General features: G+C 46.7%; 25 protein-coding genes and 1 pseudogene. 13 read left to right on the top strand and 13 right to left on the bottom strand.

The annotated features are described in order from the left end of the window. Positions 1-164 precede the first annotated feature (164 nt). Complete coding sequence (locus tag MiSe_RS25670; RefSeq protein ID WP_226586021.1) at positions 165-10,118, top strand: DUF5672 family protein; 9,954 nt, start codon at positions 165-167, stop codon at positions 10,116-10,118. A 770-nt stretch (positions 10,119-10,888) separates the two neighbouring features. Here the strand turns inward: MiSe_RS25670 and urtE are convergent. The 9 genes from urtE to urtA form a co-directional block, all read right to left on the bottom strand. Beyond that, positions 10,889-11,590, bottom strand: coding sequence for an urea ABC transporter ATP-binding subunit UrtE (gene urtE, locus MiSe_RS25665; protein WP_226586032.1), 702 nt, complete (start codon positions 11,588-11,590; stop codon positions 10,889-10,891). Positions 11,591-11,677: 87 nt separating this feature from the next. Beyond that, positions 11,678-12,484, bottom strand: coding sequence for a M48 family metallopeptidase (locus tag MiSe_RS25660; RefSeq protein ID WP_226586020.1), 807 nt, complete (start codon positions 12,482-12,484; stop codon positions 11,678-11,680). Positions 12,485-12,807: 323 nt separating this feature from the next. Then, positions 12,808-13,503 (bottom strand): TIGR00266 family protein, encoded by a 696-nt coding sequence (locus MiSe_RS25655; RefSeq protein ID WP_226586019.1) that lies wholly within the window; start codon positions 13,501-13,503, stop codon positions 12,808-12,810. Between the two features lie 55 nt (positions 13,504-13,558). After that, positions 13,559-14,233: a TIGR00266 family protein gene (locus MiSe_RS25650; RefSeq protein ID WP_226586018.1), complete on the bottom strand. Its 675-nt coding sequence runs from the start codon at positions 14,231-14,233 to the stop codon at positions 13,559-13,561. 54 nt (positions 14,234-14,287) lie between these two features. Beyond that, positions 14,288-14,953 (bottom strand): TIGR00266 family protein, encoded by a 666-nt coding sequence (locus tag MiSe_RS25645; protein ID WP_226586017.1) that lies wholly within the window; start codon positions 14,951-14,953, stop codon positions 14,288-14,290. 471 nt (positions 14,954-15,424) lie between these two features. Beyond that, positions 15,425-16,174: an urea ABC transporter ATP-binding protein UrtD gene (gene urtD, locus MiSe_RS25640; RefSeq protein WP_226586016.1), complete on the bottom strand. Its 750-nt coding sequence runs from the start codon at positions 16,172-16,174 to the stop codon at positions 15,425-15,427. Positions 16,175-16,218: 44 nt separating this feature from the next. Next, complete coding sequence (gene urtC / locus MiSe_RS25635) at positions 16,219-17,346, bottom strand: urea ABC transporter permease subunit UrtC (RefSeq protein ID WP_226586030.1); 1,128 nt, start codon at positions 17,344-17,346, stop codon at positions 16,219-16,221. A gap of 262 nt (positions 17,347-17,608) precedes the next feature. Continuing rightward, positions 17,609-18,766, bottom strand: a complete 1,158-nt coding sequence (gene urtB / locus MiSe_RS25630; RefSeq protein ID WP_226586028.1) for an urea ABC transporter permease subunit UrtB — start codon at positions 18,764-18,766, stop codon at positions 17,609-17,611. 78 nt (positions 18,767-18,844) lie between these two features. Then, entirely contained in the window at positions 18,845-20,182 is a 1,338-nt protein-coding gene (gene urtA / locus MiSe_RS25625; protein ID WP_226586014.1) for an urea ABC transporter substrate-binding protein, read from the bottom strand. 142 nt (positions 20,183-20,324) lie between these two features. Here urtA and rsmA point away from each other — a divergent pair, with 142 nt between their 5' ends. The 6 genes from rsmA (at position 20,325) to MiSe_RS25595 (ending at position 27,117) form a co-directional block, all read left to right on the top strand. Then, positions 20,325-21,143 (top strand): 16S rRNA (adenine(1518)-N(6)/adenine(1519)-N(6))-dimethyltransferase RsmA, encoded by an 819-nt coding sequence (gene rsmA / locus MiSe_RS25620; protein ID WP_226586013.1) that lies wholly within the window; start codon positions 20,325-20,327, stop codon positions 21,141-21,143. A 13-nt stretch (positions 21,144-21,156) separates the two neighbouring features. Then, on the top strand, positions 21,157-22,098 hold the full coding sequence (gene ispE, locus MiSe_RS25615; RefSeq protein WP_226586012.1) for a 4-(cytidine 5'-diphospho)-2-C-methyl-D-erythritol kinase: 942 nt from the start codon (positions 21,157-21,159) through the stop codon (positions 22,096-22,098). Between the two features lie 189 nt (positions 22,099-22,287). Continuing rightward, the gene (locus MiSe_RS25610) at positions 22,288-22,629 is read left to right on the top strand and encodes a DUF3082 domain-containing protein (protein ID WP_226586011.1); all 342 of its coding nucleotides are present in this window, start codon (positions 22,288-22,290) and stop codon (positions 22,627-22,629) included. A 301-nt stretch (positions 22,630-22,930) separates the two neighbouring features. Continuing rightward, positions 22,931-24,211, top strand: coding sequence for an RNA-guided endonuclease IscB (gene iscB / locus MiSe_RS25605; RefSeq protein ID WP_226586010.1), 1,281 nt, complete (start codon positions 22,931-22,933; stop codon positions 24,209-24,211). Between the two features lie 231 nt (positions 24,212-24,442). Further along, complete coding sequence (locus MiSe_RS25600; protein ID WP_226586009.1) at positions 24,443-26,098, top strand: HD family phosphohydrolase; 1,656 nt, start codon at positions 24,443-24,445, stop codon at positions 26,096-26,098. A 794-nt stretch (positions 26,099-26,892) separates the two neighbouring features. Continuing rightward, the gene (locus tag MiSe_RS25595; protein ID WP_226586008.1) at positions 26,893-27,117 is read left to right on the top strand and encodes a DUF2811 domain-containing protein; all 225 of its coding nucleotides are present in this window, start codon (positions 26,893-26,895) and stop codon (positions 27,115-27,117) included. 233 nt (positions 27,118-27,350) lie between these two features. On the opposite strand, the gene MiSe_RS25590 is transcribed toward MiSe_RS25595, so the two are convergent. After that, the gene (locus MiSe_RS25590) at positions 27,351-28,064 is read right to left on the bottom strand and encodes a response regulator transcription factor (RefSeq protein ID WP_226586026.1); all 714 of its coding nucleotides are present in this window, start codon (positions 28,062-28,064) and stop codon (positions 27,351-27,353) included. A 599-nt stretch (positions 28,065-28,663) separates the two neighbouring features. Here MiSe_RS25590 and MiSe_RS25585 point away from each other — a divergent pair. After that, positions 28,664-29,290: a CPP1-like family protein gene (locus MiSe_RS25585; protein ID WP_226586007.1), complete on the top strand. Its 627-nt coding sequence runs from the start codon at positions 28,664-28,666 to the stop codon at positions 29,288-29,290. A gap of 374 nt (positions 29,291-29,664) precedes the next feature. Further along, positions 29,665-30,007: pseudogene (locus MiSe_RS25580) on the top strand (IS701 family transposase); the annotation flags it as partial. 346 nt (positions 30,008-30,353) lie between these two features. Here MiSe_RS25580 and MiSe_RS25575 read toward each other — a convergent pair. The 3 genes from MiSe_RS25575 to MiSe_RS25565 all read right to left on the bottom strand — a co-directional run bounded on the left by MiSe_RS25575 (position 30,354) and on the right by MiSe_RS25565 (position 33,302). Continuing rightward, positions 30,354-31,055, bottom strand: coding sequence for an HAD family hydrolase (locus MiSe_RS25575; protein WP_226586005.1), 702 nt, complete (start codon positions 31,053-31,055; stop codon positions 30,354-30,356). A gap of 177 nt (positions 31,056-31,232) precedes the next feature. Then, positions 31,233-32,366 (bottom strand): 4-hydroxyphenylpyruvate dioxygenase, encoded by a 1,134-nt coding sequence (gene hppD, locus MiSe_RS25570; RefSeq protein WP_226586003.1) that lies wholly within the window; start codon positions 32,364-32,366, stop codon positions 31,233-31,235. Between the two features lie 219 nt (positions 32,367-32,585). Then, the gene (locus MiSe_RS25565; RefSeq protein ID WP_226586001.1) at positions 32,586-33,302 is read right to left on the bottom strand and encodes an SDR family oxidoreductase; all 717 of its coding nucleotides are present in this window, start codon (positions 33,300-33,302) and stop codon (positions 32,586-32,588) included. A gap of 639 nt (positions 33,303-33,941) precedes the next feature. Here MiSe_RS25565 and MiSe_RS25560 point away from each other — a divergent pair. From MiSe_RS25560 to MiSe_RS25545, 4 genes are all read left to right on the top strand, one after another. Continuing rightward, on the top strand, positions 33,942-34,916 hold the full coding sequence (locus MiSe_RS25560) for a hypothetical protein (RefSeq protein WP_444980549.1): 975 nt from the start codon (positions 33,942-33,944) through the stop codon (positions 34,914-34,916). A 105-nt stretch (positions 34,917-35,021) separates the two neighbouring features. Next, complete coding sequence (locus MiSe_RS25555; RefSeq protein WP_226585998.1) at positions 35,022-39,215, top strand: hypothetical protein; 4,194 nt, start codon at positions 35,022-35,024, stop codon at positions 39,213-39,215. A gap of 146 nt (positions 39,216-39,361) precedes the next feature. After that, complete coding sequence (locus tag MiSe_RS25550; protein WP_226585997.1) at positions 39,362-41,254, top strand: right-handed parallel beta-helix repeat-containing protein; 1,893 nt, start codon at positions 39,362-39,364, stop codon at positions 41,252-41,254. 7 nt (positions 41,255-41,261) lie between these two features. Then, positions 41,262-43,264 (top strand): SdrD B-like domain-containing protein (locus MiSe_RS25545; protein WP_226585996.1); only part of this gene is annotated, 2,003 nt, incomplete at its 3' end.

Raw genomic sequence — 43,264 nt, 5'->3', positions numbered from 1 at the left:
AGATGGGAACCTGGTAATAACCGACACAACATTGTAGGGGCACGGCATCAGCAAGTGTTGTCGTCAAGCCAAAGTTGTTCACCTGCCGTGCCCCTACCCCCGTTGATCGGAGATGGGAACCTGGTAACGAGAAATCCAGACCACGACCTTTATAATTTTTGATTATGGCTGCTCAAGATTCTGGCGAAATCCAAGCACAGATGCGATTGGGAATTAAGCATTACCAGTCTGGGCGGCTGGTGGAAGCAGAGGCTTGTTACGAACAAGTGGTGCAATTCCAGCCGCATCATGGGGGTGCTTGGCATCTGCTAGGAGTTATTGCCTATCAACGGCATCAATATCAAAATGCGATCGCTAGAATTACTCGTTCGCTAGAACTCCAACCAAATAACGCCGAAGCTTATAAAAATTTAGGCAGTAGTTATAAACAACTGGGGGATTTTGCCCAAGCTTTGGAGTGCTATCAGAAAGCGATTCAACTGCAACCCGACTATGGGGCTGCTTATAACAGTTTGGGAATTCTGTATAAAAAACTAAGGCAGTGGAATGAAGCAATTGAGTGTTACCAGAAGGCGATCCAATTGCAACCCGATTATGCTCCGGCTTGCAATAATCTGGGTAATGCTTATCGAGAACAAGGGGAGTTGGAAAAAGCTGTCTATTTTTTCCGTCGCGCTTTAGAAATTAAGCCCGATTATGTAGAAACTCACGATAATTTGGGCATTGCTTTGCAAGAACAAGGGAAATTGACCGAAGCGATCGCATCTTACCGCCGCGCGCTACAATTCAACCCTAATTATGCCAATGCTCGTTGCAATTTGGGTTTGGCTCTGCTGTTGGCGGGAGAATTAAGTCAAGGTTTCCCAGAATACGAATCGCGGTTTGAGCGAGATGAACCTGTGAGAAAATTGCTCTCGACTCCTGCATGGCAAGGCGAACCTCTAGAAGGTGAAGATATTCTCTTATGGAGCGAACAAGGACTGGGGGATTCGATTCAATTTGTCCGCTATGCCCTGTTATTGCAACAACAGGGAGCCAAGGTAACCCTTGCCACCAATTCTCCTTTAGTTCGTCTATTCCAAGAGTGTTTAATTTCTGCGATTCCTACAGTTATCAATCAAGAGCAAGCTGATGTCAGCGACTACAAACATCATATTTCTTTAATGAGCTTACCCCAGCTGTTTAAAACAACCCCGGAAACCATTCCCGCTCAAATTCCCTACATTCAACCGCCCGCCACGATTCCACCAGGTTTAAAATTGCCCAATACGCCTGCTTTTAAAATCGGTATTGTTTGGGCGACTAGCATTACTAATATTCAATTATATCACATAAAATCGATAGCGTGCAATTTATTTTTCCAAACATTTGAATATTTATTGAATCCAGGAAAAATAGAACTTTGGAGCTTGCAAGTAGGAGCAGATGCGGCGCAAATCCAACCTTGGTTGCATATAAATGGAGTGAGGGATATCAGCAACTTGCTAAAAGATTTTGTTGATACTGCTGCTGTAATTCATCAGTTGGATTTAGTTATTACTGTCGATACTGCTGTAGCGCATTTAGCGGGTGCAATGGGGAAACCCGTGTGGGTTTTGTTGCCTTTTGTGCCTGATTGGCGTTGGCAATTACAGCGTCAAGATACGCCTTGGTATCCGACGATGGAGTTATTTCGCCAAACAAGGTGGGGAGATTGGGCGAGTGTTTTGCATCAGGTGAAAGAGAAACTGGGTAGCGCTTTAGAAATAGCGGTGAAGCGCCAACTTCAAGAGGATGGGGAAGCCGATTATAAACTGGGGGTTGCTTATCAAAAGGAAGGAAAATTAGGAGAGGCGATCGCCTCGTATCAAAAAGCAATTCAATTGCCACCCCATCGGGTTGAAGCGTACAATAACTTGGGGAATATTTACCATAAACAAGGAAAATTGGATTCAGCGATCGCTTGTTATCAAAAAGCGATTGAACTGCGACCAAACTTGGCTCAGCTTCATTATAATTTGGGAATTGTGCGGGAAGAGAAAGGAGAATTGGATTGGGCGATCGCTTGTTACCAAAGAGCAATTCAACTCCAACCAAAATATGCTGAAGCTTATAACAATCTCGGCAGCATTTATCGAGAACAAAAACAGTTCGATCTAGCTATACATTCCTACAATAAAGCAATTGAGATTCAGCCTAACAACGTAGCTTATCTAAATCGAGGATTAACGTTACTTTTATTAGGCGAATTGGAGCAAGGCTTTTTAGATTACGAAGTGCGATTTGAAACACCACAATCGGCGCGGTTTAAACCGAAAAGTCCCATGTGGGATGGCTCAAATATTGAGGGAAAATCTATTGTTCTGTGGAACGATCAAGGATTGGGGGATGGGATTCAATTTGTCCGCTATGCTAAGTTATTGCAAGCGCGAGGAGCGAAGGTTATCCTCAGTGCCTATTCTGCTTTAGTTCCTCTATTTCGTGAATGCCTGAAAGCTGATTTTGAAGTTGTAGATCAAAAATCATGCGACATTTACGCCTATGACTATCATGCTTCTTTAATGAGCTTGCCAGCTATTTTCAAAACTACCTCTGATACCATCCCTAATTCTATTCCCTATATCTTTCCTCCTAACCCATTGCGGCATAAATGTATCCTGCCAAAGACTGATTATTATCGCATTGGTATTGTTTGGGCGAGCGGTGCTGAGAATGCGGAACTTTATTACAAAAAATCTTGTGCGCCAGACTTATTTATTGAGTTACTATCATTAGGAAATGTCTCGTTATACAGCCTGCAAGTGGGGATAGATGCTGCTAAAATTCAGCCTTGGGTTGACAATAAGCGCGTTCATAACCTCAGTCATCTTCTAACTGATTTTGCTGATACCGCTACTGTCATTCATCAGTTAGATTTGATCGTTAGTGTAGATACTGCTGTAGCGCATTTAGCGGGAGCAATGGGTAAACCTGTGTGGGTTTTGCTACCTTTTATTCCCGACTGGCGCTGGCAATTGGAACGTCAAGATAGTCCTTGGTATCCTACAATGAGATTGTTTAGACAAGCGAGTCGGGGAGATTGGACTAGCGCGTTTGAGCAAATTAAAGAAAAACTGCAAGAAGTTCTGACTGAGGTAAAGATGGGTGCGACGGAAATGGAGCGAATCCAAACGCAACTTGAGTTGGGGTTGCAATACCATCAGTCTGGGAAATTAGAGAAAGCAGAAGCTTGTTATGAGCAAATCATCCAGCAGCAACCAGAAAATGCGGATGCTTGGCATTTGTTAGGAGTAATTGCCAGTCAACGAGGGCAATTTGAAAAGGCGATCGCACAAATTAATCGAGCAATTGAGTTAAATCCAGATTCGTCTAGTTTCTACAACAACATCGGTAATGCTTATCGAGAACAAGGGAATTTACAACGAGCTATTTCGTATTACCAAAAAGCGATTCAACTCCAATCTGACTATGCCGATGCACACAAGAATTTAGCCGATGTTTATCAACAGCAAGGACAATCGGCTCTCGGGATGCGAGAATGCGGTATTGTGGCTCAAATTTCCGGAAAATTGCCTGAAGCAATCTCCTACTACCAACGGGCAATTCAACTTAAACCAGACTCTGTTGGAATTCATATCAAGCTGGGGAATGCTTACAGCGAACAAGGAGAGATAGAGCAAGCGATTGAGTGCTATCAAAAAGCAATTAAACTCCAACCTAATAATGCGGGAGCCTATAACAACTTAGGACTTGCATATCGCGAACAAGGAGAGTTTCATCAAGCAGTCAAGTATTACCAAAAAGCCCTTCAAGTCCAACCATACTATGCGGAAGCTCACGCCAATCTAGGAATGGCATTACTTTTATTAAGTGACTTTGAACGAGGTTTTGTTGAGTATGAATGGCGCTTTGAAGCTAGAGCTAAAAAACTGAGTACGTCCAAACCCCAGATGCCAGCTCCAGAATGGGATGGCTCCTCACTGGAGGGCAAATCTATCCTGCTTTGGAGCGAGCAAGGATTGGGGGATGCAATTCAGTTTGTGCGCTATGCCCTGCTACTGCAAAAAACTGGTGCTAAAGTAATTCTCAATGCTCATCATTATCCTTTAGTTCCACTGTTTCGAGAATGCCTGCAAGACAAATTTGAAGTTGTAGATAAAGACTCTTGCGACGCCTACACCTACGACTACCATGCTTCTTTGATGAGCTTGCCGCACATTCTTAAAACTACTGCTGATAACATTCCCAGTTCTATTCCTTATATATTTCCACCCACTCCGTTACGTTCTAATTGTATTCTTCCCCCATCGGATTCTTATCGCATCGGGATTGTTTGGGCATCCGGCAGTCTCAATAATGGACTTTACCAGAGAAAATCTTGTACGCCGGAATTGTTTATTGACTTGCTTGATGGGGGAAATGTATCTCTTTACAGCTTGCAAGTCGGTGTCGATGCGCCCCAAATTCAACCTTGGTTAGATAATGAACGCATCCACGATTTAAGTCCTATCTTGAATGATTTTGTCGATACTGTCACTGTTATTCATCAATTAGATTTAGTCATTACCGTCGATACCGCCGTGGCGCATTTAGCAGGAGCAATGGGCAAACCTGTATGGATTTTATTGCCTTTTATTCCTGACTGGCGCTGGCAATTGGAACGTCAGGATAGTCCTTGGTATCCCACGATGCGGTTGTTTAGGCAGCCAATTCAAGGGGATTGGGCGAGTGTTTTTCAGCAAGTAAAACAGAAACTTCAAGATGTTTTGAACTCAGATATTGCAACAATGCACTGGGCAGGCGAGACGCCCACCCCACAAGAGTTGGATTTGTCTTGTGGGATGGGCATCCTGCCCGTCACACCCATGTCAGCTTTCAAGAAAGACAAGGCAGAAGGAAGGAAAAACGAAAAAGGGAAAAAGAAGAAGTTGCAATTGGAATCAGCTACAGAGCTTTACAATCGAGGACTTGCGGTTAAAAAACAAGGTAAGTTGGATGATGCTATCGCATGTTACCAAAAAGCTATTCAACTCCAACCAAACTATGCCCCACCTTATAACAGTTTGGGTATTGTCTATCGAGAAAAAGGGCAATTAGATCGAGCAATTGAGTCTTATCAAAAGGCGATTGAATGTCAGGAAAACTACGTGCAAGCCTATAATAATCTGGGGAATGCTTTGAGAGATGAAGGGAAGTTGGATGATGCAATCGCATCTTACCAACAAGCTCTAAAACTAGACCCCGATTATATCAATGCCCATTTCAATTTAGGAAATGCTCTGCAACAACAAGGTAAGTTTGCACAAGCTATAGAGTGTTTCCAGCAAGTCATTCAACGCCAACCTAACTACGTGGATGCTTATAGTAGTTTAGGTCATGCTTACAAAGCGCAAGAAAACTTAGAAGCAGCGATTAACTGCTACCAAAAAGCCATCCAACTGCAACCAGATTCTGCTACCGCCCATAGCAATTTGGGAATTGCCTTGCAAGCACAAGGAAATTTACCAGAAGCGTCTCAATCTTATCAACGCGCCCTGCAAATTGACCCTAACTATTGGCTGGCATTGATTAATTTGGGCGATATTTGGCGGAATCAAGGCTATCCCACCTTGGCGATTAACTATTACCGCCAAGCTTTGGCGATTAATCCCGACAATGAGGCAGGAAAAATTAATCTCGCCTCTGCATTAAAAGATCGGGGGGCGATTAACGAAGCGATTGAAATGTCTCGCCAGATTGTAGCTGAGAATCCCTCTCTTGTTCATGCCCATCAAAATCTGCTGTTGTACTTGCACTATAGTCAGGATTGCCAACCTTCAGCGATTTATGAAGAACACAAATGTTGGGCACAACGCCATGCAAGTTTATTAGGAGAAAATCGAGATTATAGTAATAGCGATCGCCCTCCGGGAAAACGCCTCCGCATCGGCTACGTTTCCGGGGATTTTTTAACCCATTCAGTCTCATTTTTCTTTGAACCCCTCCTCACCGCCCACAACAAGCGCAATTTTGAAGTTATCTGCTACGCCAACAACAATAAAAGCGATGCCACAAGGGAAAGATTGCGTAAAATTGCCGCAGATTGGCGCGAGATTTATAACTTAAATGATGAGCAATTCGCCGAACTGGTAATCCAGGATAAAATTGACATATTGGTAGATTTGTCTGGTCATACAAATGGCAATCGGCTGTTAGCCTTCGCCCGCAAAATTGCCCCGATCCAAGTTAGTTATATCGGCTATCCCAATACAACCGGACTCGATACAATAGATTACCGCATTACCGACAATTGGGCAGATCCAGAAGGACAGACAGAACGATTGCATTCAGAGCAATTAATTCGTCTGCCACATGGTTTTTTGTGCTATCAACCCCCGCAAAACTACCCAGAAGTCAGTTCATCCCCCGTACTAGAAAAAGGTCATATTACCTTTGGCTGCTTCAATAACTTATCAAAAGTCAACCCGCAACTAATTAGTTACTGGGCAAACATCCTAAAAAATGTACCAGAAAGTCGGATGCTAATTAAATCTTGGACGCTAGCTGATTCCGGGATGCGCGACTCATTGCACAGACTATTCCAGCAACAGGGAATTGAGCCAAATCGCCTCGAACTCAGCGGTTGGATTGCTGCCAAAAACGAACACCTTTCCTTGTACAATCAGGTAGATATTGCCCTCGATACCTTCCCCTATAACGGCACAACAACTACTTGTGAGGCGATGTGGATGGGAGTGCCAGTTATTACTTTAGCAGGTCAAACTCACGTCTCGCGCGTTGGTGTTAGTTTGCTCTCATCTGTGGGATGGGAAGAGTTAATTGCTCAATCTCCTGAAGCATACATTCAAAAAGCAGTTAACCTTGCCAATAATCGGGATAAATTGCCACAAATGCGAGCAAATTTGCGCCCACGAATGCAAGCAGCACCCCTAACAAATGCCAGTCTGATTACCCAATCTCTGGAAACAGCTTATCGTCAAATGTGGCGGCGTTGGTGCGGTGGTATACCTGTTGCAGAAGTAGTTGGTACGGGCAAGATGCCCATCCCACAAGAGTTAATTTCTGCTGATTCTGTAGGGACATTGACGGGCAAGATGCTCATCCCACAAGACAAATCAAACTCTTGTGGGGTAGGCGTCCCGCCTGCCCAAATATTTGATGGAGAAACAGCGATCGCACAAATAGATCCTGTCCAAATTGAAGCCAAACTTGACTCAGGTATTGAGTATCAGAAATCCGGACAATTGCCAGAAGCACAAGCTTGCTATCAACAAGTATTGCAGTGGCAACCCCTTCGTGCGGATGCTTGGCATTTGCTCGGTTTAATTGCTTATCAACAAGAGCAATATGAAACCGCAATTGAACAAATTAATCGAGCCATTGCACTCAATTCAAGTGCCCCCATCTTTCACAACAACCTCGGCAGCGTTTATCAAAAAAAACAGAAATTGAATGAAGCGATCTCATCCCACCAAAAAGCCATTCAACTCCAACCAGACTACGCCGAAGCACATTACAATCTGGGCGTTGCTTACCAAGGAGAAAACAACTTAGCAGCAGCAATTGAATGCTACCAAAAAGTATTGCAACTCCAACCAAACTATGCTCAGGCTTATTACAACTTGGGCAAAGTATACGAAGAACAAAAAGAACCACAGCAAGCAGTCAATTGCTACCAAAAAGCGATTCAATTCCAAGCCGATCATGTAGAGGCTTATTTCTGCTTGGCTAATATTTTGATGAATCAGGGTTATTGCACGTTAGCAATTGATTACTTTCGTCAGGTGCTGGCACTCGAATCTAATCATGCTTCTGCATATAACAATCTCGCCTCTACTTTCAAAGATCAAGGCAAAATAGCAGAAGCGATCGCATATTTCCGCCAAGCCATCGCCGCCGATCCTGCTTTTGTTATCGCCCAAAGCAATTTGCTGTTTAACTTGCATTACAGCGACGAATACACACCCGCCGCGATTTATGCCGAACATCAACATTGGTGCGTACGCAATGCCACCCCCCTAGCAGCAGAAATCCTACCCCACAGCAACAATCCCAATCCCAATCGCCGCCTCCGCATCGGTTACGTTTCCGCCGATTTCTTGACCCATTCAGTCGCATTCTTCTTTGAACCTTTGCTTGCTGCTTGCGATCGCCACAATTTCCACGTCATCTGCTACGCCAACAACAAACAAATAGATGCGACAACGCAACGCTTGCGCCAACTCGCCGACGACTGGCGCCAAATTGATCGCCTCGATGACGCACAGCTAGCCGATTTAATCCGCCAAGACGCCATCGATATTTTAGTAGACTTGTCCGGACATACCAAAGGCAACCGACTGCTAACCTTCGCCCGCCAACCCGCCCCCGTACAGGTGAGTTACATCGGCTACCCAAATACTACTGGGATAACTGGTATAAATTATCGCATCGTCGATGGTTGGACAGACCCGGAAGGACAGACGGAACACTTACATACAGAGCAATTAATCCGCTTAACCCACGGTTTCTTATGCTACAAGCCGCCAGTAGACTGTCCAGAAGTCGGTTTATCGCCGGGATTGAGTAGCGATCGCATTACCTTCGGCTCGTTTAACAAATTAGCTAAAATTAGCTCAAAACTAATTAATTATTGGGCAGAAATTCTCAAATCCGTCCCCAACAGCCGTTTGTTGCTCAAATCTCGCTCTTTCATCGATTCCGGCACTTGCGACTATTTGCACAAACTATTCCAACAACAAGGAATCGCTGCCGAACGAGTCGAACTCATCGGTTGGATTTCGTCTAAAAGCGAACATCTAGCCCTCTACAACCAAATAGATATCGCCCTCGATACCTTCCCTTACAACGGCACAACCACAACTTGCGAGGCGATGTGGATGGGAGTGCCGGTTATTACCTTAGCAGGTGAAACCCACGTTTCGCGAGTCGGTGTCAGCTTGCTGTCGTCCGTTGGTCTACATGAATACATTGCTCAATCTCCGCAAGAGTATATTCAGAAAGCGGTTGACCTGGCCAATAATAAGGAGAAATTGCCACAATTGCGAGCAAACTTGCGCGGGCGAATGCTTGCAGCACCGCTGATGGATGCAAGTGCGATCGCTCGTTCCCTCGAAGACGCTTATCGCACAATCTGGCGGCATTGGTGTAGCAATAATAACGCCTCAAACAATTCCCATACTATCCAAAAACAACCTTTAACCCAAGAGTTAGTAGATAAATTAATTGCTAGCGCGAGAGACTATCAGACGCAGCACTTCGAGTGGCACTGCAACTACATTTACGAAAAATATCTCAAACACTGGAAACCCCGCCCGCTGCCTCAGCAAAGCAAATACATGGCTGTAATTGTCGAAAATCGCTGTCATCCTCTACTGGATTTTGCGATTAAAAATACGCTTTTATTTACCCCCGATGAAGTCGGATTGCAAATTTTTTGTACCTCAGCCAATGTAGAATTTGTCCAAAACATTGTCCGAGATATTGATAATGTCCGGATTGCCGTTATGGCTGACATGCCAAAATTAGACCCAGCCACCTATTCGAGATTGCTTAAAACCCCTGGGTTTTGGGAAAACATTCCCGCTGAAAAAATCTTAATCTTCCAAACCGATACCTTAATGACTGAACCTTTAGATTTAAGTTTCTTTCAGTATCCTTACCTCGGAGCGCCGTGGAAAAAAGAAAGCCTGAAGCAAGAGTTTTACCTGTTTGGTTTTCAGAGCGAACGCCAATTTCCAGTTCAACGGGAAAGCCACAAAATCGAGCAAAAGCTAAATGCCAAAGAGCAACAGAAATGCCGCTCCGGATTTGGCAATGGAGGCTTATCAATTCGCGATAGACAAGTCATGCTAGATATTTGTCAGCGATATCCAGATAATACTAATTATCCGGAAGATTTGTACTTTTCCTATCATGTTTATAAAGATGCAGAGACAATTCCAGATCTAGAAATTGCTCGAAAGTTTGCCACAGAAACATGGTTTTGCCCTGACTCAATCGGGTTACATGCCGCTTGGAAATACTTAAGCTCAGAGCAGCAGGCTTACTTTTTTGAGAAACATCATAAAAATATATTGGCTTATTTTGTAATGTCTGATGTCATGTCCGGTAGCAAAGGTAGTGCAAGGTGTTTTTGATGCTGTAGCGGCGGGTTTTACCAATCAATCTGTGGAAAGAAACCGGGTTTCTATGAAAAATAGTTGAGCTTCATCACTCTCTTCAAATAACTACACATAACATGGCGAGTTATCCTGACAATATTTTAACTTTATCTTATTTGATTTTTCTATACTTTATCCATAATTCATTAACTCTTGCATACAATTTTCCCGATTAAATCTGAAAAACCTCAGGTTTTTCAGGTATTTTTGACCAGGCTCTTTGCTCGATTGTTTCTGCAACAAAAATATTTGTGCGCCAAATAATTTTATTTATAATAAATATTTAATAAAATTTCATTACCGGATCTTGACAAACAGTAGGGGTATGGTAATTGAGGAAATTTTTGCTGGCGACAAAGCTTACTGACGCCGTACCCCTATGATTCAGTTATATTTACAATACCGTTTTCCCATCAATGGCAGGACTTACGCAGCGACACCACATATAGTAGAAATGGTGCGTTACACTGCGTTAACGCACCCTACATATAGAGATGTTGCGTAAGTCCTGAATGGGCTAAACAAGGCGCGGGGCGGGTTTGGTTAAATGGTCAGGACTGACGCAAGGGCGTTGCTAGAAACTCGGTTTCGACCTTGATCTCTGGCTGGCAAACAAACGATTTTTCGTATCACCTTTGTTTCTTTGCATAAGTCCTAATTGTTTGAAAGTATCAAAGGTGATTGGTAAAACCCGCGCTTACTGCCAATGAATCCAATTACCAATTACCCATACCAATTACCTGGGATTATACTGCTAGAAACCTTTGAATTACATCCTGACTGAGTTCGCTGGTGGGACCAGAAGCGACAATACCGCCTTTTTGCATTGCGTAGTACCGATCTGCTTGTCGCACGAAGTGCAGGTGTTGTTCGACTAAGAGAACGGAAATACCAGTAGATTGAACAATGCGGCGAACGGCGGCTTCGATTTCCAGGATAATTGAGGGTTGAATGCCTTCGGTGGGTTCATCTAGGACGAGTAACCGGGGTTGTCCCATTAAAGCACGAGCGATCGCAAGTTGTTGTTGTTGTCCGCCACTCAAGTCGCCACCCATGCGGGAAAGCATCGTTTTCAACACGGGAAACAGGTCAAAAATTTCCTCTGGAATTTCCTGATTCCTTTTTCTACCAGTAGGTAAAGCTTCCAAACCTAGCAATAGATTTTCTTCTACAGTCAAGCGGGGAATAATTTCCCGTCCTTGGGGAACATAACCAATTCCCATTTTTGCGCGTCGATCGGGGGATTTATCGGTGATTGATTCACCCGTCAAACTAATTGTACCCGTGCGGGGTTTAATTAAACCCATAATCGTCTTCAGCAACGTTGTTTTACCTACGCCATTGCGTCCGATTAGACAAACCATTTCTCTCGCTGGTACGCTTAAATCTACATCGCGGAGAATGTGACTTTCGCCGTAGTAGACATTTAAGTCGGAAACTTGCAGCATTAGTGCAGTTGGGGTGTTGGGGAAGGAAGAGATCGCGCTATTCATTACTTTGAGTTACGATTGGTTTTGGTTAAAGATTCTACATTGTTAGCGCAGCGCCGGGGGTAGGGGCGATCTCGCTAGAACGGGATAATTTCTTTGTTTAATTAAACGTTCCAATTGGGCGACGCGCTGAAGCGGTGCGGGATGGGTGGATAAGAAGGCATAATTTGCACCTCGTTCTTGAGTTAATCTAGCAAAAAAGTCGGTTGCTCCAGCGACGTGATTGTAAGTTGCCTGCAACAAAGTTAAACCAAATTCATCTGCTTGTAGTTCTTGAGATTGGGAAAATTGAGATTGACTGACTGCATTCGCAACAGTTGCCGCCTCGGATTGCAGCCAACTGGCATCGCCTATAATATATGCGATCGCGAACTGCCACAACAATTTTTGCATCAAACCCCGCAAATGATCTCGGTGGGCAAAATGTCCTAGTTCGTGTCCCAGTACCATCATTATTTCATTTTCTGACTCTGCCTTTGCCACCAAACCGGAATAAATTACAATCGCGTTTCCCGGTAGTGCCAAAGCATTTACCGTTTGTTCTGGCACGTAGAGTACGCGATAATCTTGCTGTTTTTGGGGTTCTGGCAAGTTAGTTTCTAGACGCTGTAATAGTTGATCGATCGTATTTTGGGCGGCGGTTGCTGGCGCTAATTTTTCGTAACCGGGAATTACAATTTTACCGATTTGTTGTTCTACGCTGGGGGGAATCAGCCAAACTAAACTATTAGCGATGATATTGATTAGCCAGATAATTACCAGGATAGAACCGATAAACATTCCTAACAGAATGAGTAATTGACGATTGCTGGGGGGTGGGTTGCGTTCGCTTGCCTCTAATTGACGCGACATGTTATTAACTCAAGTTGCTAGTTATCTCGAATTGGCGGCTAATGGCTAATCGCTCATGGCTAATGGCAAGTAAAATATTATATTATATCATGTCCGGTAGGAAAGGTTGTGTGTAGTAGGGGCGGGTTTTACCAGCCATTGTGTGGAACCACGAGATATTTCGTTAAACCCTTCCTTTGCTGACGCTACCGATGCAACCGGACATGATATTACTGAGTTTTTGATAGCTTCGTGTTCTTGAAGCGAGCGTTCTTCCATTAGCAATTAGCAATTAGCCATTAGCGATTAGCAACAGCAAATTTTATAACTAGCAACTTGAGTTATTAGTTATTGCTCTTAACTGGACGGAAAGGGTTTAAGAAATTAATCAAACTGTAAAGTTCGCGGGACTGCACCCACAAACGACCTTGACCGCTGAAACGACACACCAAACCTTCACCGCCTAGTATGCCAGTTTTTAGACCTTTAAACGATAAGCCGCCCAACATTTCAACGTTGTAATTTAACGAATCTTCAAAGGCAACAATATAGCCAGTATCTACTATATAATCCCCCGTCACAGGAATTTCTACAATCCCCCCATAGGAACTGAACCAGATATCGCCTTCCCCCGTTGCCCGCAACAAAAATAACGACTCCCCGCTAAAAAAGCCTTTAAAACCTTGAAATTTGGTATCTATTTCTACAGTTTTGCTGGCAGCTACAAATCCCGAAGATTGAATCATCAAAGCATTGCCATTCAGATAATAATGCTGAATATCGCCAGGGACGCCGGGAGAAATATATAATTCTCCCGGTCTGCCTTCAGCGGTAAATTCACTCACAAAAAAAGATTCGCCGCTGACTAGCCTTCCCAAACCTTTCATCAACCCCCCTTTGACTTTTGATTTCATTTTTATCCAAGGGTCCATAGCTGCCATTGCGCCAGATTCAACTAATACAGTTTGATTCGCCTTTAAATTTAAACGCAGGGATGCATAAGCAGGCGCATGGTCGATTTCGTAGGCAATTTCGCTCATTTTAACCTCCATATTTGTCTAGGTTTGTAGAAGCGCCCAAGCGCCACTACGAAGATTATCTTGGCGGTAACTGAGACCCGACCAAAGAACCAAAAGCACCGGGGTTATGGGTTTGACAAAATACTCTACCTTGTCCTGTAAACCGACAAACCAAACCTTCACCACCTAAAAAAGCACCAATCCAACTAGAACCCGGTTTGCTGATGCTAAAGGTTAAGCTTTTTTCAAAAGCCACAATATGACCAGTATCTACAATATATTCGCCATTGACTGGAATTTCATAAATCCCGCCAAAGGAAGTCAGTAAAAGCAAACCGTAGCCGCTCATTTCTAACCAAAAAATCGATTCGCCGGAAAACAAAGACTTTATCCCTTGAAATCCCACATTAATATCTACACTTGATTCGCTGGCGAGGTAAGAAGTAGCTTGGACAACTAAGCCATTTCCGGTCATTTGATAGGCGAGAATATCTCCGATTAACTTAGGAGATAAAAAGAGATCGCCCCCCGCAATTGGAGAGCGAAAAACGCTCAAAAATAGCGACTCTCCTGCCACGAGGCGCTTGAGTCCGCCTAAAATTCCTCCACCGCCGCTGCGTAAAGTGGTACTGGCATTGATGTAACCACTCATGGCAATCATGCTGCCAGCTTCTGCGACTAATTCTTCTCCTGCTTCTAGAATAACGCGAGCAATCGCGCTATCAGGTTGATGTAATATTTCAACTTCCATTGTGACATTTGCCTAACAATTAATAACTCATGCCAAAAACCGAGTTGCTGATGGCTAACGAACTTTGGGACGTAAATATCTCACTAAGCCATCAATACTGCGCGACTGTAAATAGATCGTACCTTCACCGGAAAGTCGATTCACCAATCCTTCCCCAGAAGTCACCGATCCAACTAATCCACCGGCTAACCCCACTTTCATTTTAATTTGAGGTTCGTAGGCGACTAAATGACCAGAATCAACGATAAATTCTCCATTGATTCGTTTTTTGGTCAACCCTCCATAAGCACCAAAAAACACTTTTCCTTCCCCGCTTACTTTGAGCTTAAATAGTCCTTCACCCGATATCCAACTGGTAAATCCTGCCCAGCGCACGCCGATTTTGACCCCAGAAGTGTGGGCAATATAAGCACCGGGTTGAAAGCAAATTGCTCCCCCACGGCGCAATTCAATACAAGCAATATCTCCTATTACAGATTGAGTTAAAACCAGTTTTAAAGGTTGCTGGGTTTGATTGCTGAATACATTAACAAATAGGGATTCTCCCCCAAAGAATTTTTTCAGTAAACCGGAAATTATCCCACCAGAAAATTCAGTCCGCATCGACAAACTGGCATCCATACTCGTCATTGCACCCGCTTCCGCTGTAATGCTGTCACCAGGATTGAGGGTGACAAAAATCGCGGCAAAGGCTGGTTTGTAGCGAATTTCGTACTCCACTGCAAGTTCTCCTTGAGGAGGATGCAACTATCTAACTCAAGTTGCTAGTTATAACTTGTGACAGCGGTAATTGCTAATTGCTAATTGCTAATTGCTAATTGCTAATTGCTAATTGGGTTAACATGCTTTTGCCTTCTTGACAACTACCTATTACCCATTAGCCATTACCCATTAGCCATTAGCCATTAGCCATTAGCCATTAGCCATTAGCCATTAGCCATTACCCATTAGCCATTAGCCATTAGCCATTAGCCATTAGCCATTACCCATTAGCCATTAGCCATTAGCCATTAGCCATTAGCCATTACCCATTAGCCATTACCAGTACCGCTTGATGTAACTAGCAACTTGCGTTATCTACAAGTTTGGCAGGCAATTTTCCATTTGTCTGGTTTCTTAAAAAAAATAAACAGGAGTTACCTGACTGGCACGTCAAGATTTGTAACGCACCCAAGCGTGTTTGTGGTTCGATCAATTTTCAGTACTAGAACCTAAATAGACTTCAATCACCCGCGGATCGTTTTGTACTTCTTCAATAGTTCCTTCACACAAAACCGATCCTTGGTGCAACACCGTTACTTTCCGGGCAATTTGGCGCACGAATTCCATATCGTGTTCGATGACTAAAATCGAATGACTTTCTGCTAAAGCTAGTAACAATTTCCCCACATTATAAGTTTCTTCATCGGTAAGTCCGGCGACTGGTTCATCGACTAATAATAAATCGGGAGACTGGGCGACTAACATGCCAATTTCTAAGCGTTGCTTTTCTCCGTGAGACAGCAAAGCAGCTTGAATATCGGCTTTAGCGGCTAAACCAATGGTTTCTAATAAACCTGCTATTTGGTTGCGATCGCTACTAGAACTTTTGCCAAACAAAGTGCTAAAAACATTTTTATTGCGATTGTAACTCAGTTCCAAATTTTCGCGACTGGATAGGTTCAGGTAAATCCGAGGTGTTTGGAATTTGCGACCAATTCCCAAACGGGCGATTTGATGTTCGGATATTTTTTTCGTATTTCGCCCTTTAAATAACACTCGCCCTTCCGTTGGTTGTACCTTGCCGGTAATCACATCTAAAAAAGTTGTTTTCCCCGCACCGTTGGGACCAATAACTACCCGCAACTCCCCGACATCCAAACTAAAATTTAGCTGGTTTAGCGCTTTAAACCCATCGAAGCTAACCGTCACATTTTCTGTTTCTAAGATTTTGGCAGGCATTGGTAATTGCTAATTGCTAATTGCTAATTGCTAATTGGGTAAGATTACAATTCTTCTCGTTCTTGTTGCACTTCGGGGTCTGCTTCTAAACTGGGATAGGTTGATAGTTGTTTGGGTCGTCCTAGAAGACTTCGCATTCTTTCCATCCCTTGTTCGTGCCACCATCCTACGATACCGCCGGGAAGCACAGTTACAACCAATAAAAACAGCGCCCCTTGGAAAAATAGCCAAACTTCGGGAAATTGTTCGCTGAGAAGACTCTTGCCAAAGTTTACCACCACGGCTCCTAAAACCGCACCTACTAAACTAGCACGACCTCCCACCGCTACCCAAATTACCATTTCAATTGAAAAAGCAATATCCATTGCTTTCGGTGAAATAATGCCAGTTTGCAGCGTAAACATGGCGCCAGCAATACCAGCGAGGGCGGCAGAAATGGCAAAAACTAGAACTTTAAATCCCGTTGGATCGTAACCGGAAAACCGCACCCGACTTTCATCATCTCTAATTGCGATTAACAGCCTGCCAAAGCGTCCGCTGGTCAGCCACCGACAGATGGCATACCCTCCTACTAACAACAATATCGTCAAAGCGTAAAAAATAAACTGAGTTTGGGTTGCTTTAACTTCTAACCCTAGAAAAGTTTTGTAATTCGTTAACCCGTTCGTGCCGTTGAATAACTTTTGCTGCCCGTTAAAGAAATTGAAAAAAACAATCGTCGCCGCCTGGGTTAAAATAGAAAAGTAAACCCCCCGAATGCGATTTCGGAATACCAAATAACCCAAAATTCCTGCCATTAAACCTGGTATAATAAACACAGCAACAGTCGCTAACGGCAAAGAATAAAAAGGCATCCAAAACCAGGGTAATTCCGTGACACCATATAAATTCATGAATTCCGGTAATATACCTGGTTCGAGGGGCGCTAATTGCAGGTGCATAGCGATCGCATAACCCCCCAAGGCAAAAAAGATCCCATGACCTAAACTCAGGAGTCCCGTATAACCCCAGATTAAATCGATACCCAGAGCAACGATTGCCAGCGCTAAAAATCGACCCAACAAATTGAGACGAAACTCAGAAAGAAGCGCGGGCATCACTAAGATTAATATTAGAGCGATCGCACCCACAATCCCTGCTTCAATTAAAAGCGATCGCTGTTTCTGCGTCATCCTGCTCCAACCTGACACAGTATTAGCATCATATCGTTCGTGCTTACTCCAATTTTTGCTACCTTTCTGGTTACTTCGGGGATATTGGTATACTTTCCGTTCCACCCGATCTTCCTGTCCTTCATTCCCCCTTTCTATCGCCCCACCTTTTTTCCCCTTCTCCATTTTCCTCTCTCCTATAAAAATCTTCTTTCTTCTTTCTTCTTTCTTCTTTCTTCTTTCTTCGTGTTCTTCGCGTCTTCGCGGTTCAATATCTATTTACTTAAGCATCAACAGTACGTCCTTTTTGCGGAAACATACCAGCGGGGCGCACCTGCAAAAAGGCGATAATTAAAGCAAACACCATCACCTTTGCCATACTGGTTGTAGCAAAAATGGTAAAGAAATCCGCCAGTGGTTTTATCGGTGTTAGCAATAGCGCCAGAGTACCCGAACCGATGAGATAATTAGCAGTACCAATAGCGATCGCAGCCACAATTGTACCGACTAACTTACCCACCCCGCCGACAACCACCACCATAAACGTATCTACCACATAATTTTGTCCTGTATTTGGCCCTACAGAACCGAGTAAACTAATAGCGCATCCCGCCACACCAGCTAATCCCGATCCTAAAGCAAACGTAATCGCATCTACTTTAGCAGTTGGAATACCCAAACAAGAACTCATACTGCGATTTTGAGTCACCGCGCGAATTCGCAATCCCCAAGCAGATCGCTGTAAAAATAGATATATGCCGACGATACAAATAATAGTCAAACCAATAATAAATAACCGCGCATAGGGTAATTGTAACGTACCGAGGGGTAACCCACCGCGCAGCCATTTAGGTGCAGTGACATCGACATTTTGAGCGCCAAACCAAGGTTTAGTCACCGCTAGTTTATAAGTTTGGGCTAAAAAAGAACAGAATGCGATCGCCACCCCCAACGACAGCGGTAACATTACCGTCACCACCCAATTGCGAATTCGCTCGAAATCCGGACGGCGACGCAGAATCCACATCGCGCCAAAAAATAACAAACAAAACAAAACTATGCCAATTATCAGCACCCAGTTCACGCTGCGGACAAACTGCTGCAAAATCAGACTAACACCCCAAGTTGCCAATAAAGTTTCTAACGGGCGTCCGTAAAGAAAGCGAATCGCACCCCTCTCTAATATTAATCCCGCAGCAGCAGCAACTATGAAAGCCAAAGGCAAAGCAAAAAAGATATAACTTTCAAACAGAGTGCCGCCCAAAGCTTTAAATATATTTTGGACACAAAAAGTAGTATAAGCGCCCAACATCATCAACTCGCCGTGGGCTAAGTTAATCACGCCCATTAACCCAAACACAATCGCCAATCCCAGCGCCGCAATTAGCAAAACCGCGCCGATACTAAGCCCATTAAATAAAACATCCAACAATACTTCCATTACCCTTCCCCGCTTCAATTGCAGATTGAAGATTGCAGATTTTATATTTTTTAAATCTGCCATCTTCAATCTTAAATCTTAAATTTTAAACTTCCCTCCCTTAGCCGGATCTGACCAATCACAAGAAAGCCCCTTTGTTTCTGCTACAAATTGGTTCCAAGGAATCGGTGAAACTGCTTTAGGCGTGGCGAAAACAATATTGAATTGACCGTCTTCTTTGACTTCGCCAATTCGCACCACCTTAGCGATATGGTGGTTATTTTCCATCGTTACCGTTCCTCCTGGCGCTGACAAAGTTTGGCCTAACGCCGCCTTTCTCACCGCTTCCAAATCGGTTGTTTTCGCTTTTTCTACTGCCTGCTTCCACAAGTAAACCGCAATGTAAGCTGCTTCCATTGGGTCATTTGTTACCCGATCTGCCCCATATTTGGCTTTGAAAGCGTCCACAAATTTCTTATTAGCTGGGGAATCGACGGTCATAAAGTAATTCCAGGCAGCATAATGACCTTTGAGATATTCTGGACCAATTGCTTTGACTTCTTCTTCGGCGATGCTTACAGACATCGTCGGATATTTATCTGGTCCCAATCCAGCGCCTTGCATCTGTTTGAAAAAGGCGACGTTACTATCGCCGTTGAGGGTATTGTAAATAATCCCTCCCTTCGGCAAAGCTTGCTTAATCTTGGTAATAATCGGCGTGACTTCCGTATTCCCCAATTCCAAATAATCCTCACCGACCGTTTTTCCGCCTTTGGCTACTAACTGCGCTTTGATAATCGTATTAGCTGTGCGCGGAAAAACGTAATTCGAGCCAATTAGGAAGAATTCTTTCCCTTTATTTTGCAACAGCCAATCTACCGATGGTTCGATTTGTTGATTTGGGGCAGCACCCGTGTAGAAAATATTGTTAGAACACTCCTGCCCTTCGTACTGGACGGGATACCAAAGCATGTGTTTCTTTTCTTCAAAAACTGGTAGCACCGCCTTGCGACTGGCAGAAGTCCAACAGCCAAAGATTGTTACTACTTTATCTTGGTCGATTAGCTTTCTGGCTTTTTCGGCAAAAGTGGGCCAATCCGAAGCACCATCTTCTACAATAAACTCAATTTTCTTGCCCAAAACGCCGCCTGCGGCATTGATTTCTTCAATCGCTAATTGTTCGGCATCTACAACGCTTTTTTCGCTAATTGCCATCGTCCCGCTCAGGGAATGCAGGATGCCCACCTTAATTGTATCTCCACTCGCTGCTGCCACCGGCGATGCCGTCGGAGTTGCTGCGGCGCCCGGTGCTGCTGGCGTCGTGGCAGTCGTTTGTGGCGTATTTGGCGTACTCGTGTTGCAAGCTTTCAGGAAGATACTCGTACCTAATGCCGCAGAACCATACAAAATAAATTTACGCCGACTATATCTTGTCATGTTCCCCTCACTCCTCATTCAACGATGTGGAAAAAAACAATAAACTCGGAAGCAAATAGACTAATATATTCATAGACTTTTGCTTTCAGTTGTAATCTATAATACCAATTATTGATTAAGTAACAAACTTAAGCTTTATTTAATGAATCATCGACCCCGAAAACAATTTGCTCAACACTGGTTGAGAAGCGAAAAAGCCTTGAACCAGATCGTAGAGGCAGGCGAATTATCAGCAAGCGATCGCATCCTGGAAATCGGTCCAGGTACGGGCATCTTGACAAAACGACTCTTGCCTATGGTTGAGTCCGTTGTCGCCGTAGAAATTGACCGGGATTTATGCGATAAATTAGCCAAACAACTGGGAAAAACCGAAAATTTTCTGCTGTTGCAAGGCGATTTCCTCGAACTCGATTTAAACGCCTTACTAGAACCTTTCCCGGCGTTTCAAAAACCTAATAAAGTTGTTGCCAATATACCTTATAACATCACAGGCCCCATTTTAGAGAAACTACTCGGTACAATTTCTGCCCCCGCAGAAGCACCCTATGAGTCAATCGTGCTGCTAGTGCAAAAAGAAGTAGCGGAAAGATTATATGCCAAACCGGGGTCAAAAGCATTTGGAGCTTTATCAGTCCGGGTACAATACTTAGCCGACTGCGAGTTAATCTGTACCGTACCAGCGCCAGCGTTTTACCCGCCGCCCAAAGTCGATTCTGCCGTAGTGCGTTTGCGCCCCAGATTAACAGCACCCCCCGCCGCCGATCCGAAACGGTTAGAGACTTTGGTGAAACTGGGATTTGCCGCCAAGCGGAAAATGTTACGAAATAATTTGAAATCGGTGGTAGAGAGCGATCGCTTAACCCAGTTGCTGGAACAATTAAATATTAACCCGCAAGCCCGCGCCGAAGACCTGGGCGTCTCCCAGTGGGTCGAATTGAGTCACAACTTACCCCCAATCTAAAATCTCAAATCGAATGCGTTCCTACTCCCTGTTAGCCCCAGCCAAAATTAACCTATATCTGGAAATTTTAGGCGATCGCCCGGACGGCTATCACGAACTGGCAATGATCCTGCAAAGCATCGACCTCGCCGATGGGATCGACTTACACGCCAATGGCACGGACAACATCCGCCTCCACTGCGACCATCCCCAAGTCCCTTTAGATCAAACAAACTTGGCCTATCGGGCGGCGCAGTTAATGATAAACCAATTTCCCAACGCTTTTGCCAAATTTGGCGGCGTCGATATCGAAATAGAAAAGCGCATACCCGTCGCCGCCGGGTTAGCAGGCGGATCGACCAATGCCGCCGCCGTTTTAGTAGGGTTAGATCTAATGTGGCAACTAGGATTAACTCAATCGGAATTGCAGGAACTCGCCGCCATGTTGGGTTCCGATATTCCATTTTGCATCGGGGGTGGGACGGCGATCGCTACCGGGAGAGGCGAAAGACTATCCCCCCTACCCGACTTGGATAACCTTCACGTCGTCTTAGCCAAACACCGCAGCTCTTGCGTTTCCACCGCTTGGGCTTATCAGACATACCGACAGCAGTATAGCAGTTCCTACGTATCCGATCCGCAAAGCCTGAAAGAAAGATCGGCGAGGGTACATTCGGGAGGATTGGTGAGCGCGATCGCCCACAAAGATGCAGCTAAAATTGGTCAATCCCTCCACAACGACTTAGAGAGAGTCGTTTTGCCAAAATATCCCCAAGTGCAGCAATTGCGGGAGGCATTTGAGAAAGCTGGTGTTTTAGGTACGATGATGTCAGGATCTGGCCCGACTGTGTTCGCGCTAACAGAATCTCGCAGCCAAGCAGAACTCGTTCAGCAACAAGTAGCAACAGGGATTCTCGACCCCGGTCTAGATTTCTTTTTAGCTCAGTTCACCGCAACTGGAATTAGAGTAGTCTAATCAAACTATCGCCGTTTTTAGTCAAATTTAACCAAGCTTTACAACGGAAATTCTTGACTAACTCAAGTTGCTAATGGCTGGCTAATGGCTCGCTCGGCAACAATGCTATATTAGCAATTAGCAATTAGCAATTAGCAACTAATTATTTGATTTCTTTTTGCTAACAATTGCCAAAAACAATCGCAATTTATGACAGAACCAACACCCACTCAAGACGGAGCCACTCAGCCAAATCCCTCTGGATCGGCGCTACCGGGACCGCTGCGCTGTTTGAGCGGTGCAGTAGTAGCGGCAGGACTGGCGATCGCCCTATACTCCCTCACCTCATCCATCGCCTCTAGCTTTGCCAGCAAACCAATTCAATCCGACAACTTTACAGTAGTTAACATCACTGTCGCCGTTCGCACCCTAGTCGTCGGCGTCAGCGCCCTTGCCACCGGCATCTTTGGCCTGATCGCCATCGGTCTAGCCGCCCTAGGGATTCAAGTGTTATTTAACCCACCCGCAAAACCAACAGATGTCAAGCAGTAGGTACGCGAGACTAACGTATCAGGAATCAATAACCACACCGCAAAAGCACGCTGTCAACTACCGCACACTGACACTACGTGTACAGTGTGGGCGCATTCTGCGCGCTTGTTGACCAGACGGCTAGGAATTCCTAGCAGCCGTTAAGACCAAGAGTTAAAGTTCGTACCAAAGAATGCGTGCCAGTTCTTTGCTCTACAACTGGATAATTAAACAGGTCATTAAGGGAAAGCCAGTGTTACTCAGAAAGTACCGAGTCTTAACAGCGTCCTTGCAACCTTAACCAGAAATGAGAGGTGCAGTAATGCGCGTTTTCGTATTAGATAAAAATCTCTTTCCTCTTGAACCCTGCCATCCAGCACGGGCAAGAGAACTGCTCAAAAAAGGTAGAGTTAAGGTGTTCAAACCCTATCCATTCACAATTGTGATGCAGGATAGAACCGTTGAAGAATCTACAACTCACCCACATCGAATCAAAATCGACCCTGGTAGTAAGGTGACTGGCTTTGCCGTAGTTCAAGAAGAAACTGGACGGGTAACATGTGCCTTGGAAGTTTCTCACCGAGGTCAAGTTATTCGGGATTCGTTATTAAGTCGTGCTGCTTTAAGACGGGGACGGCGTAACAGAAAGACTCGTTATAGAAAACCTCGTTTTTTGAATAGAACGCGGCCGGAAGGATGGCTTCCCCCCAGTCTTGAAAGCAGAGTTTCTAACGTTTTGACTTGGGTAAACAGGCTAAGAAGGCTATGCCCAGTTACCGCAATCTCTCAGGAATTAGTCAGGTTTGACACCCACGCCTTATCTAATCCTGAAGTATCAGGTGTTGAGTATCAAAGAGGAGAACTATTTGGCTTTGAGGTCAAAGAGTACCTCCTAACCAAGTGGGGTAGAAAATGTGTCTACTGCGATGCAGAAAATATCCCCCTGGAAATCGAGCAGATCTTAGCTCGCAGCAAAGGCGGGTCTGACCGAGTTAGTAACTTGTGTTTGGCTTGCCATGACTGCAATCAGAAAAAAGGTAATAAATCCATTGAGCAGTTTTTGAAGAAGAAACCAGACTTGCTCAATCGCATCTTGTCCCATAAAACACCACTTAAAGATGCGGCGGCGGTCAATTCTACTCGGTGGGAATTGTTTAGGCGATTGCAGTCTATTGGACTGCCTGTTGAAACGGGAACTGGAGGGCGTACTAAATTCAACCGCCAGACCAGGGGGATTGAGAAAACTCATTGGACTGATGCGGCTTGTGTTGGTGCATCGACGCAAGAATTACTTCTTGTTAAAGGTGTCAAACCCTTACTAATCAAAGCAAAAGGACATGGGAAAAGGCAACGTTGCAAAACCGACCGTTACGGCTTTCCTATTCGTCATGCACCCGCTCAAAAGTTCTTCATGGGTTTCCAGACGGGCGATATAGTTAAAGCCGAAGTTTTAACTCCGAAGTATGCAGGAACCTACACTGGTCGAATTGCTATTCGATTCAAACCAAGCTTCAAGCTAACTACAGGAGGCAAGAGTTTTGACGTGCATCCGAAATATCTAACAACCATTCACAAAGCTGATGGCTACGAATATGCATCTTAAAAATAAGGAAACGCTCGCGCTCAATTTATTTATTGGCGGCAATTCCCCAGACGCTAAACCTATGGCGGTACTCGCCTTCCGGCGAGATACTTCCGCGCAGGTTTAGCGGCAGCCCCCTTGCCGCATTTAAGGTGAGGATTGTCCCTTGATTCGCTAAACTCAAAATGTCCGAGCGTCAAATAACCAAAAAGACAGAGCTAATAATCGCGTTTTCTCGATGACAAATTCACTATGGTTCTCAATACCCAGCTGGCGAGCGCTCAGAATCAGGAACTGCTTTTGGCATCTACCGAACAGGTGGAACTCGTAGAACAGCTGTTGGCAATCGGCACCGCCCTTTCTAACAGCCAGTCTTTGGAAAAATTACTCGAATTAATTTTATCGAAGAGTCGAGAAATTACTTGTAGCGATGCTGGCAGCCTTTATTTAATTGACCGCAACGATGGCATTGCTAAGCTACTGTTTAAAGCAGCCCAAAACGATTCGATTCCCCAGGTCACGTTTCGGGAATTCGCCATGCCCATCACTCACAATAGTCTATCCGGGTACGTGGCGCTGACGGGTGAAAGTTTAAACTTGCCTGATGCCTACAATTTGCCACCAGAAGTTCCCTATCAGCTAGACACCAACTTTGACCGCGATTTTTCCTATAAAACTCGCTCGGTTTTGGTGCTACCGATGCAAAACCAACAGGGCGAAGTAATTGGCGTACTGCAACTGATCAATCGTAAAGTTAAACCCGATACCGTTGTCAACCCTGAAAACGTCAAGCATGTCACCCAGTCTTATTCAGATTGGGAAGCGCGAATAGTTCGCTCTTTGGCTTCAATGGCAGCAATTTCAATCGAGCGCAACCACCTGCAAGAAAGTATTGAAAACTTGTTCGAGGGTTTTGTCACAGCTTCTATCCAGCTGATTGAAAAGCGAGATCCGACCACCTACGGTCATTCCGAGCGAGTCGCCGCCTTGAGCGTTGCTTTAAGTATTGAGGTCAATTCAGTCACTTCCGGGCCATTAGAGTCGGTTTATTTTAGCCCCCGCCAGCTGCAAGAAATCCGCTACGCCGCCCTGCTGCACGACTTCGGCGAAGTCGGCGTCCCCGAAGCGCTTTTGCACCGGCTAAAAAAACTCTCCCCCGAACAACTGGAGATCGTTCGTCAGCGCTTTGCCGTCGCGGGGCGCACCCTGGAATTGGACACCGCCCAAGCTAAGTTCCAGTATTTGCAAAACTTATCTCAACAGCAGCATTCTTTTGCTCCTCCCAGCAAAGAGTTAGTAAAATTTGATACATCTCTTCTAGAAGCGATGGAAAACCTCGATCGGTTATGGGAACTGCTCCTGAAAATTAACGAACCAGAAAGCTCAATTACGAGAGAATTTCAGCCTTTGTCTGACGAGGAACTAGCTTTATGGACAGAACTGTCCCAGTATCAATACAGAGATATAGACGGTAAATTACAGTACTTAGTGACTACTCAAGAAATGGCGCAGCTGATGGTTCCCAGAGGAAATTTGACACCCGAAGAGCGGTTAGCAATTGAAGCTCACGTTACTTACAGCTACCATTTCCTGAAGCAGATTCCCTGGACGAACGATCTGAAAAATATCCCCAGCATCGTGTTGTCCCACCACGAAAAGCTGGATGGAACTGGCTACCCGCAACGATTGAAACAAGAACAAATTCCAATTGCCAGCCAAATTTTAGCGCTCGCCGACATCTACGACGCGCTGACCGCTGGCGATCGCCCGTACAAGGACAAGATATCAGCAGAGAGCGCGGTTAAGATTCTCAAAACCGCCGCTAGTAAAAATAAACTCAACCCCCACCTGGTTGACCTGTTCGAGCAGCGCCAGGTTTATACAGTTTTGGAGCAAGGGAGCGTGTAAGCAATTGAGCAGGTGAGCAAGTGAGCAGCTGTGCAAGTAAGGGGGTAAAATCGCAAAAAGCTTAGTTTTATCCTGGAAACCCTCATCTAGAGTCTTTCTGGGCTCACCTGCTCACCTGCCCTTGCCCCATCACTACCAAATTTTTGCAATTCTTATCTTTCGCCCAAAATTTCCCCATAGATTTCACAGCGTTTCCACAGCACCGTTCCACTTTTTCCACAGCTTGGTTGCGGTTTTCCACAAAGATTCACCCATGACCCTTGTCTTCCTGTTTGCTTGGGGATTGTTTCCCGAGCGCACCCAATAGCCGCCAAATCCCCCCTTATTTTTAAGTTATGTAACAAATATCAAGCCCAAAAGCTGATTCTGTCGTTATTGTTTTTCGTTTCAGAAAGCAGTTGTAACATTTCGCATCATTGACAACCCCACCCCCTCTTAGCAGACAATGATGCGACCCACCTACAAGTGGGAGTCATCAGTCAGTGGCGAAGCATATAGAGAGAAATATGTCAAAAGCAGCCTGGTGGCGCTGGCGCAAATGGTCACATCCCGGACAGCAATCAACGTAAGTTGCTAGTTACATCCAAGGATGTTGGTAATGGCGTTACTAGGCTCTGCCGTGGTCACGAGGGTAATTGGTAACGATCAGGGTTGCACCACCAATCAATCCAATTACCTATTACCTATTACCAATGACCACCGCCAAAGCTGATAACTAGCAACCTGGGTTAATTAGTTTGTGACTGATGACCCACGACCGATGACCTATGACCCATGACTCACAGAGGAATTGTATGAACGCGACAGTCAGTATATTGGCAGAAATTCCAGAAGCCCTACACGAATCGCTCACGCTCTACCTGGAAACCCATCCCGACTGGGATCTTGACCGGGTGTTTACGGCGGCTCTGTCCCTGTTTTTGCTTCAGAATGGAGAAGGCAACACAAAAGAAGCGTCGCTCAGCTATCGTCGGGCGGCTCAGGTATACCTGGAAACCCTATTCAGACATTCGGCTTGATGGGTAATGGGTAATGGGTAATGGGTAATTGTCGGGGAGGGGAATTACCATGACCCATGACCCATGACCGCTTGACCAAAGTGTTAGATACCTTAATTGCATGGCGGTAGATGCGCGCCAAAACAAAAGCACCGCAAAAACCAACCCACCCCAAAATTCCCAAGACTCAGCTTGGGGAATGGGGTTAGTTTCAAGGCGGGTTGAAGGGTGGTGGAAAGCGTTACCAGAAATGACTACTTACCGTTGTCTGGTTTAGCACCGGGAAGCTCAAACTTGTAGCCAACGCCCCTGACAGTGTGAATCAATGCTGGCTGATCCGCATCAGTTTCGATCTTCTTGCGAATTTGACCGATATGAACGTCAACGACGCGCTGATCTCCGACGTATTCGTAATCCCACACAGCTTGAATCAGCTCCGAACGACGCCAAACTCTACCCGGATGGGAAGCCAAAAAATGCAGCAGGTCGAATTCCAGGGCGGTTAAAGATACGCTCTGGTTGTTCAGCATCACCTCCCGGCGCACCGGATCGATGATTAATTGGTCGAACATCAGACGTTGCTGTACAGCCTGAGTCACAGCCCGCTGGCGCTTTAAAATGGCTCCCACCCGGACGCCTAACTCGCCCAGACTAAACGGTTTGGTCAGGTAGTCATCGGCACCTTTTTCAAACCCTGTAATTTTATCGGCTTCATCGGTGCGGCTTGTCAGCATTAAGACAAACACACCAGTACGACCCTGCATTTCTTGACAAAGGGTATAGCCATTGGCATCGGGCAAATTTACATCCAAAATCACCAGATCCGGGTTAAATTGCTCAAATACCGTTATGGCGGTCTTACCGTCAGCAGCCGACTCCATTTGGTAATTTTGCTTAGTCAAGAAACGATAAATCAGGTTCCGAACCGCTGGGTCATCATCAACAACAAGAATCTTGGCGCGATCCATAGTTACCATTTCCCCTAACACATGAGGATTAACAGACGAACGGGTGGGTTGAATATGGGGTTGGGAGTAACCGATCGACTTGGCTGACGATAGATTCTCCTTTCTATTGTGTATCCTGCATTTTAGATGATTATCAGTCGAGAACTCGGTCATGCTAACAACCTGTAATCGAGAAACTTCTACATTTAACGCTTTGTCAATATTGAGGCAATTTTGCCGATCGCTTTAACAAAACTTCCTATGCACTCTGCATTAGTATGCCCCACCTGACGATTAAAGTCTCTATTCTATAAAAGTGTTTTCCGCTGCTTGGGCTTGTGTCTGGGTATCTCCCAGGGCGATCGCACGAGCCTACGCCCCACCTGATGCGTCACGAACTTTTGAATAGAGCTAAGATAATTCCAGTTTTGGGGGCTGGTGTAAACAGCCCCCTCGGTTCGGTTTATTTGTGGGCATCCACACAAATAGTTCAGGGCTACTAAAAGCCCACACTTTAATGTCTCTTGGGTGTGGTTGCTTTACAATGGCGCTAATCTTGACCCTTGTAGGGTCAGAAACGGGCTTGTTGCGGCTAGTATGGGATCTGTTGGAGGTTTTCGATGAGCGTTCAAAATCCTTACGAACAACTTGGGTTGACCGAAGATGCTTCGTTTGATGAAATTAAAGCGGCTCGCGATCGCTTGCTCGCTGAGTCCTTAGGCGATCGCCAGCGACAAGAAATGCTAGAAACAGCCTACGATGCCATTTTGATGGAGCGGCTGCGGATGCGCCAGGAAGGCAAAATCAAGGTTCCCGAAGGCGTTCGCTTTCCCGAACGCTTGACAACTGCTCCTCCCAGTACTCCACCCACCCCGGTTCAGCAATCTCCGGCTTGGCTGCAACGGCTGATTGATACTCCCAGTACAAAAGACGTTCTTTTGCCTGCTGGTTTATTCGGGAGTTTGGGAGCTTTGAGCATTTTTTTGCCCCCTGGCAATAGTTCGATTCTGCAACTAACCTTGGCTTTGGGCATCGGGTTGAGCCTTTATTTTCTCAATCGCAAGGAAAATCTGTTTGGTCGAGCCATACTGCTGACTCTATTCGGCTTGCTGGTGGGTTTGCTGTTGGGGGGACTGTTTTACAGCTTGCTCTCGACTCCAATTGCCAGCATCCCCTTAAAAGATGAGCAATTTATCACCCTCGTAACTTTGATCTTGCTGTGGTTGGTTTCTAGCTTTCTCCGGTGACGCTCCTACACCTCCCTAGCGGGTAGGTGTAGGCTTCTGGGGCTTCCGAGCTTCCCGTGGCGCAAAGCGCCTTAGAATGCGTAGAACTTCCTTACAGGTATCATCGGTGATAGTACCAACTATCCCCATGCCACCTTTACGGCGTTTGATAGTGGGGTTAGAGTCGAGTGGAGAATCACTTCTCCACCCTCTCTTACAGAACCGGACTTGATAGATTTCCATCATCCGGCTCCTGAATGACTCGGTTCTTTGTCTGGAATACCATTACTACCATCATTGGCAGTCTTTTCGTCGTGGCAATGTCGATGGAGAGCTGGGATATTCTCACTTATGTCAATCTCTATTAAGTCTCCAAATTTAAAGTTAAGTCCACAGTTGAAACAATTAGTCACGACCAAATTAATCGTTATTTGAGCCGAGAAAAACTCAGCCGCCACCTGTTGTGGGAAAACGTTAAGTCGTTAATTCAACATCACTAGCAAGGTTATATAATTTTTGATGACACAGTTTTAGATAAAAGATATAGCCAAGAAATTGAATTAGCGCGAAAACAATATAGTGGGAATGAACACCGAGTCATAAAAGCCATTGGTGCGCGTTAATTGCCTGTATGTTAATCCTGAAACAGGCCAATTATGGGTAATTGATTACCGTCTCTACGATCCAGAAGCTGATGGGAAGAGTAAACTTGACCATGTGTTAGATCTGCTTAATTCACCAACTCAAACGCCCTACCTTGGTCATAACTCTAGCTGAATGAATGATTATGTGTACCCGTGTGACAGGGGCTTTAGTCCTGAATTGCAGTGCTGGTATCTTGTCGCGTTAAACATAGTTCAGACACCGCTGTTAGCCCCACGGCAATTCACGCGGTATTCATCTCACACCTCGCTTCGGGTAGGTGCGATATCATGTCCGCGAGAGATCGGTAGTGTATCGATGGCTAATTGCTAATTGCTCGCTTGCTAATTGCTAATTGTCAATTGCCAAAAGAGCCATTAGCGATTAGCTATTAGCAGTTACACAACCGTTGCCCAAGGACATAATATGAGGCTCCTACCTTTTAAGCTGAAATTTTTTGTGGGCATTGAGATAAAATTAAATCTACCGCTGCGCTCAGATCGTTGACGATCCAGTCGGGTAAGTAGGCTTCTAACTCCACGCGATCGCGAATTCCCGATAAAACTGCGATCGCACGCACCCCGTTGGTTTTGGCAGCAACTATATCGGCTTCCGTGTCCCCCACCATCCACGTATCTTCTGCTAATGGCAGTTCTTTGAGCGCTTGTTGCATCAACAGCGGCTTTTCATCGATATCCTGGGTTTTAACATAGTCGTTACTCAGTCTATAGCGTCGATTTGGCGGAAAAAATCGGCCTAAGTCGAAACGTTCCAAGGCATAATCCAGCTCTATCTCTCGCCGCATCGTCATCACCACCAAATCTACCCCAGCTTGCTGCACTTTTTCCAGGGCGTCAACGGCTCCGGGTATCAACTCGTCATAGTGAAAATAAGGGAGCGTATGCACGGTTTGCCGCCTCATGGTGGCAAATTCTTGGGCTTGCTCCGGGTCAAGCCCTGAAATCATCCCTATTTCCCATTCTGGCACCCGCGCGCGCTTCAACTGCCAAAATTCATCCTTCGATAGCTGGCGTACTGACCGATCCTGACGGCTAGTTTTTTCCAGGCAAAACTGGTAAACCCGGTAGTACCGTTCCGAAACGTCCACGATCGGCCCATCGAAGTCAGTAATCACTCTTAACATCGGGCAATAAAAATTTATTTTCCTTTACAGATTATCGCAGCTAATGGCGTTACTAGGCTCTGCCGTGGTCACGAGGCTAATGGGTAATTGGTCATAGGGGGTTTCCTATTCCGGCTCCTAGAGGCGATTAGCCATTAGCCATTAGCCATTAGCCATGATTCACTATCTATGACCGCGTCAAGTACTACGGAGAGATCCTCGCTGAATCTGCTCGCGTTCAATCGCTTCAAACAAGGCGCGAAAATTGCCTTCCCCAAATCCTTGGGCAAGTTTTGTTTCGCCCCTGACGCTACCAACTCGCCGCTCGATCAGCTCAAAAAAGAAAGTTGGTTGGGAAAAAATTGGCTTTGTGAAGGTTTGTAGCAGTAAGGGCGGGGTTTCCCCGTTGGCAGTAGCACCATCTTCCTGCCAATCTACCAAGATTTGCTGCTGGGCAATTTGCTGCAATTGAGACGGGGTGAGGGGAAGTCGGTGTCGCTTTTCCAACTGGGTATAGTAATCAGGGGGAACCTCAAGAAACGCGACGCCCCGAGGACGCAGGCAGGCGATCGCTTGCACAAGATCGATCGCCTGCAAAGCAATATGCTGGACACCAGGGCCGCGATTGATATCCAAAAACTCTTGAATTTGAGAATTCGCCCCCACAGGTTCGTTGATCGGTAATTGTACGCGAGATCTCGGATGAAACATCACCCGACTGCGTAAAGCCGACCGCTCGGTTTGAATTTTAAAATCCTGTTGCGGCTGAAAACCCAAGACATTCTCGTACCAAGCAATAGCACGCTCTAGATCGCCAGCTGCCACATTTAACACCACATGGTCGATGTTGGTAAAGTAGACAGGGGACTGGGCAGGTGAGCAGGCGAGCAGGTGAGAATCAAGCATTTCTCCCCTAGTCCCCTGGGCCCCTGGGCCCCCCTGCTCCTGGGCCTCGATTAAGGTATGGCTCAAACACCCCCAAGCGGAAATTGTGGCGCATTTCAGGCTGCCTTCCCCCTGTGGTTGTTCCTGAAGCGGTTGTAATATCTGGGCACCTTGACTGACTGCTCTAGTCAAGACGGCTGCGATATCCTCGACGTAAAAAGCCAAGTCTGCCACACCCTCTGGGTGCTTTTGCAGAAAAACGGCAACTGGGCTATCTGGTAACAGGGGTGAGGATAGCTGAAAAACGATCGAACCGCTTGTGACTACTTCCGTGCGCGTGCTGCTGCACTCACGCTTTGCTACGGCTTGAAAGCCCAGCCTGCGGACAAACCAGTCACGCCACACCGTTGCATCTTCCACGTAGAAGTGAACGCGAGCAATTTTCATAACGCTTGAAAATCTAGTTTTTAGCTTATCCGCCTCTAAATTTTGACATTTTCGCGGCTTTTTGCGCCTCACCCCAACAGGGGCTAGAGCCAGAAACAAGAGCTTTTGATTACTAGGATTCCCTCATCGGTCATCCCTAGCCTCTAGTCGCTCAAAAAAACCGGTGGCTTTCTGGTTGGATCGGGACTTAGGCAAAGAAACCGGGTTTCTACTAGCCCCTCAAAAAAACAGGTGGCTTTCTGGTTGGATGTTAATTTCCATCGGCACGGCTTCTGGGGGGGAATTGAGCGCGAAAGCAATCGCCTGGGCCGCTGTTTCACTTTTGAGCATTTTGGCGCGATCTACCTTCAAGCTGATATTGTCCCAAAACGGCGTATCGACGCCGCCAAAGTAAAACAGGGTGAACTTGATGCCAAAACGCTTCAACTCCTCCGCCATGCACTTGCTAAAGCCCACGACAGCAAATTTCGAGGCACAGTAAGCTGCGCCCATTGCCATTGAGTGTTTGCCCAAAATTCCCACCACATTGCAGATATGACCGCTTTTTCGCTCTTTCATCACCTCCGCTACTGCTTGACAAGTATAGAAGCTACCCTTTAAATTCAATTCCAGCATCGCGTCTAACTCGGCTGGTTCGATTTTGTTGTACTGCTTTAAGACCCCAGCACCAGCAGCGTTAACCAAAGCGTCTATTTGACCGAAGTGGGCAACAGTTTTTTTCATCAGGTCTTCCACCTGTTGCCGGTCGGTGATATCAACAGACACCTTCAGTATTTGTGTTCCTCGATCGATGGACAGCTGGGAGGCTAGAGTTTCTAAGCGATCGCTATTTCTCGCTACCAGCACTAACTTGGCTCCCGATGTTGCTAGTTTGCGCGTCAAGGCCGCACCAATCCCACCTGTAGCGCCGATCACAACAACTACTTTGTCTGCCATACTTGTTTACAATTCTTTACATCTTGATTGTACAGATGTTTTAGAACTTGCTCAAATGGCTGTAAAGGAGATATAGTTTTAGCGTTTACCTGCATTTTGTCGCCGATTTTTGCTCGGTTATAGCCACTAGGCAATCTTGAGAGTTTTTGATAACCAATGACAGATTGCCAGGATTGAGATTTGAGCTGGAAAAAATATTTCTAAGTCTGGTAACGTCTAAGTTGGAGTTGCGTGACAGACTTGTGTTTCCATTCAGTTTTGCTGGAGGGGAAAAAACTGATAACGAGTCAAATTTTCACATTTTTATCACATTCAATCTTTATTGTAGAAATTGGCGATAACGGAGCGGGACTTACCCACGACGATGTTAGAAACCGGATTTCTGCTTCGCTCTCTATAGAAACCCGGTTTCTTGGCGTAAGTCCTGAAGTCGCTCTCTAGTGCTAAAGCGACGATTTTTCAGAGAAACCCGGATGGGTGCGCGTAAGTCCTGACGGATGTTAAGTTTAAAATACAAGGAAAAATAAATGAAATGCTATCTGCCTATTGACTAAAGCTTGGAAGTGTTCGTAGAATTAAAAACGCAGATAGTAAAAAGAATTCCCAATGGGAGTATGAAAATCTGTGTAGCTTGTTGTAATGAAACTTGTGAAACAGCGACTTGGGCAAGGAGGATTGCTTTTAGTAGCCCTCGCAATCCCTTGGTTAGTATCGGGCCTTTGGTCAAGCGCCACCGCTCAAACCGTTACAATTACTAACACGGGCACTGCCAACTTCCAAGATGCTGCTCTGGGAGCGGTGCAGAACGTTCAATCGAACCAAACTTCGGTGAATGCAGTTGTTGTTGCAGCCACAATAGAGGTGATAAAAACGGCAGATAAAGCTGCCGCAGAACCCGGAGATACTGTGGTTTACCGCCTACAGGTGAGAAATACGGGGCAAGCTAACGTCAGAGATTTAGAAGTTCAAGACACCTTACCTTTAGGATTGAACTTCCAGGCTAAATCAATACAAGCAGCCTTGACAGATGGGAACCAATCTACTCGTGTAGAGCTACCTAACCCTGATGTTTCCAATCGAAGGATTACATTTCGCGTTCCGCTAAACTTAGCGCCGAGACAAATTCTTAATATTGTTTATGCCGTGACATTGACGCCAGATGCGATTAGAGGTAATGGTCGTAACGTAGCGGAAGTGATTGGCACTAGCAGAGGGCGAAATATCAGGAGTAATGTGGCAAGTCACAGAGTGCAAATTCGTCCCGGAATTGTCTCAGATTGTGGTACGCTAATCGGTCGCGTGTTCGTCGATAAAAACTTTGACGGCGAGCAACAACCAGGAGAACCAGGTGTACCGAATGCGGTAATCTTTTTGGATGATGGCAATCGCGTTACCACCGATGCCAATGGACTATTTTCAGTTGCCAACGTAATTGCGGGTAATCGAACTGGGACTTTGGATTTGAGCAGCTTACCGGGATACACTTTGGCGCCCAACCTGTATTTCATAGAAAGAAATAGTCAGTCGCGTCTAGTCCGCCTAGAACCGGGTGGAACAGTAAGGATGAACTTTGGGGTAACGCCTGCATTTGGTGAAGAGCAATCGAATAATTAAAACTTCAAAATTAATTGGGTTTTGAATTTTTAATTGATTGCAGGGGGCATTGAAAAAAGCTAACCATTGATATTTTTCTGTGCGATTTGTCTGGGGCTTCGCTCAATGACAACTTTTCGGGACTTTTTTATACCAACCCTGCTGGGAGTGGTGGTAGTTTTGCCACCAGCAAATGCCCAAGCAGTAAACGACCAGATTTTATTGTGTAGGGGCGGGCCTGACACACTATCTCTGCCTCAAACGAACAGCCTATATGAACCCGCCCTCGAGATATTGGCATCGGGTCAAGACAGGGCATTTACGGGTTACCACTTAGATGACCTCATAGGGCAGCATCTTTCGCTACCCTGCGAAAACCCCCTAAAAGCCGTGGAGTCAGCAAACGAAGTCTCCCAGAGCGCGTCTAGTGGCTCAAAACCCGTTGGGGAGAGATGGGAGAAAGAGGAATCTTTTTCCCTACTGACTACTGATGAGCTTCTCCCAGCCAAGCAGACAGCAAGCGAAGTCTCCCTCGGGGAGGCTACGTGGAAACGCGGATATTTGGTTAAATCTTCCACAGCTGACCAGCCAAAGGCAGAAGCTGGTGCAGAACCGCAACTGCTGACCCACGCGGATGCTGTAGCGCAAGCAAGTAGTGAGGTAGGGGCGGGTTTTACCAGAAACTCAGAAACCCGGTTTCTGGCCTCGTTAAACGGGCCCCTACAACTCAACGCACAACTGCCCGCCGGGGCAAGTTCTGGGGTGCGAATCCTCAATCCCCAGCCGGGGACGATTGGAGAACGCACCACCAGCCTGATTGTGCAATATCCTGCCGACCAAACCCTAGAAATTAAAATCAACGGCAATACCCTCGACCCCGAAACCCCCACCCAAAAAGAGCGCGACTCTTCTCAAAACCTAATTACCCAAACTTGGTACAACATCCGCCTCAGACAAGGGGAAAACGTCATTACCGTCCAAGCAGGTAATGACGCGCCGGTGGAAGTGCGCCTGAATGTAGAAAATAATGCAGCGAAGTTAGAAATATTACCAGAGGGCGACAGGAGCGTGCGCGCCGATGGTCGTTCAACTGTAACGATTACCGGCACTATTACCGACTCAGAAAACCAACCCCTCAAAGGGGACACAGTTGTGACTTTAACTACCAGTGCCGGTCAGTTTGTCGGTGCTGACCAAGAAGAAGACCAACCTGGATTTCAAGCGATCGCCCGCGACGGCAGATTTACAGTCTCATTGCAATCTTCGTTGCAAGCGCAGCAAGTCCGCGTCAGGGCAGCAATTTTGGGAGTTAGGGGTAGAAGCTTAGCCGGAGAACGCGCCACCCCCTACAGTCCCGATGGACTCCCCAGCGAACAACCGCCCTTCTCCAACTTCGACGAAGCTGAACCAGCGGAAATCGTTGCTTACACCCAAGTGGAATTTGTGCCCAACTTGCGTCCCTCGATTGTTTCCGGTGTCGCTAATTTGAGAATTGGTCCGCGGGGAACCAACTTTTGGGGTAGTATGCGCGACTTCCTCAACCCCGACGACTTGGGCGGGACGGAAGTTGACTTTGATGCGGCCTTATTTGCCACCGGGCCGGTGGGAGAATGGTTGTTTACCGGGGCGTTTAATACGGCGCGCGCCCTGAATCAAACTTGCGATGGGAATAACCGCATCTTTGGCGGTATCCAGTTTTGCGAACAACAATATCCCGTCTACGGGGATAGTTCTAGGGTTGATTACATTACTCCTTCTAGGGATAGCTTCTACGTCCGGTTTGAGCGTGCTTCCCGCAGGCCGGGAGGCGAACCCGACTACGGTATGTGGGGGGATTATTACACGAACGAATTTTCTAGAGCTTCCCAACTGTTTAGCGCCAACAACCGCGCCCTGCATGGGTTTAAAGCGAATTACAGTTTTGGCAGCCTCCAGGTAACGGCGCTGTTTTCTCCCGATACCCAGGGATTCCAGCGGGATGCGATCGTCCCCGACGGGACTAGCGGGTTGTACTTTTTATCCCGTCGTTTGGTTGTACCGGGAAGCGAGAACATTTTTATTGAAACCGAAGAACTTAACCGACCGGGTACGGTTTTAGAACGCCGACAACTATCGCGGGGTCCCGATTACGAAATCGATTACGACCGAGGTACGTTGAGGTTCCGCCGTCCTATCCAAGCTACCGAGTTTGACTTGTTCAATACCGGGACGGCGGGGGCTTCGTCGCTGCTGGTGCGGCGAATTGTGGTCACCTACCAACACGAAGGCGGGAGCGATACCAGCATCGTTGCGGGGCGGTTGCAGTATAACTTTAATCAATCGATCAATCGTCCTGCTTTTGCTGGGGTGACCTACTGGCGGGAAGATATGGGGATGCGGGAATTCGATCTGTTTGGATTCGATTTCATGGTGTCCTTGGGAAACAACGGACGGATTGTGGGGGAATATGCCAGATCGAATAATGATTTTATTTTCCGGGGGAATCGCAGCGGGTCGGCGTATCGTTTGGAGGTGAATGGTGCGATCGCATCCTGGTTAGCAGGACGCGCCTACTACCGTTCGGTGGAAGAAAACTTCCTCAACAATGCCACTGTTAGCTTTTCACCCGGTCAAACTCGTTACGGCGCTTCGCTCTCGGCGGCAATTACTACCACAACGGCGCTAGAAGTTCAATACGACTACGAAAGAAATTTCGGCATTGCTTCGGCGGTAAGAACGGATTTGCCCGATTTATTTAACCCAGGGGTGGAAGCGCGTCCCGGCAGTCGGTTGGATAATACCCTCAACACGTTTAGTGCGGGACTGCGCCAGCGAATTGGTAGGGCAGATTTCAGTTTAAGTTACGTCAACCGCGTGCGGGAAGACCGGGCGGGAGATTTGGATGAGGATGCGAACCAGATCGTAGCCCGGTTAAACGTGCCGTTGCTAGAAAGATTGAGCAACGAGGGGGCGAGGTCGCCGCTGCTGACATTCCGCGCCCAACACGAACAAAACTTAGGAGGTTCAAGCGACCCACTTTATCCGACTCGCACGACTTTTGGGTTAGATTGGGCGGCGTTTCCCGGGGTGACGATGCGACTGGCGCACCAGTTTTTTGACGGAGGACTGCTAACGAACAACTCGATTACCAGTTTAGACACGATAGTCGAGCGGGAACTTTTTAAAGATACCACGATGAGCAGCCGCTATTCGGTCCTCAGCGGTTTTGGGAATGTCATCGGACAGGGGGCGCTGGGAATCAGGTCGCGGATTCGGATTGCACCCGGACTGCGCTTGCTGCTGGGTTACGAACGAGTTTCGGACAATATCTTTGGTCGCACTGCTGCGGGGAGACGGTTTCCCCAACCCTTTGCGGTGGGACAAAGTGCCGCTTCCTTGGGATTAGGTTCTGGCGATAGCTATAGTATCGGACTCGAATATACCGATAATCCGGATTTCAAAGCCAGCGGGCGCTTTGAATACAGCACCGGCAGTTTTCGCGGTGACAATATGCTAATCGAAGTGGGGGCGGCGGGCAAAATATCTCGTTCGATTACGGCGTTGTTGCGCTATTACCAGGCGAATTCTTCTAACCAGTTGTTGCGGGATTTAGATGATACGATTAACCTGCGAGTTGGGTTTGCTTATCGCGATCCGGAGGATGATAAGTTTAACGCTTTGATGCGGTATGAATTTCGTCGCAATCCCGCCCAAACTTATGATGAAATTCTCCAAGGAACCAGTACGGATTCAACGGATCATTTGTTTGCCTTGGAAGCGATTTATGCTCCGAATTGGCGCTGGGAATTTTACGGCAAATATGCGTTTCGCATCAGCGATTTTAATTTAGCCCGAAATTACAGCAATAATACGGCGACAAACTTGGCACAATTGCGGGCAACTTACCGCTTGGGGTACAGAACCGACATTGCTGGTGAGGTGCGCTGGATTGGTCAAGAAGACTACAACGAATGGGGTTGGGCGGCGGAGTTTGGCTATTATCTGACGCCGGATTTGCGTTTGGGGTTGGGTTATAGTTTCGGTAGCGTGGATGACCGGGATTTTAGCGGTTTTAGATCCGAAGGCGGACCGTATTTCCAAGTAACGTTTAAGGTTAACGAACTGTTTGGTGGATTTGGTCGCCAAAGAGTTGTACCGCGTCAACAAAGAGAAAGCGAAGTTGTTCCCGTTGCTGCTAATTTACCGATAAGTTCGGGTATGGAAGATGCATCTGTATCCGAGTCGCAGACAGAGTTGAAACCCCATACAGAACCGCTGGCAGCAACGCTGAAGTTTTTGAGTATTTTTGATGAGTTAACTAACTTTATAGAACACCACTGACCAGGCAAATAATGAGTTAGGATTCACTACCGATGAACGCGATAGGTTGCACACGAGGTAATAAGTTATGGGTCATAAGTAATAGAAAGTCTATTACCAATTACCCATTACCAATTACCTATTTTTTAGGGTTTGCGGTTTCCTGTTTGCTTTTATCCGATGGGGTGTTGGCTTCTACTGTACCGCTGCGGGTAGTAGTTAATAGTAACCAAGATGGCCCGGTGCAGGCGGATGAGGGGCTGACTTTGCGCGAGGCGATTGAAGTTGTCAATGGTACTTTACCGCTAGAGCGGCTTTCTGGGGTAGAGCGATCGCAAGTCTCACCCCTACAATCTGGCGAATCTTCCAGAATCGAATTTAACCTACCGCCTACCGCCACCACCATCCGCCTGACCGAGGTGTTACCGCCGTTAAGCGTCCCCGTGGTAGTCGATGGCACTACTCAACCCGGTTATAACGCTGCCCCTATGGGGACGCAGATGGGGAGCAGGGGAGCAGGGGAGCAGGGGAGCAGGGGAGCAGGGGAGATGGGGAAGAAATTACTTCTACTTCAAGAGTCTTCCTCATCTCCATCATCTCCATCATCTCCCCATCTCCCCATCTCCTCCTCTGCACCTCTGCACCTCTGCTCCTCTGCCCAACTGCCCCTCGGCTCGCCCGTCGTCCTGCCGCCTATTTCCCGTCCGGTGATTGCGATCTTGCCCGCACCCGGTCGCGAGGTGTTACGCGGCTTTTCCGTTGCTGCGGATAACGTAATAATACGGGGATTGAGTGTATACGGGTTTACTTCGCGTCATAGGGCGACGGCAACGACGCCCCCCGCAGATATCTTTATTTCTCACCGCTTACCGCCGCCGGATACTAGCAGACAGCAACCTCCGGCGAGTAGCTTTCCATACCGCCGCCGCGATGTTCCACCAAAAAATGTGTTGATCGAGAACAATTGGTTGGGCATTCCGCCAGTGGGGGAGTATTCACAAGATGGTAGAAGGCTGCGGGTGTTCGCGCGACAAAGACCGCAAAATATTGCGGAAGAAGTTCCAGAACCGCCGGAAACGCCGATTACGGATTCGTTTTTCCGTCCTTTGGTTGGGTTTTTTGCTAGGTATTTGAGTGCCAAACCGGCGAAATTGCCTAGAACTTCGGCGTTTGGCGTCTACGTTTTTAATAGCTTGGGGACGACAATCCGGGGCAATATTATTGCCAATCACGATGGTAGCGCTATTATTACCGCCGTGGCGGCGAATAACTTGCTGATTGAAGGAAATATTTTGGAGTGTAATGGCTTTGCGGGAATGCCCGATGCGATTCGGCTGGAAGGTGTAATTTCTAACACAGAAATAGTGGGGAACATCATTCGGGATAATGCGGGGAGCGCGATTTATTTGTTTAAACCAAATGGGTCGGCGAAGATTCGCTCTAATGCGATCGCCAGTAACGGCAGACGCTACCGAAGAGCCGCAATATACCTGATGGGAGAAGACCACGAGGTGGCGAACAATCGGATTAGCGACCAACCGGGACCTGGGGTGGTGGTGGCGGCATTTCCGAATAGCGATCGCAACGTGATTCGCGCGAACCAGTTTTCGGGACTGCGCGGATTGAGTATTGACTTGGTAACGCAATTGAATACCGATGTCCATGCTTACCAAATCGGGGATGGCCCCAATCCCCGGATGGAAAGCCATCAACAGCGACGGAAAACCGGGAATTTTGGCATTGATGCACCGCAATTTGTCAGTCGGGAATTTTTCAACGCACCGTCGGATGGGAGCGTAACTTTAGCAGGGAAGGCGACTCCGGGTGCAACTGTGGAAATTTACCGGGTGGGTGAAAACAGCTTGGAGCGAGGGCCATTGAGCATTGCGATCGCTACTACAGAAGCGAATGCAGAAGGCTTGTTCTCGCTCAAAATTGCTGCTTTGCCACCGGGAGAAAGAGTGAGCGCGATCGCCACCCATCCCCAATATGGTACTTCCGAACCGGCGATTAACGCCGTTATCCGGTCGATTCCATCCTCTGTCCTAACGCCAAGGTAGAGCCGCCGTGAGTGCATTGTTTAAAAAGGTTGTGAGAGAGTTGAACGCCCCTGGGTCTTGTCGCCCTAGTTTCTATAACCGTTTCCTTGCCCCAATCAAGCAAAGCTTTTGGGCGCTGCCGATTCTGGGAACGCTGTTAACGGCTGAGCCAGCCTTGTCCCAGTTGACGCCGAGAAATCCAGAAAACACCAGATACGCGACGGGAGATATTCGCATCATCGGTAACACCTTGATGACTTGCTCAGACCCGCCCAGGACAGTTAACAATAACACAGGGCCTGCTTGCGGCACAGCTCAAAATAGCAACTCAACCGCCAACGCCAACAACTTGTTCTACAACATGCAGTATCTGGATGTTGACAGTGATGCTAGTACCTTCAACTCCAGCACCGCCCAACTCAACATACCTGCTGGCGCTACAATTCTTTGGGCAGGTCTATACTGGCATGGTATTTCGACCAACGCTCAACAACGCAATCAAGTCAAATTTAAACCACCTGGGCAGGCTAACTACACCTCCCTGACAGCTGCCGATGTTCAAGTTCAGGGAGCAAGGCAGTTTTACCAAGGATTTGCTGACGTAACCCCCCTTGTACGAAATGCTAGGAGTGGTACGTATGGGGTCGCCGATGTCCTGTCTACAGTAGAACCAAACAGCGAAGCAGGCTGGAGCTTGGTCGTGGTGTATAACGACCCGAACGAGCCTTACCGCAATCTGACGGTTTTCGATGGCCTGACAACGGTATTCACTTCGGTAAATGGCACTGAGGCTAGGGAAAGCGTAACTCTGTCTGGTTTTAGAACGCCTGGTAGCGGCGCATTCACAACCAAGCTAGGCATGGTTGTTTATGACGGGGATGCAACTATTACTGGGGATAGAGTTCTTCTCAACAACACGCCACTTTCAAATCCCACCAGCCCCGAAAACGACTTTTTCAACGGCACTATTAGCGCTTTCACCGACAGCAGAGAGCCAAATTTTAATAACCAACTGGGTATTGACATCGATTTGCTCACAGGTGCTAATATTTCTGATCTGATGGGCAACGACAGAAGCAGCGCCACATTTACTTTTAGCACTAACAATACGGGTGAGGCTTACTACCCCGGTGTCTTTACTTTAGCTATTGATAGTCCCCTACTGGATATTACAAAAACACCGCTCGCCAATACCGCACCCCGCGGTAGCGACGTAACTTTTAGGATTACGGTCAGAAACAGAGGAATCGGCACTGCGACGGCGACGGGCGTAGTGTTGAACGATCCGTTGCCACAAGGGGTAACCCTCGTCTCCGTTAGCGACCCTGCCTGTCAAAATACCTTTCCTTGTACCTTGGGTACGCTGACACCTAACCAAGAGCGGCAATTAGAGGTGACTTTCCGAGTGCCAGCTAACTTCCAGGGAAACACATTAACAAACTTAGCTAACGTTCGTTCAACCGAAGATCCAACTCTCAGGGAAGCCACGGCATCGGTTACCTTAACTAACCCAACAACCGGGACAATTGGCGACACAGTATACAACGACGCCAACGGCAACGGAGTACAAGATGCAGGGGAACAGGGCATCGCGGGCATCATCGTGCGGTTAACCAGACCGGATGGCACTACGGTAGACTCGCCCCCCACCGGGGCAGATGGACGCTACCAATTCCCCAACTTGCCGTTTGGAGATTATCGGGTCAGCGTCACCAACCCACCTAATGGGTTCAATCCCACCCAAACCCAACCCAACCCGATTGCGGTCAACGCCCAAAACTCCAATATTCCAACGGCGGATTTTGGTTTTACCCAACAACCAGCGCAAACCGGGACAATTGGCGACACAGTATACAACGACGCCAACGGCAACGGAGTACAAGATGCAGGGGAACAGGGCATCCCGGGCATCATCGTGCGGTTAACCAGACCGGATGGCACTACGGTAGACTCGCCCCCCACCGGGGCAGATGGACGCTACCAATTCCCCAACTTGCCGTTTGGAGATTATCGGGTCAGCGTCACCAACCC

The sequence above is a fragment of the Microseira wollei NIES-4236 genome (assembly GCF_020521235.1).
Taxonomy (GTDB): domain Bacteria; phylum Cyanobacteriota; class Cyanobacteriia; order Cyanobacteriales; family Aerosakkonemataceae; genus Microseira; species Microseira wollei.
The sequence above is the reverse complement of the archived record's forward strand: the minus strand, read 5'-3'. Positions and strand labels throughout refer to the sequence as shown.

What these genes read in the sequence shown, in the direction of transcription:
- MiSe_RS25670 (WP_226586021.1), top strand. Translation starts at nt 165, where the DNA reads ATGGCTGCTCAAGATTCTGGCGAAATCCAAGCACAGATGCGATTGGGA.
- urtE (WP_226586032.1), bottom strand. Translation starts at nt 11,590, where the DNA reads ATGCTGCAAGTTTCCGACTTAAATGTCTACTACGGCGAAAGTCACATT.
- MiSe_RS25660 (WP_226586020.1), bottom strand. Translation starts at nt 12,484, where the DNA reads ATGTCGCGTCAATTAGAGGCAAGCGAACGCAACCCACCCCCCAGCAAT.
- MiSe_RS25655 (WP_226586019.1), bottom strand. Translation starts at nt 13,503, where the DNA reads ATGAGCGAAATTGCCTACGAAATCGACCATGCGCCTGCTTATGCATCC.
- MiSe_RS25650 (WP_226586018.1), bottom strand. Translation starts at nt 14,233, where the DNA reads ATGGAAGTTGAAATATTACATCAACCTGATAGCGCGATTGCTCGCGTT.
- urtD (WP_226586016.1), bottom strand. Translation starts at nt 16,174, where the DNA reads ATGCCTGCCAAAATCTTAGAAACAGAAAATGTGACGGTTAGCTTCGAT.
- urtC (WP_226586030.1), bottom strand. Translation starts at nt 17,346, where the DNA reads ATGACGCAGAAACAGCGATCGCTTTTAATTGAAGCAGGGATTGTGGGT.
- urtB (WP_226586028.1), bottom strand. Translation starts at nt 18,766, where the DNA reads ATGGAAGTATTGTTGGATGTTTTATTTAATGGGCTTAGTATCGGCGCG.
- urtA (WP_226586014.1), bottom strand. Translation starts at nt 20,182, where the DNA reads ATGACAAGATATAGTCGGCGTAAATTTATTTTGTATGGTTCTGCGGCA.
- rsmA (WP_226586013.1), top strand. Translation starts at nt 20,325, where the DNA reads ATGAATCATCGACCCCGAAAACAATTTGCTCAACACTGGTTGAGAAGC.
- ispE (WP_226586012.1), top strand. Translation starts at nt 21,157, where the DNA reads ATGCGTTCCTACTCCCTGTTAGCCCCAGCCAAAATTAACCTATATCTG.
- MiSe_RS25610 (WP_226586011.1), top strand. Translation starts at nt 22,288, where the DNA reads ATGACAGAACCAACACCCACTCAAGACGGAGCCACTCAGCCAAATCCC.
- iscB (WP_226586010.1), top strand. Translation starts at nt 22,931, where the DNA reads ATGCGCGTTTTCGTATTAGATAAAAATCTCTTTCCTCTTGAACCCTGC.
- MiSe_RS25600 (WP_226586009.1), top strand. Translation starts at nt 24,443, where the DNA reads ATGGTTCTCAATACCCAGCTGGCGAGCGCTCAGAATCAGGAACTGCTT.
- MiSe_RS25595 (WP_226586008.1), top strand. Translation starts at nt 26,893, where the DNA reads ATGAACGCGACAGTCAGTATATTGGCAGAAATTCCAGAAGCCCTACAC.
- MiSe_RS25590 (WP_226586026.1), bottom strand. Translation starts at nt 28,064, where the DNA reads ATGGATCGCGCCAAGATTCTTGTTGTTGATGATGACCCAGCGGTTCGG.
- MiSe_RS25585 (WP_226586007.1), top strand. Translation starts at nt 28,664, where the DNA reads ATGAGCGTTCAAAATCCTTACGAACAACTTGGGTTGACCGAAGATGCT.
- MiSe_RS25575 (WP_226586005.1), bottom strand. Translation starts at nt 31,055, where the DNA reads ATGTTAAGAGTGATTACTGACTTCGATGGGCCGATCGTGGACGTTTCG.
- hppD (WP_226586003.1), bottom strand. Translation starts at nt 32,366, where the DNA reads ATGAAAATTGCTCGCGTTCACTTCTACGTGGAAGATGCAACGGTGTGG.
- MiSe_RS25565 (WP_226586001.1), bottom strand. Translation starts at nt 33,302, where the DNA reads ATGGCAGACAAAGTAGTTGTTGTGATCGGCGCTACAGGTGGGATTGGT.
- MiSe_RS25560 (WP_444980549.1), top strand. Translation starts at nt 33,942, where the DNA reads ATGAAACTTGTGAAACAGCGACTTGGGCAAGGAGGATTGCTTTTAGTA.
- MiSe_RS25555 (WP_226585998.1), top strand. Translation starts at nt 35,022, where the DNA reads ATGACAACTTTTCGGGACTTTTTTATACCAACCCTGCTGGGAGTGGTG.